The 57,671-nt window shown below is 71.8% G+C and carries 49 protein-coding genes and 3 pseudogenes (1 of these 52 running past the window's edge); 40 read left to right on the forward strand and 12 right to left on the reverse strand.

The genetic code is table 11. The features are described 5' to 3' along the window. The 5 genes and pseudogenes from VIW71_RS07950 to VIW71_RS07970 form a co-directional block, all read left to right on the forward strand. Positions 1-147, forward strand: a 147-nt coding sequence (locus VIW71_RS07950; RefSeq protein ID WP_331621367.1) for a DUF397 domain-containing protein, incomplete at its 5' end; no start/stop codon positions are given. A 274-nt stretch (positions 148-421) separates the two neighbouring features. Further along, entirely contained in the window at positions 422-1,486 is a 1,065-nt protein-coding gene (locus VIW71_RS07955) for a hypothetical protein (RefSeq protein WP_331621311.1), read from the forward strand. A gap of 67 nt (positions 1,487-1,553) precedes the next feature. Further along, a pseudogene (locus VIW71_RS07960) lies at positions 1,554-1,802 on the forward strand (hypothetical protein); the annotation flags it as partial. Between the two features lie 523 nt (positions 1,803-2,325). Further along, on the forward strand, positions 2,326-4,020 hold the full coding sequence (locus VIW71_RS07965) for a LuxR C-terminal-related transcriptional regulator (protein ID WP_331621313.1): 1,695 nt from the start codon (positions 2,326-2,328) through the stop codon (positions 4,018-4,020). 139 nt (positions 4,021-4,159) lie between these two features. Next, positions 4,160-5,545: an FAD-binding oxidoreductase gene (locus tag VIW71_RS07970; RefSeq protein WP_331621314.1), complete on the forward strand. Its 1,386-nt coding sequence runs from the start codon at positions 4,160-4,162 to the stop codon at positions 5,543-5,545. 143 nt (positions 5,546-5,688) lie between these two features. Here the strand turns inward: VIW71_RS07970 and VIW71_RS07975 are convergent, their stop codons facing one another. After that, positions 5,689-6,084 (reverse strand): DUF5997 family protein, encoded by a 396-nt coding sequence (locus VIW71_RS07975; protein WP_331621315.1) that lies wholly within the window; start codon positions 6,082-6,084, stop codon positions 5,689-5,691. 58 nt (positions 6,085-6,142) lie between these two features. Here VIW71_RS07975 and VIW71_RS07980 point away from each other — a divergent pair, with 58 nt between their 5' ends. Continuing rightward, a complete protein-coding gene (locus VIW71_RS07980) occupies positions 6,143-6,949 on the forward strand; it encodes a LysR family substrate-binding domain-containing protein (protein ID WP_331621316.1) in 807 nt (268 codons plus the stop codon). A 138-nt stretch (positions 6,950-7,087) separates the two neighbouring features. Further along, positions 7,088-7,312 (forward strand): annotated as a pseudogene (locus VIW71_RS07985) (helix-turn-helix domain-containing protein); the annotation flags it as partial. A 311-nt stretch (positions 7,313-7,623) separates the two neighbouring features. On the opposite strand, the gene VIW71_RS07990 reads toward VIW71_RS07985, so the two are convergent. After that, a complete protein-coding gene (locus VIW71_RS07990) occupies positions 7,624-8,247 on the reverse strand; it encodes a TetR/AcrR family transcriptional regulator (RefSeq protein ID WP_331621318.1) in 624 nt (207 codons plus the stop codon). Between the two features lie 270 nt (positions 8,248-8,517). On the opposite strand from VIW71_RS07990, the gene VIW71_RS07995 reads away from it, so the two are divergent. After that, positions 8,518-9,573: an aldo/keto reductase gene (locus VIW71_RS07995; protein WP_331621319.1), complete on the forward strand. Its 1,056-nt coding sequence runs from the start codon at positions 8,518-8,520 to the stop codon at positions 9,571-9,573. A gap of 25 nt (positions 9,574-9,598) precedes the next feature. Further along, complete coding sequence (locus tag VIW71_RS08000; protein WP_331621371.1) at positions 9,599-9,766, forward strand: hypothetical protein; 168 nt, start codon at positions 9,599-9,601, stop codon at positions 9,764-9,766. Positions 9,767-10,131: 365 nt separating this feature from the next. On the opposite strand, the gene VIW71_RS08005 is transcribed toward VIW71_RS08000, so the two are convergent. Together VIW71_RS08005 and VIW71_RS08010 are read right to left on the reverse strand one after the other, a co-directional pair. Continuing rightward, positions 10,132-10,323 (reverse strand): hypothetical protein, encoded by a 192-nt coding sequence (locus VIW71_RS08005; protein ID WP_331621320.1) that lies wholly within the window; start codon positions 10,321-10,323, stop codon positions 10,132-10,134. Between the two features lie 11 nt (positions 10,324-10,334). Continuing rightward, complete coding sequence (locus VIW71_RS08010) at positions 10,335-11,186, reverse strand: helix-turn-helix domain-containing protein (protein ID WP_331621321.1); 852 nt, start codon at positions 11,184-11,186, stop codon at positions 10,335-10,337. A gap of 244 nt (positions 11,187-11,430) precedes the next feature. On the opposite strand from VIW71_RS08010, the gene VIW71_RS08015 reads away from it, so the two are divergent. The 4 genes from VIW71_RS08015 to VIW71_RS08030 all read left to right on the forward strand — a co-directional run bounded on the left by VIW71_RS08015 (position 11,431) and on the right by VIW71_RS08030 (position 15,365). After that, positions 11,431-11,862: an ATP-binding protein gene (locus VIW71_RS08015; RefSeq protein WP_331621322.1), complete on the forward strand. Its 432-nt coding sequence runs from the start codon at positions 11,431-11,433 to the stop codon at positions 11,860-11,862. A 352-nt stretch (positions 11,863-12,214) separates the two neighbouring features. Then, a complete protein-coding gene (locus tag VIW71_RS08020) occupies positions 12,215-13,123 on the forward strand; it encodes a hypothetical protein (RefSeq protein WP_331621323.1) in 909 nt (302 codons plus the stop codon). 127 nt (positions 13,124-13,250) lie between these two features. Next, positions 13,251-14,261, forward strand: a complete 1,011-nt coding sequence (dapF, locus tag VIW71_RS08025; RefSeq protein ID WP_331621325.1) for a diaminopimelate epimerase — start codon at positions 13,251-13,253, stop codon at positions 14,259-14,261. A 60-nt stretch (positions 14,262-14,321) separates the two neighbouring features. Then, positions 14,322-15,365 carry a fatty acid desaturase gene (locus VIW71_RS08030; RefSeq protein WP_331621326.1) on the forward strand — a complete coding sequence of 348 codons (1,044 nt, stop codon included), beginning with the start codon at positions 14,322-14,324 and terminating at the stop codon, positions 15,363-15,365. A 262-nt stretch (positions 15,366-15,627) separates the two neighbouring features. Here the strand turns inward: VIW71_RS08030 and VIW71_RS08035 are convergent, their stop codons facing one another. From VIW71_RS08035 to VIW71_RS08060, 6 genes are all read right to left on the reverse strand, one after another. Next, entirely contained in the window at positions 15,628-16,911 is a 1,284-nt protein-coding gene (locus VIW71_RS08035; RefSeq protein WP_331621327.1) for an ATP-grasp domain-containing protein, read from the reverse strand. A 22-nt stretch (positions 16,912-16,933) separates the two neighbouring features. After that, positions 16,934-18,274 carry an MFS transporter gene (locus tag VIW71_RS08040; RefSeq protein WP_331621328.1) on the reverse strand — a complete coding sequence of 447 codons (1,341 nt, stop codon included), beginning with the start codon at positions 18,272-18,274 and terminating at the stop codon, positions 16,934-16,936. Between the two features lie 101 nt (positions 18,275-18,375). Further along, positions 18,376-19,356 carry a quinone oxidoreductase family protein gene (locus VIW71_RS08045; protein WP_331621329.1) on the reverse strand — a complete coding sequence of 327 codons (981 nt, stop codon included), beginning with the start codon at positions 19,354-19,356 and terminating at the stop codon, positions 18,376-18,378. A gap of 78 nt (positions 19,357-19,434) precedes the next feature. Continuing rightward, on the reverse strand, positions 19,435-20,847 hold the full coding sequence (locus tag VIW71_RS08050; protein ID WP_331621330.1) for a methylaspartate mutase: 1,413 nt from the start codon (positions 20,845-20,847) through the stop codon (positions 19,435-19,437). After that, positions 20,844-21,305: a cobalamin-dependent protein gene (locus tag VIW71_RS08055; protein WP_331621331.1), complete on the reverse strand. Its 462-nt coding sequence runs from the start codon at positions 21,303-21,305 to the stop codon at positions 20,844-20,846. Before VIW71_RS08055 ends, VIW71_RS08050 begins: the two co-directional genes overlap by 4 nt. Positions 21,306-21,377: 72 nt before the next feature. Beyond that, a complete protein-coding gene (locus VIW71_RS08060; RefSeq protein ID WP_331621332.1) occupies positions 21,378-22,445 on the reverse strand; it encodes a fatty acid desaturase in 1,068 nt (355 codons plus the stop codon). A gap of 763 nt (positions 22,446-23,208) precedes the next feature. On the opposite strand from VIW71_RS08060, the gene VIW71_RS08065 reads away from it, so the two are divergent. After that, a complete protein-coding gene (locus VIW71_RS08065) occupies positions 23,209-24,531 on the forward strand; it encodes an ATP-grasp domain-containing protein (protein WP_331621333.1) in 1,323 nt (440 codons plus the stop codon). A 148-nt stretch (positions 24,532-24,679) separates the two neighbouring features. Here the strand turns inward: VIW71_RS08065 and VIW71_RS08070 are convergent, their stop codons facing one another. Together VIW71_RS08070 and VIW71_RS08075 are read right to left on the reverse strand one after the other, a co-directional pair. Next, positions 24,680-25,888: an ATP-grasp domain-containing protein gene (locus VIW71_RS08070; RefSeq protein ID WP_331621334.1), complete on the reverse strand. Its 1,209-nt coding sequence runs from the start codon at positions 25,886-25,888 to the stop codon at positions 24,680-24,682. Positions 25,889-26,291: 403 nt separating this feature from the next. Then, a complete protein-coding gene (locus VIW71_RS08075; protein WP_331621335.1) occupies positions 26,292-27,431 on the reverse strand; it encodes a PLP-dependent cysteine synthase family protein in 1,140 nt (379 codons plus the stop codon). Positions 27,432-27,595: 164 nt separating this feature from the next. On the opposite strand from VIW71_RS08075, the gene VIW71_RS08080 reads away from it, so the two are divergent. The 26 genes and pseudogenes from VIW71_RS08080 to VIW71_RS08205 form a co-directional block, all read left to right on the forward strand. Beyond that, positions 27,596-28,597 (forward strand): LysR family transcriptional regulator, encoded by a 1,002-nt coding sequence (locus VIW71_RS08080; protein ID WP_331621336.1) that lies wholly within the window; start codon positions 27,596-27,598, stop codon positions 28,595-28,597. A 493-nt stretch (positions 28,598-29,090) separates the two neighbouring features. Further along, positions 29,091-30,242, forward strand: coding sequence for an ABC transporter substrate-binding protein (locus VIW71_RS08085; RefSeq protein WP_331621337.1), 1,152 nt, complete (start codon positions 29,091-29,093; stop codon positions 30,240-30,242). Positions 30,243-30,446: 204 nt separating this feature from the next. Next, complete coding sequence (locus tag VIW71_RS08090; RefSeq protein ID WP_331621338.1) at positions 30,447-32,261, forward strand: ABC transporter permease; 1,815 nt, start codon at positions 30,447-30,449, stop codon at positions 32,259-32,261. A gap of 11 nt (positions 32,262-32,272) precedes the next feature. After that, positions 32,273-33,292: an ABC transporter ATP-binding protein gene (locus VIW71_RS08095; protein WP_331621339.1), complete on the forward strand. Its 1,020-nt coding sequence runs from the start codon at positions 32,273-32,275 to the stop codon at positions 33,290-33,292. After that, entirely contained in the window at positions 33,293-34,048 is a 756-nt protein-coding gene (locus VIW71_RS08100) for an ABC transporter ATP-binding protein (protein WP_331621341.1), read from the forward strand. A 28-nt stretch (positions 34,049-34,076) separates the two neighbouring features. Then, positions 34,077-35,246: an LLM class flavin-dependent oxidoreductase gene (locus VIW71_RS08105; protein WP_331621342.1), complete on the forward strand. Its 1,170-nt coding sequence runs from the start codon at positions 34,077-34,079 to the stop codon at positions 35,244-35,246. Between the two features lie 15 nt (positions 35,247-35,261). Then, positions 35,262-36,419, forward strand: a complete 1,158-nt coding sequence (locus VIW71_RS08110; protein WP_331621343.1) for an alkylhydroperoxidase domain protein — start codon at positions 35,262-35,264, stop codon at positions 36,417-36,419. Between the two features lie 89 nt (positions 36,420-36,508). Continuing rightward, positions 36,509-37,129 (forward strand): NADPH-dependent FMN reductase, encoded by a 621-nt coding sequence (locus tag VIW71_RS08115; RefSeq protein WP_331621344.1) that lies wholly within the window; start codon positions 36,509-36,511, stop codon positions 37,127-37,129. A 163-nt stretch (positions 37,130-37,292) separates the two neighbouring features. Further along, on the forward strand, positions 37,293-38,108 hold the full coding sequence (locus VIW71_RS08120) for a ferritin-like domain-containing protein (protein ID WP_331621345.1): 816 nt from the start codon (positions 37,293-37,295) through the stop codon (positions 38,106-38,108). A gap of 71 nt (positions 38,109-38,179) precedes the next feature. Beyond that, positions 38,180-39,106 (forward strand): DUF4190 domain-containing protein, encoded by a 927-nt coding sequence (locus VIW71_RS08125; protein ID WP_331621346.1) that lies wholly within the window; start codon positions 38,180-38,182, stop codon positions 39,104-39,106. A 138-nt stretch (positions 39,107-39,244) separates the two neighbouring features. Beyond that, the gene (locus tag VIW71_RS08130) at positions 39,245-39,997 is read left to right on the forward strand and encodes a GntR family transcriptional regulator (RefSeq protein WP_331621347.1); all 753 of its coding nucleotides are present in this window, start codon (positions 39,245-39,247) and stop codon (positions 39,995-39,997) included. Positions 39,998-40,217: 220 nt separating this feature from the next. After that, positions 40,218-40,667, forward strand: coding sequence for an RpiB/LacA/LacB family sugar-phosphate isomerase (locus VIW71_RS08135; RefSeq protein ID WP_331621348.1), 450 nt, complete (start codon positions 40,218-40,220; stop codon positions 40,665-40,667). Continuing rightward, positions 40,664-40,840, forward strand: a complete 177-nt coding sequence (locus VIW71_RS08140) for an SPOR domain-containing protein (protein ID WP_331621349.1) — start codon at positions 40,664-40,666, stop codon at positions 40,838-40,840. Before VIW71_RS08135 ends, VIW71_RS08140 begins: the two co-directional genes overlap by 4 nt. Further along, positions 40,837-40,944 (forward strand): annotated as a pseudogene (locus VIW71_RS08145) (DNA mismatch repair protein MutT); the annotation flags it as partial. The gene VIW71_RS08140 and the pseudogene VIW71_RS08145, both read left to right, overlap by 4 nt. Before the next feature lie 128 nt (positions 40,945-41,072). Then, positions 41,073-41,468, forward strand: a complete 396-nt coding sequence (locus VIW71_RS08150) for an NUDIX hydrolase (protein WP_331621350.1) — start codon at positions 41,073-41,075, stop codon at positions 41,466-41,468. Between the two features lie 86 nt (positions 41,469-41,554). After that, on the forward strand, positions 41,555-41,956 hold the full coding sequence (locus VIW71_RS08155; RefSeq protein ID WP_331621351.1) for a hypothetical protein: 402 nt from the start codon (positions 41,555-41,557) through the stop codon (positions 41,954-41,956). Positions 41,957-42,248: 292 nt separating this feature from the next. After that, a complete protein-coding gene (locus tag VIW71_RS08160; RefSeq protein ID WP_331621352.1) occupies positions 42,249-43,436 on the forward strand; it encodes a ketoacyl-ACP synthase III family protein in 1,188 nt (395 codons plus the stop codon). Positions 43,437-43,446: 10 nt separating this feature from the next. Next, positions 43,447-44,577, forward strand: coding sequence for an acyl-CoA dehydrogenase family protein (locus VIW71_RS08165; RefSeq protein ID WP_331621353.1), 1,131 nt, complete (start codon positions 43,447-43,449; stop codon positions 44,575-44,577). Then, positions 44,574-46,007 carry an AMP-binding protein gene (locus VIW71_RS08170; RefSeq protein ID WP_331621355.1) on the forward strand — a complete coding sequence of 478 codons (1,434 nt, stop codon included), beginning with the start codon at positions 44,574-44,576 and terminating at the stop codon, positions 46,005-46,007. Before VIW71_RS08165 ends, VIW71_RS08170 begins: the two co-directional genes overlap by 4 nt. Next, complete coding sequence (locus VIW71_RS08175) at positions 46,004-46,723, forward strand: class I SAM-dependent methyltransferase (protein ID WP_331621356.1); 720 nt, start codon at positions 46,004-46,006, stop codon at positions 46,721-46,723. Before VIW71_RS08170 ends, VIW71_RS08175 begins: the two co-directional genes overlap by 4 nt. A gap of 14 nt (positions 46,724-46,737) precedes the next feature. After that, positions 46,738-47,016: an acyl carrier protein gene (locus VIW71_RS08180; RefSeq protein WP_331621357.1), complete on the forward strand. Its 279-nt coding sequence runs from the start codon at positions 46,738-46,740 to the stop codon at positions 47,014-47,016. Positions 47,017-47,027: 11 nt separating this feature from the next. Continuing rightward, positions 47,028-48,377 carry an NAD(P)/FAD-dependent oxidoreductase gene (locus VIW71_RS08185; protein WP_331621358.1) on the forward strand — a complete coding sequence of 450 codons (1,350 nt, stop codon included), beginning with the start codon at positions 47,028-47,030 and terminating at the stop codon, positions 48,375-48,377. Positions 48,378-48,394: 17 nt separating this feature from the next. Beyond that, entirely contained in the window at positions 48,395-49,048 is a 654-nt protein-coding gene (locus VIW71_RS08190; RefSeq protein WP_331621369.1) for an HAD family hydrolase, read from the forward strand. 253 nt (positions 49,049-49,301) lie between these two features. After that, on the forward strand, positions 49,302-49,784 hold the full coding sequence (locus VIW71_RS08195; RefSeq protein ID WP_331621359.1) for a sigma-70 family RNA polymerase sigma factor: 483 nt from the start codon (positions 49,302-49,304) through the stop codon (positions 49,782-49,784). A gap of 138 nt (positions 49,785-49,922) precedes the next feature. Next, positions 49,923-50,972 carry a ketoacyl-ACP synthase III family protein gene (locus tag VIW71_RS08200; protein ID WP_331621361.1) on the forward strand — a complete coding sequence of 350 codons (1,050 nt, stop codon included), beginning with the start codon at positions 49,923-49,925 and terminating at the stop codon, positions 50,970-50,972. 31 nt (positions 50,973-51,003) lie between these two features. Further along, positions 51,004-57,671, forward strand: partial view of a type I polyketide synthase gene (locus tag VIW71_RS08205; RefSeq protein WP_331621363.1) — the 5' portion only. 16 nt of this gene lie beyond the right edge of the window; only the first 6,668 of its 6,684 coding nucleotides appear in the window; its start codon is at positions 51,004-51,006; its stop codon lies beyond the right edge, outside the window.

Below are 57,671 nucleotides of genomic sequence, written 5' to 3' on the forward strand. Positions count from 1 at the left end.
GGGGGAGACTGCGTGGAGGTGGCGGACGGGTTCCCCGGCGTCGTCCCCGTCCGTGACAGCAAGGACCCCCACGGCCCGGCGCTGGTCTTCCCGGCCGCGTCCTGGGCCGCCTTCATAGCCGAGGTCAAGGGCGGCCACCGCTTCTGAGCCGGCCGGGAACCGGCTGCCGTCGGCCTCCCGGACCCGCCGGATCCTCGTATGCGGGGGTTCGGCGGGCCACGGACCTCCCCAAAGGACCGGGGGTAAAGAACCACCTGCCCTCCCTCCCCTCCCCGATGTCACCCGCACGGGTGACTGGCTTGCGGGTGCGGGATGCGGGCGGTTACGTTCACCGCGACAACCCCCATACAGAAGACGGCCCCCGGCCGGGACTGCGAATCCCGAGCGAGGGCCTGACCGATCAGGAAGAAGAAGCTTCCCGATGGCTGAACGGCAGTCTAACGCGCGCCTGCGCGCCGACGCCGGAGCACCGACCTCCGGCGTGATCCACGTCCGCACCCGCCTCACCGCCGACTTCACCGTGATCGCCAACGCCCTCGCGCAGCGGCGCGGAAGCGCGGTCACCGTCGGCGTCGCGACGTACATCCTCTCGCTGCCGGACGGCGCACCCGTGAGCATCGCTGCCCTCTGCGCGCACTTCACCGAGGGCGAGATCCTGATCTCGCGGGCGCTGCGGGAGCTGGAGGCGGCCGGTTACCTGGAGCGGCGCCGCGAGCGCGATCCCCACGGCGCGATCCGTACCCGGACCTTCTTCCACGACGTACCGAGCCGGGACCTGCCCACCCCGCCACCACCCACCCGCCCCCGAAAGCCTGCGGCGGCCGACGCGCCCGCACCGGCACCCCGGCCGGAACCGACCCCACAGCCCGAAGCGGGAGCCACCACCGGTACCGGTCCGGCACAGCTGCCGGGCCGCCCCCTGGCGTCGGAGCCCTCGCCCGCGCCCGGCGGTCCGCCGGTGCCGGAAGCTGCGGCGGCGACCGCCGCGCCCCTTTCTGTGTCCCCTCTTGCGTGCTCTTGCCCGAGCCCGGGCCGGAGCCCGAGCCCGGGCCGGAGCCCGAGCCCGGCCCCGCTCGCCGAGGCCGACCCGCAGGCCGTCGTCATCCTTGCCTCGCTGCGCATCGTCGACCCCCGGCTGATCCTCTCCCGACGGGAGGTCGCCGAGCTCGCTCCGGCCGTCACGCAGTGGCTCGCGGCAGGCGTCGGCCCCGCGCAGATCACCGAGGTGCTCACCACCGGACTCCCGGCCCGCATCCGGACCCACCCGGCCCGCATCCTGGCCTTCCGCCTGAACGATCCGCCCCTCGCCGTGCCCCACCGGGCCACGGCAACCGCCACACCGGCCGTCCTGCCCTGGCAGACCTGCGACGGCGGCTGCGAACGCGCCTTCCGCGCGGCGGAGCCCGGCCGCTGCCGCGACTGCCGAGCCGGGACCGGGGACACCTGGATCCATGCGGCAAAGGAGGATCTGCGTGCGGCCTGCTGAGCGAACCGAAAGCATGACGGGTGCGGGTACGTACCCGCACCCTGGGGCTGCGGGAAGGAGTGCGGCCATGTCCGATGCCAGTGTCCGCATCCCAGAGGCAGCCAAGGACCGACTGGCTTCCATCGCGGTCGCCGAGGGCCTGTCGTTGCGCGCCTACCTGGCCCGCCTCGCCGAGACCCTGCTCACCCCGCAGGAACGCGCCGAGCGGGCGGCGAAGGCGCTCGCCGCACTGCGGGAGCGGAACGGCTACGCGCCGACCGCGGCAGAGCAGGAGCACCTGGACAACGAGCTGGACCGGCGTCGGACCAGGTCGACGGCCTCGCGCTCCTCGTCCGGCGCCCGTTTCACGCCCGCTGCCTGGCCGCGTTCCCGTCGCTCTGCGGGGTGATTCCGCAGCCGTCCCGGGGTGGCTGCTCGTGCCGCACCACGACTCGGGTTCACGGTGACCGTAGGCAGGTGCCCTGTCGTTCCGGGGCCGGATGCCTGCCGTGACGGGAGGTGTGCCGTGGTGTCCGATGGGTTGTGGCGGACGGTGCAACGCGCGATCGAGGCGCCCGAGCTGACGGTCCGTCTGATCGCGATTCTGGTCACGATCGGATCCAGTACCGCTGTGTGCGCATGGCTGTGGAGGGCCTGACACACACCGCGGCTGATCCAGAAAGGAGTGTGCCCCACATTCGGCGCTGACGCCCGCATGCGCGACAGCGTGTCGCCCGGCCGGCGTCTGCGCCTCGGGCCCCCGCGCGACGTGCGCGAGGGCCCGGTCGGTCGCGGCTGGGCTCCTGCTTCTATCCTGGTGGGGAGCGGCCGGCTCGCGAAGAGCGCGAAGGGAGCCGCGCGTGGCCGAGCGGACCAGGGGCACCCGGCGGACGTCGGCGGGACCAGAGAGCAGTCAGGCTCTCGACCGGGCCAGGGAGGCTGTCTCCCGCAACGCGTGGGGCGAAGCCTACGGAACACTGCACGGTATCGACCCGGACCTCCTCGACGCCGACGACCTCGCCGTGCTCGCCGACGCCGCCTGGTGGACCAGCCGCGTCGACGAGTCCGTCGCGGCGCGGACGAAGGCGTACTCCGGCTACACGGCGAGGGGTGATTCCCGGCAGGCCGGTCACTGCGCGTGGATGCTCTTCTACGAGCACCGGCTGGCCGGACGTACGGCCGCTGCCGCGGGCTGGTTGCGCCGCGCGCGGGAGCAGCTCGGCGGCGAGCCCGAGTGCGTCGAGCAGTGCTACCTCGCCTGGGTCGACGCGGAGGCGGCGCAGGACCGCGGCGCCTTCGGCGAAGCCATGGACTGCGCCCGCCGGATGGCCGGCATCGCGCGGCGCTGCGGCAGCGCCGATCTCCTCGCCATGAGCACCCAGGCCCAAGCGGGCGTACTGCTCGCCGAGGGCCGGGTCGCCGCGGGCCTCGCGCTGCTCGACGACGCCATGTGCGCGGCCACGGCGGGAGAGCTCAGCGCCTTCTTCACCGGGTGGATCTACTGCCTCGGCCTTCAGCACTGCATGGCCTCCGCCGACCTCGAACGGGCCACCGAATGGACCGACGCGGCCATGGCCTGGTGCGCCACGATGCCCGAGGAGAACAACTTCCGCGGTCTGTGCCGCGTACATCGGGTGGAGGTGCTGGAACTGCGCGGCTCTTGGCCGCAGGCCGCCACCGAGGCGACCCTGACCTGCGAGGAGCTGATCCCGTACGAGGCGCTGACGGCTGCGGAGGCGGTGTATCTGGCGGGTGAGATCCAGCGCAGGCGCGGTGATCCGGTCGCCGCCGGGGCCTCGTACGCGCGCGCTCACGAGCTCGGGCGGGACCCGCAGCCGGGGCTTGCCCTGCTGCTCCTCGCCCAGGGCAAGTCAGACGCCTCGGAAGCCGCTCTGCGTGGCGCGTTGGCGGCCGACGGCAAGGGTTCTGGGCACGGGCCGGGACACCTCGGCCGCAGCCGGCTGCTCGCAGCCCAGGTGGAGATCTCCCTTGCCCTGGGACGGCTCGACCAGGCCCGCACCGCGGCGGACGAGCTGGCAGCGAACGCGCGCGAGTGGCAGCGTCGGCGGGAGTCCGAGCGCACCCCGCCGCACGCGACCGCGGCGTGGGCGGGGGGCGCCGTCGCCTTCGCCGAGCGCGACCTGCGGCGCGCGCTTCCGCTGCTGCACCGGGCGCTGGCGCTGTGGCTCGAACTCGGGGTCCCGTACGAGGCCGCGCAGGTCCGGATGACGCTGGCCGCCGCCGACCGGGCTGCCGGGGACGAAGAAGGCGCGCGGCTTGAGCTGCGGGCCGCCCACGCGGCCTTCGAAGCACTGGGCGCGGTGCCCGACGCACGCAGGGCGGCGGCCCTGCTCCGGCTTCCGGGCGAGCTCACCGCACGAGAGATCGACGTGCTCCGCCTGGTCGCCGCCGGAAGGACCAACCGGGCCATCGCCGCCGAGCTCACCATCAGCGAGCACACCGTCGCCCGGCACCTCAACAACATCTTCGCCAAGATCGACGTGTCCTCGCGGGCCGCCGCCACGGCCTACGCGTTCACGCACGGCCTGATGTGACCGCTCGCATGGGCCGTTCCGCCCACGCCGTGATCCGGAGGGATGGGCTGTTCCGGCGATGAGCGTCACGCGCTTCCACGCCTACAACGGAGCTACGGGCAGTACCCCGACCTCCGAAGACAGGAAGGCGGTGGCGGCCATGAGCACCTTCGCACCGGCCCTGGACGGCGCACGCGCGGAGCAGCTGCGGGAGGCTGTGCACGGCGACCTCGTCCAGCCCGGCGAACCCCGCTACGACGAGGCCCGCCGGGTCTACAACGCGATGCACGACAAGAGGCCCGCGGCCGTCGTCCGGGCCGCCGACGCAGGCGACGTCATCGGCACCGTGAACTTCGCCCGGGAGCAGGGCCTGCTCCTGGCGGTGCGCGGCGGCAGCCACAGCGTCCCCGGCTACGGCACCTGCGACGACGGCGTCGTCCTCGACCTCTCGGGGATGCGTGGTGTGCGGATCGACCCCGCGACCCGTACCGCCTGGGCCGAGGGCGGCTGCACGTGGGCCGACGTCAACCACGCCACGCACGCCTTCGGCCTGGCCACCACCGGGGGAGTGGTGTCCAGCACCGGCATCGGCGGGCTCACCACCGGCGGTGGTATGGGCCATCTGGCCCGGCGCTGCGGGCTGGCCTGCGACAACCTCCTCTCGGCCGATGTCGTCACAGCCGACGGATCGTTCGTGACCTGTACGGAGGAGCAGAACGCGGACCTCTTCTGGGCGTTGCGCGGCGGAGGCGGCAACTTCGGAGTCGTCACCTCCTTCGCCTACCGGCTGCATCCCGTGGCCGACATCCTGGGCGGCCCGACGTTCTACCCGCTCGACGGCGACGTACTGCGGCGATACCGGGAGCTGATCGCCGAGTCCGACGACAGGCTCGGCGCCCTGGCCGTGGTAGGACTCGGTCCGCCGCTCCCGTTCCTGCCCGAGCGCTGGCACGGCCGGCCTCTGTGCGGTGTCCTCACCTGCTGGAGCGGGCCCGAGACGCAGGACGACAAGATCGGTGCCCGCCTCGCCCGCCTCGGTCCGATCGTCGGGCAGCACGTCGGGCGCATGCCGTACCCCGTGATCAACACGCTCTTCGACGAGCTGCTCCCCGCGGGGCTCTTCCACTACTGGAAGGGCACGTTCAGCAGGGGGCTGCCGGACGGGGCCGTCGACGCGTACGTGGAATACGGCGCCACGACCCCCTCCATCCAGAGCGTGACCGTGGTGTTCCCCATCGACGGCGCCTGCCACCGGGTCACACCCGAGGCGACCGCGTTCGCCTACCGCGACGCCGACTTCGCGACCGCCCTCAGCCCCACCCTCACCACGCGCGCCGAGTGCGAGGCGAGCATGGACTGGGTGCGCCGCTTCGCCGCGGCACTGCGGCCGCACTCCATGGAGGGCGCCTACGTCAATTTCATGGACCAGGACGATCAGCACCGGGTCCGGGCCAACTACCGGCAGAACCACGACCGGCTGACCATGATCAAGCGGCGGTACGACCCGGCCAACCTGTTCCGTCTGAACCACAACATCACGCCCTGACCGGATTCCGCGCCTCGGCGATCAAGGCTGTCGGTTGGCACTCCGTCCGCACGACGGTCGGTCGCAGCCGCCGGTGCTCCGCGCAGGCGGACCCTTCGTGTTCCGCGGTGCCGCCGGTGCGGTGACGCCGCGGGCGCGGGGATTCAGTGGGCCTGGTCGCCGGCGCGCTCCGCGTGCTTCTTCTTGACGCGCACCGCTTCCTTGCGGACCTCGGCCTGGGTGGTGCGTTCCCGCTGGAGCCACTCGGGGCTCTCCCGCTTCAGCGCGTCGATCTGTTCCGTGGTGAGGGGTTCGGTGACGCCGCCGCGGGCGAGGCCCGCGATGGACACGCCCAGTTTCGCCGCGACGACCGGCCGGGGGTGGGGGCCGTCGCGCCGCAGGTCGAGAAGCCACTGGGGCGGGTCGGCCTGGAGGGCGTTCAGCTCGGTGCGGGAGACGGCACCCTCCTGGAACGCTGCGGGGGTGGCCTGGAGGTACACACCCAGCTTCTTCGCCGCGGTCGCGGGCTTCATTGTCTGGGTGGTCTTCTGCGACGTCATGCTGTCAAGGGTAACGAGCGCGTGTGTCGCCCCTGACCATCACCGATAGCCTTGCGGGGTGACAGGCTCGGAAGTACCTCCCTCGTTCCGGCTCGCCTATGTCCCGGGCGTGACGCCCACCAAGTGGGTGCGGATCTGGAACGAGCGGCTGCCCGACGTCCCCCTCACCCTCGTCGCGGTGCCCGCCGCCGAAGCGGCCGACCTGCTGCGGGGCCGCGGCGCCGACGCGGGCTTCGTACGGCTGCCCGTCGACCGGACCGACCTCAGCGCGATCCCCCTGTACACCGAGACGACGGTGGTCGTGATCCCGAAGGACCACCTCGTCGCGGCGGCGGACGAGGTGTCCGTGGCGGACCTTGCCGACGAGATCGTGCTGCACCCCCTCGACGACACCCTCGACTGGGAGCGGCCGCCGGGCCGCCCGGCGCTCGAGCGCCCCGCCACCACGGCGGACGCGGTCCAACTGGTGGCGGCGGGGGTGGGGCTCCTCGTCGCCCCGCAGTCGCTCGCCCGCCTGCACCACCGCAGGGACCTCACCTACCGGCCGGTCGCGGACGCCCCGCAGTCCCGGGTCGCCCTGTCCTGGCGGGAGGACGGGACCACGGACCAGGTGGACGATTTCATCGGCATCGTCCGCGGCCGGACCGTCAACAGCTCCCGGGGCCGCTCGGCCCCGGCCCAGGCCCAGTCGAAGGCCCAGACCCAGGCCCAGGCCCCGGCGCAGTCGAAGGCCAAGCCCGCGGCGGGGAAGCAGGCCGGGAAGCCGGGGGGCAAGTCCGCCGGGACTTCGACGGCCAAGGGGTCCCGGACCGGTTCCGCCACCCCCAAGAGCGGCAGGCGCGGCAAGCCCCGCCGCCGGTCGTAACGATCGGCCCACCCCGCCACCGACGCGGAGGATCCGGCCGTTCCACGGCCTCGGGGCCGTGCGCGCGAAGGTCTCCTCACAACGAGGACAACGCAGCGCCCGCGCCGGTAATGGCGGTGGCGGCAGCGAGGCGTCGGCTGGATACGCCACCGGCGGCTCGAACGCTGCCGCCACGATCTGGCCGACCCCCAATGGGACTCCCGGCCGGTGTACGCCCTCGCCGCCCGCTGGGGATTCACGGACAGTGCCCAATTCAGCCGCGCCTTCCGCGCCGCTTACGGCGTGCCGCCTTCGGCCTACCGGCAAGCCCTACGACAGGGCCACGGCATATCGAACCACCGCCACCCCACCGAACCGGCTTGAACTCGGTCGACGGTGGCGGCCAGGGTGCGGACTTCGGGGATGTCGGAGTCCGCGCACCTGTGACGGCCGCCGTACAGTGCCACGGCGCAACCGGAGCGACGCCCGCGGGGACGCTGTCGAGCCCAGCGCCTTCGGCCCCGGCACCGCGACCGGTCGGCGAGCCGCACGACCATGCTGTCGGCCGGTCCTGCGGCGGACTGACCATTCATCACCCGCCTTCGCCCGCGAGGCACATAGAAGCAGCGCAATACCGTCGGATGGTGCGTCAATCGCCTGAGAACGAAACGGACTGGACCGTGCAGGAGCCGTGCTCAGCCTGTTGACGGTTCCTCCGTGCCGGGAGTCCGTTCCTGTTCCGCGGCCCCGACGGCGGAGTCGATCAGCAACGAGGCCACGGAACGAGCCGACGCCCCTGGGCGGTCGCTGTTGAGCGCGGTCCCACGGGCGGCGGCTCCGTCGTAGAGCAGGGCCAACTGCTCGCCGAGGGCTTCAGGGTCCCGCGCCCCGGCCCGGCGTGCGACAGCCGCGAGACGGCGGGAGAATTCAATCTTGTAGGCGGCCGCCAGCCGGTGGACGGGGTGTGCCGGATCGGGCACCTCGACTGCGGCGTTGAGGAATGGGCAGCCCCGGACCGGACCGGCGGTGTCCTGCGGCCTGTGGTCGAAAACGGCCAGCAGTTGTTGGCGCGGATCGGGGCCGGCCGTGATCGCCGGCAGCAGGCCGTTCTCAAGCTCCTGCAGATAGGCGTGGGCGAGAGCGTCCTTGCTGTCGAAATGCGTGTACAGGGTGCGCTTGGACACACCGGCGACCGACGTCAGCTGCTCCATCCCGGTCGCGTTGATGCCCTGGGCCGTGAACAGCTCGGTTGCCGCGGCCAGGATCCGCTCCCGGGCGCCCCGGCCGCGCCGTCGGCCCGTGGAAGAAGGTTCAGTCATGCTCCAAGGATACCGATCGTTTTACTTTGCGCCAGGGTTGCGCTAAGCTCGCCGATGTAAGTAAACCGATCGTTTTCCTTCTGGTGTGTGAGGAGCGCCGTGCGCGGCGGGCCTCCCCGCCGCGGAAGACCTTCGGCCGACTCGGTGCCGACGGCTCGCCGGAAACGGTCCGGCAACGGATCCGCCCCCCAACGCGCTCACCGGCCGCGATCCCGCTTCGGAGCGGAGGAAGCGGACCTGCGGAAGCGCTCGATTGTCAAGGAGAACTCCATGCGTTACACGACCTTCGGCCGCCGTACCGGACTGCGCGTCTCTCAGTACGCGCTCGGCACCGGTAATTTCGGCACCGGCTGGGGCGCCGGGGCCGAGCCCGACGAGGCGCGCCGCATGTTCGACCGGTTCGCCGAGGCCGGCGGAAACTTCCTCGATACGGCGGACAACTACCAGTTCGGCGAGTCGGAGAAGCTGCTGGGGCAGTTCATCGGCGCAGACCGGGGGGACTTCGTCCTGGCGACGAAGTTCACCAACGGCGCGGTTCCGCAGCCGGGCCTGTCGCGGTCCGGCAACAGCCGGAAGAACATGCGCCACTCGGTCGAGGCAAGCCTGCAGCGCCTCGGCACCGACTACATCGACCTGCTCTGGGTGCACTTCCCCGACGACCTGACGCCGATCGAGGAGATCCTGCGTGGCCTCGACGACCTCGTCAGCCAGGGCAAGATCCTGCACGCGGCGCTGTCCAACTTCCCCGCTTGGCGTGTCTCCCGCGCCGCAACGCTGGCGGACCTGAAGAACTGGGCGCCCGTCGCCGGAATCCAGGTCGAGTACAGCCTGGTCGAGCGGACCGCCGACCGTGAGCTGCTGCCGATGGCCGAGAGCCTCGGGCTTGGCACCGCTCTGTGGTCCCCGCTCGGCGGAGGGCTGCTGACCGGCAAGTACCGCGGCAGCGCGGAAGGCCGACTCAGCGACCTGAACATCCTGGTGCACACCGAGAACAGCGATCAGAAGACCGCGATCGTCGACACCGTCCTCGCCATCGCCGAGGAGACCGGCGCGACCCCGGCCCAGGTCTCGGTCGCATGGATCAACGAGCGGGCCGCACGCGCGGCGACCTCGCACATCCCGATCATCGGCCCGCGTAAGCTGAGCCAGCTCGACGATTATCTGGGCGCCCTCGACGTCGTCCTCACGCCCGAGCAGTACGCCCGCCTCTCCGAGGTCAGTGCCGTTCCGCTGGGCGTACCGCACGAGGCGAGCGCAGGAGTCCGGGACGCCGTCCAGGGCGGGGACGCCTCTCTCTTCGCCGTGCCCGCCGTGCCCTTCGCCTGAGCCGTCGATGGGGTCGCTGCCGGACGTGTGCGTTCCTGATACCTCGCTGGAGGACTGGCAGGCGGTCCTCGATCTCCTCGTCGCGAGTGGATGGAAGTGCCAGTACGCCGAAGGCGAGACCGCGCTGCCGGTGCCACGGGCGGAGGCAGCGCTGTCCCGCCCGGACGACGCCGAGCGCCTCGTGAGGCCGTGACCCCGTCGGACCTTCAGCCGGTCGACCGGCTGACGCCCCAACGTCGGTCCTGCCTCGCGTAAGGCCGCTACCGCCTGGGCCACTTGCGTGGCAGAGCCCAGTCATGGACACGGTCACCTTGATCGCTCGCCCGGACGGCCGCCACAGGCACGGAACGGATCGCAAGGCGGGGCGAGCTTCCCGGCGACAGCAGCACGTTTCGAACGTCTGCTGGACGGCTCGTCACACGGGCCTGCTGAGGGCCCGGATCCTTCCGGTGACCACCAACCGTGATGGACGAGCCGACCTGCCGCGGGTGAACTCCGGCTCTTCGCGATCCCCGTGATCACGAGGAGCGGTATTTTTCTGCGGCGAGGGCCGCGGCCCTACAGCAAGTGGTCGGCCTTGCCCGCCTTGATGTCGGTGATCAGGGTGCGCAGGGCCTCGACGGAGTCGGTGAGGTAACGGTCCTCCTCGCCGTTGACGGCTATGTAGCCGTTCCCGTCGGTGTCGGTGCCGAGCCGGAAGCACGAGCTGCCTTCGCCGCAGAAAGGGGCATCCCAGGTGATGTCGGCCATCGGACTTCTCCTCACAGTTGGTGGGCGACCTCGCGGATGAAATCGCGGGACCGGTCCGGGGACAGTGCCAAGTCTTCCAACAGGCCCAGCTGTGCTCGGTATTTCGCGAGTTGCCCATCGGCGTGCAGGAAGGCGGGCCCATGGGAGCTGTCCACCTGCACTGTATCGAGTTGCGGTACGGGCCCTTCGGCGTAGACGACCGTTTGCCCCGCTCCGGGGAAGGAGCCATGGGCGAAGGGCAGGATGAGTACGGTGACATTGTCTCGCTCAGAGACTTCCAGCAGGTACTCCAACTGCGCGTGGGCCACGTCGCGTCCACCGAACTGCATCCGGAGCGCCGCCTCGTGAATTACGGCCACGTACGGGACCGGATCGTGGCCGATGACAACCTGTTGGCGCTCCGAACGGTGTGCCAGGCGGAGAGCGACCTCATGCTCGGGGAGCCTGGGGACGACGGCACGGAAGATGGCAATGGCGTGCTCTGAGGTCTGGAGCAGTCCGGGCACGTGAACAGTGTTGGCACCGCGCAGACGCACTGCGCCGGCCTCCGTTTCGGAGATGTCCAGCAGTCCTTGGGGCAGGCTGCCCCGGTAGCGCTCCCACCATCCCGCCTCGCCCGGCTCCGCCATCTCGGCCAAGGCGTCGATGTACTTCTCGTCGGTGCAGTCGCAGTTGTAAGCCAGCGTGCGCAACCGTTCGGAGCTGATCGCGCGTAGTCCGGACTCCATGTTGGAGATCCTGCTTCGGTCGACGCCCAGGAGCCCTGCGGCGTACTCCGCAGACATGCCCGCTGCGGTGCGAATCCGGCGCAACTCGCTTCCCAGGCGCTTCTGTCGTTCGGTGAGGATCGTCCTCGGTGGCATGCCGTTCCTCCCGTGTCATGTGGTGTTCGTCTGCCGCGGAAGCACAAGCTACGGCGAGGCCATTCTGACGAAGCATATGGCAAATATGGCCCCCCGTGCTCTACTGTCGGTACTGCGCAGTCACGCACCGCAGTGCCGGAAGCGCACCGCGCGAGCATGCCCGTCTGCCCTGGGACGGGTGTGCCGCGACCAGGGGGTATGCCACCGGCGAGACCAGACCTTCAGCACCGCAACGGAGTTTGCCATGCCCGAAATCCCCCTCGTGCCCTCCCTCTGGCGCTTCCCCGCCCACCCGGCCTCCGTACGGCGAGCCCGGCGCGCCGTCGCCGAGGCCCTCCCGTACGGCCTGCGGCACCAGCTCACCGCCGACCTCGGTCTGTTGACCTCCGAACTGGTCACCAACGCCATCCGCCACGGCTCCCAACGCGAGGTCGACGATCTTGTCGAACTCGTCCTGTGGCCCGCCGACGGCCACTACTGGCTGGCCGTCTCAGACCCCGGTACCGGCAGTGGCGCGGGCAGTCACACGCCCGCAGTGGCGCACCCGGACGCGGACTCCGAGACCGGCCGGGGCCTCCTCCTCGTCGACCACCTCGCCACCGCCTGGACCGTCCGGCCCCGCCCCACCCGCGGCACGTCCGTCATCGCCGGCCTCCCGCTCCACCGGGGCGGATGACCAGGCAGAGCGGTGGCCGCGAGGGGTCCTCGGCGCGTCAGACCATGCCGTCGTCGACGTTCTCCTCCCGGCGGATCATCCGCCGAACCGCCCGGCGACCGGGACTGGCATCCGCGTACCGACGGCCCGAGCAAGAAGGTTTCGAACGGGGAGGTCTCGATCCGTGGCCCTGCCGGTGACCAGGCCGCTGACTCCGCTGTCGGATCCGCCCGTGGACTGCGGCGAGAACATCTCGGGTATCGGCGTCACGAGAGCCGGTGCTGGTGACGGCAGGTACTCTTGCCCGGACTGTTCGTATCCGGGACCGTGGATTCCTGGGGCATGCGGAGAGCCGGTCGAGGGGGAATCAGGGATGTCGACACCACCGCGCCGTGACGCGGGTACGCGGGTCGCCGAGGCGCTTTCCTCCCAGAGTCTGAACGCCCTGATCGGAATCATCGGCCTTGTGGTCCCCATCATCGCCTGGGCCATGCAGCAGAAAAACCTGACGAACATCGTGTTGGCCGGGGAAACCGTCCTCCTCCTGCTCATGATCGCGAACCATATGTGGTTACGGCGCATCTACATTCAACTGCGCCGCGCCAACGACCGGCACATGGCTGACGCCCGCTACTTCGCACTGATCCGCTCACAGCTGGAGAGGGATTTGATAGCGGACTTCGGCGAGATCGCCGACGGACACCTTCAGGTGTATGCCTCCGAGGTGCCGCGCCTGTCCGTCCTGCTCTTCAAGGTCTTGATCGACTCCGGTTCCCAGCCTCAGCGGGTGCTGGCCGCGGACCTGACCACCAACCCGAATCTGCTCACCGCACGCCGCGAGTACCTCGCCGTGAACCGTCAGCTGATCGAGGCGGGCGGCAGTATCCAGCGGCTGTTCATCTGCTGGACCGCCGATCTGGCCAGGGCGGACTTCGGACGTTCGCTCCTGCAGCTCATCGATCACCACCGCTCCCTGGGCGTGCAGTGCGCGCTGGCCGTCCGCGACCGGCTACGTGCCGATCAGGCGATCGACTTCGTCGTCATCTCGCGCGCCGCCGTGCTCGTTGAGGAGGAGCAGGGCGACGCTGAGTACCTGCGTGGTCGCTCTTCGGTGTACTTCAAGCAGGTCGAACGCTGGGCAGGGCGGTTCGAGTCGGTCTGGGGTCACGGCTCCCTCTCCGCCCCGTTCGCACTGAGCACCTACGAGTCCCGGGTCCGTCCGATGCTGGCCGCCCAGAACTGGGATGAGGAAGCAGTGAGGGCGACGGTCGACCAGCTGTGACGGGAGCCTGACCGACGACCGCACCCAGGCGGCTGCCCCGTGCTCCTCGGCGATGCGGCCGCACCGCCTAGACTGGCGGGATCAGACTGGTCTCGGCGGGATGGCCGTAGGACGACGGACGGAAACGATGGCTCTCTCGATCATCAAGACGCACGGCAGCCTCAACGACATCTTCGTGATCGACGGTGCCCCCGGTGACCACTTCGCGGACGCCGACATCCCGCGCGCCGTACGGATGCTGTGCGACCGCCGCAGGGGGCTCGGCGGCGACGGCGCGTATTTCATCGCCGACAACGGTGACGGTACCGCCGAAGCCTTCTTCTATAACCCCGACGGTTCCGTGTCGCTGCTGTGCGGCAACGGAATGCGCGGCGCGGGCCGGCTGCTGCTCGACCGCTACCAGGCCGAGCAGGTCGTGCTGCGCACTGGCCCTCACTCCTTCACGGTCCGGGCGGCGGACACCACGTCGCACGGTGTGCGGCAGGTCTCCGTCGAGCTGCCGCCGGTCGACTTCACACCAGCCGAGCCGATCGTCGCCGACGCCGAGTGGCCTTTCGTGGACCGGGCGCTGCCCGCGTACCACGCCTCCCGGCACGTCTCCGCCGTCGCCGTACCCAACTCGCACCTGATCACTGTGCTCGACGACACCTACAACGAGGCCGAGCTTGTCGCCACCGGCACCCGCGTCGCCAACGCGTCGGATGTCTTCCCCATCGGTGCGAACGTGTCCTTTGTGCGGCCGCTGGCCGAGGCCGAGGTGTTCATCCGTACCTTCGAGCGAGGCGCCGGCCTGACCCCGTCGTGCGGCTCTGGCGTCGCCGCCTCTCGCGCCGTGCTCTCGCGTCTCGGTCGGGTGGAGCCGGACCGGCCGGTGACGGTCCGCAACCCCGGCGGTGTCGCGCGCAGTTGGATGCAGACCGTTGGTGAGCAATGGCGGCCGGTTCTGGAGGGTAACGCCACCAAGGTCTACGCCGCTGAACTCGACCCGGCGGCACTGCTCGGTGACGGGCCGATCGAGTACCGGGGCGAGGTGTTTCCCGGTGAAGGCGAGGCATTCGCCGCGCTGAACAGCGATAATCTCAAGGAACTGCAGGAAGCCGGGATCAAGATGACCATGAAGAGCCCTGCGGCCCCCTGAGAGTCCCCGCCGCCGCCCGACCTGGTCCGGTTCCGCAACGGAGAGAGAGGGGGGGCACGCTTGGTCACCTACCTGGAGATCACCGCAATCATCGTGGCGGGTATGGCCGTGCGGCAGGCGGACCGCTGGTGGTTCAGCCCGCGCCGAGGTTGCTTACCGACGGTGACGCTGCGGGATGTCAGAACGCTGCAACGCGAACGCGCCAACAACGTCACACCGGCACTGCTGATGCTCGGTCACTGGCTGGAAATAACAGGTTGGTGCCTTGTCGCTGTTCACAGCGGTCCTGTCGGCTGGGCCGTGGCCGCTGTCGCTGGCGCGGTCAAGTTCCGCCACCTGCAGGAGGTCAGCCACTTCGCCGTGCACGGGGTGCTGGCGCGCAGCGGCCGGATGGGCACGGTCCTCGCCGAAGCAGCCGTCCACGTCCCACTCGGCTTCCCACCGGTCTCCGTCCGCCGCAGACGCCATGTGCGCGAACACCACCCCAACGCGACGTTGTCCGGGACCGACCCCAACCTCCGGGAGCTGCGCGATGCCGGACTGCACGCAGGGGTCACCAGGCGGCGCTTCCTTCTCGCACTCGTCTTCCCACTCACCCCCGCCGGTGTCGCCACGACGATACGGGGCATGGCCGGCAACCTCGGCGCGGACTCCGGGCGTTGGTGGCGTCTGCTCGGTTTCGCCGCGTTACCTGCGGCCGTGGCGGCCCTTTTCGGCTGGAAGGCCCTGCTCTTCGCGTATGCCGTGCCACGTCTGCTGCTGTATCCGCAACTCGCCTGGCTGTCGCTGCTCGTCGAACACCGATGGTGGGACGCGGAACCGGTCACCGGGCCGCCCGCCGTCGTGGAGGCGGCCCGCTGCCTGCGCCTGTACCCCCGCAACCCGGTGCTGGCCCTGCTCGCGCGCGGCACCTGGCTGCCGTACGGCGACCTCTACCACTACGCGCACTCCGCGCACCCCGCCGTGCGCTGGAACTATCTGCCCGCCCTTGAGACACGCGCCCTCGGCACCCCCACGTACACCCCACATGCGCTGCTCATCGGGGAAGGTGCGGTGGCACGCCACCACTTCCGGGCTCTGACCCGGGCGACCGGACGCATGTGACCACTGGTACGGGCTCCAGAAAGGGAGTGTTCGGCCGAGGGGCGCGGGCGAACACTCACGGGCCCGAGGGCCAGGCGCTGCCGCCAAGCCGACGGCGCCCGGGGCGAACGCGGCGATCCCGGGGATCGCGTGGCGCCGCAAGGAGGGTGCCATCAGCTCGGTTCCGCTCCAGCGATCACTCCCCCCGGGCGGGGGCAGGGAGCGCCTCACCCTCGGGGACGCCTGCGAAGAGGAGGGTGGGTTCGGCGAGGATGTCGCGCACTCAGCCCGCTGTCGTGGCCAGGGCGGGGGTGCCGCCGGCTGGGGTGGCGGGTTCGGGGTCCACGCGGAGGTCGAGGGAGGCTGCCGCGGCGCGTGCGGTGGCGACGGCTTGCTGCGGGGTGGGGGCGGAGGCCCGCACCGAGGCGATACGGGCGTAGGACGAGTCCAGTCCGCCGCACAGTGCGCCGGGCGCGGCGAGTATCCGCACGGCTTCCACACCGGGTACGGCCTCGGCGTCCGGGACGCCGGCGACCGACCGCAGGACGCCGCGTTCCCGGGTGGAGGCGAACCAGACGGCCGCCGATGTTCCGGTCGGGGTGCCGGCCAGCCGGCGGCGCAGGCCGGGCAGGACGTCCTCGCCGAGGGTCTGGCGAACCGTGCAGTCCACCAGGTCGACGCCGGTCGCCGAGTGGACGAGCAGGGGTATGTCGTCACCGGCCAGCCGGATGTGGGTCTCGATGACCCGGGGGCCCTGCGCGGTGAGCACCACCTCGGTGTGCGTGGGACCGAAGGTGACGCCGAGCGCGTCCAGCACGCGGGGGACCAGCGCGTGCAGCGCCTCGGCGTCCTCGCGGCCGATCGGGGCCGGCACCACGTGCCCGAGTTCGACGAACGTCACCGGGTCGGTGTACTTGGCGGTGACGGCCACCACCTGATGGTCGCCCCGGTGGGAGAAGGCCTCCACGCTCAGTTCGCGACCCCGGTGGTACTGCTCCATGAGGACACCGGCGTCGGGCAGCCCCTCGACACCGCCCGCGGCGCGGACCAGGGCCGGTTCCAGCTCGCTGTCGTGGCTCACCAGCGCCACGCCCGAACTCCCCGCACCCGTGACCGGCTTGACGATGCACGGCAGGCCGTGGGCGGCCACGAACCTCCGGGCCTCCGCGAGATCCACCACGCGGGCCGACGCCGTCGGGTCGACTCCGGCCTCCCGCAGCCGGCGGCGCATCGCCTCCTTGTGGTAGACGAGCGTGACCGTCGCCGGGGTGTGCGCGGGGAGGGTGAGGGCGCGGCCGATGGCCGCGCAGTGGTCCTGGTCGCGCTCGCCGTAGGCGGCCACCGCGGTGAAGGGGTCACGCGCGTGGACGGCCCGGGCCCACCGCACCCACTCGGCCTCGGACGCGTCCGGTCCCAGGGCGATCACCCGGACGTGTTCGTCCGCCTGCTGCATCCTCGGCAGGAACGAGCTGCGGCAGATCACCGACGTACGGGTTCCGGGGGCGATCCGCCGCAGCCGGGCGGGAAGGTCGCGGGCTCCGCCCACGACGAGGACGTGCTGGTACACCTCGACCACCTCCGCGACGTTGTCAGGACAGGCTGGGAACAGTGACCGGGACGGGGACCGGCTGGGCCCGTTCGGCCAGGCTGCGCCGTACCGCGACGCGCGACAGGGCCGTCGCCGAGGCGAACGCGCCGGCCAGCAGAGGCCAGCTCAGGACGCCCAGCGGCATGAGCGCGACGACGAGCAGGGTGGGACCGGCCACCTTCTGACCGGCCTGGGACAGGCTGAAGGCCCCGAGGTAGCGGGCACGGGCAGCGGCCGGGGACAGCTCCGTGGACAACTCCCACACCGCGACCGCGTTGAGGTTCTCCGCGAGGGACAGCAGGACCACGGCGGTCACCAGCCAGACCAGGGCCACCACCCCACCGCCGCACCACTGGGTCAGGGCGAAGGCGCCGCAGCATCCGCACATCAGCAGCCCCGCCGCCACCAGGAGGCGCGCCGCCGCCGACGGCCCGCGCGCGAAGCGCGCCACGTACACCTGCAGCACGGTGGTCAACACGGTGTTGACCGCCATGAGCACCGGTACCCACGCGGCGTCGATGGAGGTGTCCCGCAGGATCCACACCGGCAGCAGCACGATCAGCATGGTGTCGTAGAGCGAGAGGACGACGTTGGCCCCCGCGAACAGCATGAACCAGCGGTCGCGGAACGGTGAGCGGACCGGCGCGCCGGACTTCCGGACTTCGGCTGCGGCCGGCCCGCTGCCGCCGGCCGGCCGCTGCGGGCCGTGCACCGCGAAAGGCCGCCCTGTCGGTGCCGCTGCCGCTGCCGCTGCCACAGCCCGCCGCACGGACCAGGCGACGACCAGGAAGGACAGCGCGTTGCCCAGGAAGAGCGCGACGAACAACCACCGGGTGCCCGCGGCGAACACGGCGCCGGACAGCAGGAAACCGACCGTCAGACCGACGTTGCGCACCGCGCGGATGGAGGCCATGGAGTGCGTTCGGTCGGCGTCCCCGACCACCCCCACCACCACGGCTTGCTGGATCGGCGCGCACGACCGGTCCAGTGCCGTGAGCACCACGGTGAGCACGAGGTAGCCCGGGAACGACGCCACCGCGGCGTAGCAGCCGTAGCCGATCCCCCGGAGCACCAGCAGAGCGATGTAGAAGGAGGCCGGGCCGCGGCGGTCGGCGAGCCGCCCCATGGGCACCGGTGCCAGGAGGGCCAGCCCGCCCGCGAGCGTGATCGTGAAGGCCACCCGCGAGGAGGGGATGCCGATCACCCCGACGAAGTACAGGGCGGACGAAGCGAAGAACAGGCCGCTGCCGAGCGCGTCCACGCACGTCCCCGCGGCCAGGATGCGCCCGGCCCGGCTCCGCGGCAGATATCCGGCAGCGACCCGGCGTAACGTTCGCAGCATAGACAGCCATCCCTCTCTGGTGACCTGCTCACGCACCGTCGGCCCACCCGGCGGCGGCCCGGTCCCGGCACGGCACCGGGCGCTCCAGGGGGTTGCCGCCGTCACCCGTCCAGGTGCAGCAGCAGCTTCCCGGTCGTCGTCCCGGACTCCAGCGCGGTGTGCGCCTCACGAGCCCGCTCCAGCGGCAGCGACTCGCTGACCAGCAGTTCGAGTACGCCCGACGCCACCGCGGCGAAGACCTCGGCGGCCCGCGCCCGCAACGCCCCGGTGCCGCGCACATGATCGGCCAGGGACGGCCGGGTCACGAACAGCGACCCTGCCCGCAGCCTCTCCAGTGCGAACGGCGCCACCTGGCCACCCGACGCCCCGCACAGCACCAGCAGTCCGCGCGGACGCAGACACGACAGCGAGTCCTCGAATGTCGGGGCACCGATGGAGTCGTAGACCACGTCCGCACCGCGGCCCCCGGTCAACTCCCGCACCGCCGCGCTCGGCTCCTGCTGCCGGCGCACCACCACATGCCGGGCGCCTGCGGACAACGCCGCCTCCGCCTTCTCCGGTACGGACACGGTGGCGATCACGGTCGCCCCCCGGGACGCGGCGAACTGCACGGCCAGCCGGCCGAGACCGCCGGCCGCCGCGTGCACCACGACCGTGTCGCCCGCGCCGACCGGATGGGTGTCGTGCACGAGATAGTGGGCGGCCAGGCCCTGCATCAGCCCGGCGGCCGCCTGCTCGTCGGTCACCTTGTCCGGCACCGGCACCAGCGCGCCGAGCGGAACGGCGGCGTACTCGGCGTACGTCCCGGGCCGTGTCGCCCACGCCACCCGGTCGCCCACCGCGAGGTCCTGGCCGGGCCCGGTTCCGTCACCCAGCCGCTCCACCACGCCCACCGCCTCCTGGCCGGGGACCAGGGGGAGGGCCGCCGGATAGGCCCCGCTGCGGTAGTAGGTGTCGATGAAGTTGACCCCCGCCCGGTGGATGCGCACCAACGCCTCGCCGGGCCCGGGCACCGGCTCGGGAACGTCGGTGGCGCGGAGGACTTCGGGGCCGCCGGGGGCGGTGACGACGATGGCGCGCATGGAGACCTTTCGCTGATCGGGAAGGACGCGTCGTGCGGGGCCGGCTTCTTGGCGCGGGCCCGCCGCTGTCCGCGGGGCTCACCGGGAAGGACTGGCCTCCCGCGTACGGGTCTGCGCCCGCTCGGTGAGGAAGTAGCCGATGTCCGCGGTGATGGACGGGATCATGCCCGGCTCGCCCCAGCCCCCCTGGCCTGCGAAGGCCGCGTTGCGGCGCAGCACTTCTGCGGAGAAGGGTAGCGCCCCGGCGTCACGGTAGCGGATGGCGCCGTGCCCGTCCCGGCCGGGCAGGACGTCGGATTTGGCGTGCCGGCTGGCGCTGAACGGGATGTCCAGCGTGCCCCGGCGGAAGGCGTCGGCGACGGCGCCGGCCAGTGCCGTGCCGCCCGGTGCCGGGCCCGCCGCCGCCAGCACCGGGTCCACCAGTTCGCGGACCTCCCGCACGATCCAGTGGACCTCCTCCTCCACCGCCGGCTCGTCGAGCCTGAGGAAGTCGAGGAACTCCGAGCCGGCGAGCGCCGCGGTGCGCAGGCCGTCGACGTTGGCCCGGCTGTCGGGGATGCCGTGCGCCTCCTGGTTGGTCTTGGTGACGATCTTCGCGGCGCCGCCCATCCGGCCGACCAGGGCGCCGTAGAGGATCAGAGCGTCGGCGGCGGCGGGCTGCCGGGGGAAGGCGCCCATGAACTGGTGCAGCACGGGGAACACCTCCACCTCCGGCGGGAGGTAGACGGCGGCCAGGACGGGCAGCGCGCGCAGCGCCGCCACGTCCTGGACGGCGTTGCCGCCCTGGGGGTAGGAGATGGACACGCAGCGTACGCCCGCGTCCGCCGCCGCGACCGCCTCCAGCAGCGTCACCGCCAGGCTGACCGAGGGCGGCACGAGGACGGCGGTCAGCGTGCCGAACAGCTCCCGGTCGACGATGACGCCGTCCTCCTCGTACAGCACGCCGCAGGCCCGGTCCACCTCGTGCCAGGCCGCCAGGGACGTCTCCAGCGGGACGTCCTTGCTGTACGGGAGGTTGTAGGAGATGCCGCCGCCCTCGAAGGACGTGATGCCGGCGGCCACAGCGGTCACGAACAGCTCCCGGGCGTCGGGCGAGCCGTGACGGATCTGCAGTGGCGCGCCGACCGCAGCGTTGAGTTCCAGCCCGCGCCGCCAGCCGTGCGTCACCAGCGGGTAGCCGTTGAGGTGGGAGGGATTCTCGCGCAGTGTCCGCGCGGCCACCGCGAACCGCCGCAGCCGGGTGTGCGAGTCGATGGTCACCGTCAGCAGGTCGGGCGCCGCGCCCTCCTCCAGTTCGGTGAGCAGGTCGAGCATGGCCCGGTGGGCCCCGACCCCGCAGCGCGGCTGCAGAGCCGGCCGCCCGCTCCCGCGCGCGCCGCGCAGTACGTCCACGGCGCTCCCCTTGCGGGCGGTGACGTCCGCGACGGTCCGCACCATCTCCTGACGGCTGGGCAGGGACGCCAGGAACCCGGGGTCCAGTGAGGGGATCACGCCGGCACCGCGAGCGATCTGAGCGACCGGTCCGCTGCCGTCGCCGCCTCCCGTTCGGCCCGCAACCCGTCCAGGGCGGGCAGCAGTTCCGCTGCGTCCCGCAGCACCCGGTCGACTCCGAGTGCGTAGAAGGGGGCGGCCTCGTCGTGGGCCTTGCCGGAACCGACCGACAGGTTGCCGCCGAGGACGACGGGGCAGGTCAGCCGGCCGGAGGCGCGCAGGGCGGGAAGCTCCTGCAGATCCTCGTAGGCGTGTCCGTTGAGGCTGCCGATGATCACGGCCTCGGCCTGCGGATTGGCGCGCACCGCCGCGGCGAACTCGCGCAGCGGCGTGCACACTCCGAGGTTCACCACCGTCAGGCCGTTCGCGCGCAGGTGCATCTCGATGAGCTTGTTGGCGACGACGTGCACGTCGCTGGCGGCCACTCCCAGGACAACCAGGCGTTGGTGGGGGGACATGGGTCTCCTTCTGATGTGGTCACGCGACCGGGGGAATTGCGGGCGAGTCGGGCAGCGGGCGACGCGGGGGGCTCAGTCGTCGAAGGCCGCGAACAGTTCCCGCTTGCTGACCTCCGGCAGACGCTCCGGGTCGAACTCCGCCGGGTCGGCTGCCGACAGTGAGTCGAAGACGCGGTTGACGGCGGCCGCCAGGCCCCATGCCTCCTGGTAGTCCGGCCAGCCCGGGTGCCCGGACTCGATGTCGCGCTGGCGTGCGAAGACGTAGTCGGCCCACTGCCGGCTCATCGGGTGGCGGTGGTGGAAATCGTGGACCACCGTGTCGCCCGTGAGCACCAGGTAGCGGGCGGGGAAGTGCACCAGCCCCATCCGCAGGGCCCAGCGCGTCCAGGCCAGAAGCCGCCGCACCGGCGGGAGCGCGGGTGCGGGGGCGGCCTCGCCCAGGAAGATGGCGTTGGTCAGCGAGGCGAAGTACGCCTTCCCGCGGCGCTCGGTGGTGTCGGCCGAGGGGAACGTGTGCTTCACGCACAGGCGGAGGGTGTTGCTGATCTGGAACAGCACGGTCAGCGGTACGCACCAGCCCAGCAGGAGCAGCGGCCACAGACCCGACGCGATCGAACCGGCGGCCAGGAGGGCGTAGCAGACCGCCGTGACCACCCGCGTCGTCCGCGAGGCGTTGCCGGCGTAGGAGCGCACCCGCGCCACCGCGAAGGACAGGTGGAAGCGCGGCGAGAGCAGTTTGCGGGTCACGATGCGCCACATCGTCGCGCGCGGCATGCCGGGCCGCAGTTCCAGACTCACCAGGAACGCCTGGACGGTCGGGTCCCGCAACGTCATGTGATGCACCGCGTGGTGGTCGGCGACGTGCTCGCGGCTGTACTGCTCGAAGCCCTGAACCACGAGAAGTCCGGCGACGAGCCGGCCGACGACCCGGTCGGTGCGGGTGCGGGCCCACATGTTGCGGTGGGCACACTGGTGGAACACCATCATGCGCAGGTTGCGCATGCCGTGCAGGGTGACGACCCAGCCCACCGGGAGCAGCAGCAGCCAGAAGGACACGGCGGCGTGCAGGGCGACGGCGCTGATCGCCACACCGCCCGCCATCGACGTGACCGCGGCCAGCAGGTGGAAGGTCGGGGTCACCGGTAATCCGCGCTGCCCTCGGTATGGCTTTCCCGTCAGGTATGTCAAGGGAAGTTGCAGGACTTCCGGGAGGCGGCGCATCGACTCGCGCGGGTCGTCGGAAGGTCTGTGCCCGACGCCGGTGGCTTTTAAGGCGACGGCTTCGGTCTGGCTCGTTTCAGCGGCAGGCATGGTGAGCGGCTCCTCTTGGAGTGTCGACACTCGGGGACTGGAATTACCCATGCGCAAGGCCCTCAGGACGGCAGCCGGTGAACAGAATGAACGAGGTGTCAAGTTTCGTCAAGATGAGTAAAAATCCGGCCACTTCCGTGAAAAGTCGGCGTCAAGTGAGACAGCGGGGAAAAGAGCTTTGTGCGGCCTCGGGAGCGGGCCGACGACCACGTCACAAGGGCTGCCCCGCCCCTGTACCGGCAAGTTCACCTCCCACCGGCAGGCCCGGCCCTCCAAGGGCGTATGCCGCGCCTGTCGCGGTCGGCGACGCCGAGGCGCGGTCCGCCCGGCCGCAGCGCACAAGACGGCGCGCGCTGCCGGGAATACGCCGGTTGCGGGGCTCACGGGTGTCGGCGTGCGCCGGTGTTCATCGTCATTCCGGCGGCCTTCGGAAGCCCCGCGCGGAGCAAAACCCGCGCCACGGATGTTGCCGATTCCGTTGCTTTACCGCATCGGCCGATTCTGGCCGGTATGCGGGAGAGGCAGCGTTGACCACTGCCCGGAGCCCGTCACATGGTGTAGCCGCCACCGCTTCGCAAAGAATAGGAGTGCCGTGACGAATACGCCGACCGGCTCGGACGAGACGTCGTCTCCAGACACGCTGCTCACGGCACCTTCGAGCCGCCCGTCCGGATTCGCCGACGACGGTACGGGCCACATCGTCGTCGTGCACCGCTGGCAGGACAGGTACGCGCACTACGAGCAGTACTTCGACCACACCGCCCGCCCGGTCACCTACATCACCACCGAGGTCGGCAGGCTGTCGGTACCGCAGGACGCCGCGGAGGTCGTCCTGGTGTCCGGGACCGACGACCCGGCCGCCTTGCGCGCGGCGGTCGCCGGACTCGCCGAGCGGCACGGCGCGCCGCACGCGATCGTGGCGCTCAAGGAAGGCGACCTGCCGGTCGTCTCCCGCCTGCGCGAGGAGTTCGGGACCGCCGGCGCCCGACCGGGCGACCTGCACCGCTTCCTGGACAAGTACGCGATGGCCGAAGCGGTCGCCACACTCGGCCTGGACATGCCGGCGTTCGCGGCGGCGCCCGACCGGCAGGCCGTGCGGGAGTTCGCCGACCGCCACGGCTGGCCGGTGATCGTCAAGCCGCTGCGGGGGAGCGCCAGTCACGGCGTGCGCCGGCTGTCCGGCCCGGCGGACCTGGACACCCTGTCCTTCGACGCACACCGGCCCATGATGGTGCAGGAGTACCTGGACCTGCCGATCGTGCACGTGGACGGCCTGTACCAGCGGGACGGACTGGGCCCGTGGCGGGCCAGCCGCTACCTCAACACCTGCCTCGGCTTCACCACGGGCGATCGTCTCGGCTCGTTCGAAATGGACGATCCGGAGGCGGTCGAGGCCATCGAGCGCTACCTGTCCGTGCTCATCCCCGGTCTGAACGACCAGCCGTGGGTGTTCCACCTGGAGTTGTTCCTCGACACGCACGCCGACGGCACCACCCGCCCCGTCTTCCTGGAAGTCGGCGCCCGTGTCGGCGGAGCGGAGATCCCCTGGCTGTGGCGCGAGGTGCACGGCATCGACCTGATGCACGCCGAGTGCACCCTGCAGACCGGCGGAGACCCGTCCCTGCCCCGGTTGTCCGCGGACGAACCCGTCGCGGGATGGCTGCTGGTCCCGCTCACCGTCCCCCGTCCGTGCCGGGTGGTCGCCAGCACGCCCATGGCCGGTCCGCGGGGGCCGTACGCCGAGAAGGTACCGGCCCCGGGAACCGTCATCCCGGACGCCGACGCCTTCTACGAGCACACCGGCGGCCGGTTCCGCTTCCGGGGCGCGACCAGTGACGAGGTCGCCTTCCGGATCGACGACGTCGCACGACGGTACGTCATCGAGTGCGAGGTCCTGGCGCCGGTCGCCGGCTGAGTCCGACGGTCACCGGCTCGCCCCGCCGTGCCCACCGGGCGCCACGGCGGGGCGGTACGGCCGGCGTCGGGGCCGTCCTGGCTGCTTCCGTCCCGGGCACCGGGAGGGAAGCGGGCGGACCCGCCGGGCGGCCGTCGGCCGGTACGGCTCAGCCGCCCTGGCCGGGCAGCGGCTCGGTGTCGACCTGCACCGTCCGCAGTACCTGCTCGCAGCGCCGCACGGCCTCGGCCGCGTCCCGGCCGGAGGCGACCACGTACCCGTTGACGCGGTCCAGCGAGGAGCGCAACGGCGGCACCACGGCGCCGGCGGTGGTCAGCGACCTCAGCTCGGCTCCCTCCACGGCGGCGGCCTCGCGCTCGCCGTGGACACCGCGCACGACCCCGGCCGGCGGCTGGACGAAACGCACCGCCGCTCCCCGGTCCGCGTACGGCGGCTGGGGCACCGTCTCCAGTCCCAGGGGCACGGTGACCGACAGCCGGGCGAAGTCGACGCCCCGGGCCAGCCGGATCAGGTCGTTCAGGCTTCCCCCGCCGATCCGGTTGTGCGACTCCACGATCCTCGGTCCGGCGGGCGTCAGCTTGACCTCGGTGTGCGACGGCCCCACGGTCAGTCCGACCGTGTCCAGGAACGCGGTCACCAGTCCGGCGACCTCCGCGAAGGTGTCGTCGTCCAGCGCGGCGGGAATTGTGTGACCGACCTCCACGAAATTCTCGGTGAGGGTCTTGTCGGTGGTGGCCACGACGGTGTGCACGCCCTGGTGCGAGAAGGCCTCCACACTGATCTCCCGGCCGGTCAGGAACTCCTCGGCCAGCATGGCGGGCACCGGGCCGCCGCCCGCTGCCAACCGCGACCAGACCTGCTCCGCCTGCTCCGGCGACTCCAGCCGGAAGACCTGCACGCTGCCCGCTCCCGTGCTCGGCTTGAGCACCACGGGCCCCGCGACGCGCGCCATGAAGCGCGTGAGCGCGCCCGCGTCGGTGACGACCTGTGACCGTACCGGGCTCAGACCCACCTCGGCCAGCCGCCGGCGCATCAGGGCCTTGTCCTTCAGCAGCGTGACCGTACGGACGGTGTTGCCGCCCAGACCCAGCCGTTCGTTGAGCCGGGCCGCCATCAGCAGGCACTCCTCGGTCAGTGAGATCACCAGGTCGAAGGCCCGCTCGCCGTGCAGGTCTTCGACGGTTCGTTCGACGGCGGCCACGTCGGCAAGGTCGATCTCCACGACTCGCTCGCAGATTTTCCGCACCTGGTCGTCGAACGAGCCCGGCTGGTGCAGCCACACCACGGACACGTCGGCGTCGTGGGCGGCCTCCACCACGTTCGCGCGACCCCCCAGCACCATCACCCGGCCATTCACCGGCGCAGTCCCCCTCCGTCACGAGACCCGGGATCTTCCGAGCCACCCGGGAGGCTCCCCTGCGGCGTACCGTCAGAAACGCGACCCCCGTCACCGTGGGCGCCGCAACCCCCGTCACGTGAGCGCCGCTCCCGCCGTTGCCGGGGGCGATCCGCGGGGCGGCCGGGGCGCACGAGACCGTGGCGGCCGGAGCGGACAGCACCGGCCCGGCGGGTGCCCGAGGCGGGGCAGGACCCCGTACGGCGGCCCCATCGGCCCGCGGCTGGATGAGTCCGCGGGCCACGGCCGCGGCGTGGAAGTGGCCCGGAGCCGGCGTCAGCACGTGGTCCGAGGGGGGCGGCGGTCCGAGGCCGGCGGCACGCGGTTCAGCGCGGAGCGGCGTACGCGGCGCGCCGCACCGGTTTCAGCGCGGAGCGGCGTACGCGGCGCGCTGGTAGGCGGCGTAGGGGGTGAGCTGGGAGTCCGTGAGGGTGGCGGTGGCCAGGAAACCGCGCAGGGAGCGGAGGGCGGGGTCGAGGTCGAGGCCCTGGGCGCGGATCCAGGCGTCGTTGTAGTAGGTCCTGCTGTAGCGGGCGCCGGAGTCGCAGATGAGGGTGACGACGCTGCCGGTACGGCCCTCGGCGACCATGTCGGCGATGAGCCGGAAGGCGGCCACCAGGTTCGTGCCGGTCGAGCCGCCGGCATGCGCACCGGTCAGGTCGTGCAGCAGCCTCATGGCCGCCAGGGACATCGCGTCGGGGACGCGTACCATCGCGTCCACCAGGGCCGGGATGAAGGACGGTTCGACGCGGGGCCGCCCGATGCCCTCGATCCGTGACCCCGTCGCGACCACGCTGTCGTCCCCGGTCGTCCAGGCGTCGAAGAAAGCGGACCCCTCCGGGTCGGCGACGGCCACCTTGGTGTCGTGGCCGCGGAAGCGGCAGTACCGCCCGATGGTGGCGCTGGTGCCGCCGGTCCCGGCGCCGACCACGATCCACTCCGGCTCCGGCCGGTCACGGTCCGACATCCGGTCGAAGATCAACTGGGCGATGTTGGCGGTCCGCCAGTCGGTCGCCACCGCGGCGTACGTGAACTGGTCCATGAAGTGGCCGCCGGTCTGCTCCGCCAGGCGCAGCGACTCCGCTGATATCTCCCCGGGGTTCGCCACCAGATGGCAGGTACCGCCGTAGCTGTTGATCAGCGCGATCTTCTCCGGGCTGGTGCTGGCCGGTACGACCGAGATGAACGAAAGACCCAGCATCTTCGCGAAGTACGCCTCGGAAACGGCGGTCGAACCACTGGAGGCCTCGATGACGACGGTCTGCGGTCCGATGCGGTTGTTCACCAGGTTGTAGAGGAACAACGAGCGCGCCAGCCGGTGCTTGAGCGAACCGGTCGGATTCGACGACTCGTCCAGCAGGAAGAGGTCGATGTTCCAGGAACGCGGTAGGGGAAAGCGCAGCAGCCGCGTACCGGTGTCGTGGTCCGCGGCCGATTCCAGAGACCTGGTGGCGCGGTGCACCCACTCGCGTTGTGTATCAGCGGTGTTGCGGATCACGGTCATGCCAGCCTTCCGAGTCGGCAATGCTGCCGGGACTGCCTGTGCGGCCGATGGAGGGGCCCTCGGCCGCACATGCCGCCCCGGCAGTCAGACTCTGGCACGGCGGAACGATCTCATTCAACGACAAGCTGGTTGTACCTGCTATTCAGTTCATTTATAACTGGCAGATGATTGAACTCAAACACCTGCGCGTGCTGAAGGAGATCAGCGAGCTCGGTACGATCTCGGCCGCGGCGCGCGTGCTGGGGTACTCCCAGCCCGCCGTCACCCAGCAACTCCAGGCGCTGGAACGGCTGGTGGGTACGCCGCTGCTGCTGCGCGGCCGGGGCGGCATGCTGCTGACCGAGGCCGGGCAGGTGCTGCTGCGGCACGGCACGTCGGTGCTGGCGGCGATGTCGCTGGCCGAGGCCGAGGTCGCCGCGGTGACCGGGCTGCGGGCCGGCAAGGTCCGGATCGCCAGTTTCCCCTCGGGCACCGCCTCCGTGGTGCCGGGAGCGCTGTCCCACATGGTGACCGCCCATCCCGGGGTGAGCTTCTCGCTGGTGGAGGCGGAGCCGGAGCAGGCGCTGGCCATGCTCGGCCGGGGCGAGTGCGACATCGCGCTGGTCTTCTCGTACTCGACCGAGCCGGACCGGCCACCGGCCGCGGCCACGGCGAACACCGTCTCGTACCCACTGCTCGAAGAGGCGGTGCACGTCGTCCTGACCGCCGACCACCCGGCCGCCGCCGAGGAGAAGATCTCCCTGTCCGACCTGCGGGACAGCCGCTGGATAGCCGGCTGTCCGCAGTGCCGCGGCCACCTGATGTACGCGTGCGCCGCGGCGGGGTTCAGCCCGGACATCGCGTACGAGACCGACGACTACGTGGCCCTGCAGAGCCTGGCGGCCAAGGGGCTGGGCGTCGCCCTCGTACCCGACCTGATCCTGTCCGTGGTGCGGCTGCCGATGCTGCGGCTGCGGCCCGTGGACCCGCCCGCGGTGCGCCGGGTGAGCGCGGTGTGCACCCCGGATCTGGCCCGGGTGCCGGGTGTTCGCGCCACGCTGGCCGCCCTGAGCGCGGCCGCGGCCGACGTGAGCCGGGTCGCCGAGCGGCGCGCGGACGAACTGTGCCTCACCGCGTCGGCCACACCCAACGGGCGCCGGCGCGTGGCCTCCCCGGGCCGGGGATAACCTCCGCTTATAGGCGGACGAACAATGTTTCGCTTGAACTCCCATAACCCCCGGGTGCAGCATCGTCCTACCGCGGTACGGCGGACGGCGAGAACCGGTTCATTCCGGTAGTCGGAACTTCCGTTCGGATTGCGGAACGGCGACCTGCGGCCGACTGCCGTCGACGCCCTGCGTTATGATCGGCCAGCTTCAGCGCTTCAGCGCACCCACGTGCAATGTGGCACACGACACAGTGGTGACTCTCGCAGTGTTACCGAGAGACTTCCGCCCCATTTCAGCCGTCCCGAAATCTCTGGGGAACTGACACCGTCGTCGCCCTGCACCATTCTCCACCATTCTCCGGCTCCGCGCAGTGCGGCCGGATTCCGGCGGTGCCAGCAGCGTTCAACTCCGCCCGAAACCTTCGGCAGCAAGCGCCGGAATCCGCTGCGGCACCCTGTGTCTGCCATGGCAACGGTTCATGTCGGCGCGCTCAAAAAGAGAGAGGTTCTCGATGCTCGGAAAGCGTCGTGGTCGCATGCTCGTCGCGGGAGCGAGTCTGCTCTCCGTTTCCGTCTCGCTCGTGTCCTGCGGCAACTCCGGTGGCGGCGACGCCCCGTCCTCGGGACCGGTCTACTTCGGTGTCTCGGCGCCGCTCAGCGGTGACAAGGCCGAGTACGGCACCTACTGGAAGCAGGGCTTCCAACTGGCCCTCGACGAGATCAACGGCAAGGGCGGTATCGGCGGCAGACCGGTCAAACTGCGCTGGGAGGACAGCCAGTCGGACCCCAAGCAGTCCGGGCCCATCGCCACCAAGTTCGTGGACGACAGCAAGATCGTGGCCGAGCTCGGCGACTTCTCCAGCTCCGCCTCCATGGCCGCGTCCCCCATCTACCAGCGCGGCGGGATGGTGCAGTACGGCTTCACGAACTCCAACCCGGACTTCACCAAGGGCGGCGACCTGATGTGGAGCCCCTGCGAGACGCAGGACTTCCTCCAGGAGAAGAACGTCGAGATCATCAAGAAGTACGTCAAGAAGGTCGCCGTCGTCTACCAGGACACCGACTGGGGCAAGAGCGCCTACGACGCCTTCACCAAGTGGGCCGGGCAGGCCGGAATCCAGGTCACCTACAAGTCCTCCTTCCTGCCGACCTCCACCGACTTCCGGCCCGTTCTGCTCAAGGCGCGGGACTCCGAGCCGGAGGCGCTGGTCCACCTCGGCTACGCGCCGGACGGCGCCCTGATCGCCAAGCAGATCCGGGCCGTCGGCTTCAAGGGACGATTCTTCGGCGGGCAGAACACGCAGCAGTTCCTGGACCTGGCCGGCCCGGACGCCGAGGGCGACATCCTGCCGGGCGACTTCCTGCCGGGCGACCCCGACCCGCTGGTGCAGGCGTTCGTGACCAAGTTCCACTCCAAGTACCACGCCCTGCCCAACGCCTTCAACGTGATGGCGTACGACGCGCTCACCGACCTCGCCTTCGTGGCGGAGAAGGGCGGAGCGACCCGAGCCGGGATCAAGAAGGGCCTGGAGATGGGCCTCAAGCTGCCCAGCGTGTACTTCAAGGGGTCGTTCTCCTTCGACGACCAGCGCCGTCCCTCGGGCATCACGACCACCGAAATCATCGTCAAGAGCGGGAAGTTCGTCCCGAACACGGGCAGCTAGTGCCGCGTCAGCCGGAGTTTGCCCGTCGCGACGCCCGGCACAGCACCCCGCGGCGCCGCCGCATCGACCGAGCAGGCCCACTGCGAGGCCGGTCCGGCGCCTTGCGACGCACCGCACCGGACGCCGCTCCTTGACAGGCAGACCCTGACCGACGCGGCACTGGACCTCCGTATCGGACCTCCACGGATCGGAGACTGATCACTCATGCTGGACACGCTGCTGGCGGGCGTCATCCACGGCAACACCTACGCGCTGGTCGCCGTCGGGCTCTCGCTGATCTTCGGGATCACCCACCTGGTGAACTTCGCCCAGGGCTCTGTGTTCGCCATCGGTTCGATGACCGGCTGGTGGCTGGTGGCCGAAGCACACTGGTCGCTGTGGGCGGCCATGGCCGGGGTCGCCCTGGTCACCGGTCTGCTCGGACTGGCGATCAACGTGTTCGCCGTCCGGCCGCTGCGCAAGGCCCCGCCGATATCGGCGCTGCTCGCCACCGTGGCGGTCTCGCTGGTGCTGGACAACCTCTCGCAGCACCTCTTCGGGCCGGAGACCCGCCCCTTCCCGAAGGCGCTGGCCACCAGCAACTTCCAACTGGGCGGGCTCCGGTTCGGGACGCTGGACGTCGTCATGCTGGCGGTGACGCTCGGCTGCATGATCGCGCTCGGCGGGTTCCTCAAGTTCACCAAGGCCGGCCGCGCGCTGAGGGCGGCGTCGCAGGACTCCGACGCCGCCCTCCAGATGGGCATTCCCGTCGCCAGGATGCAGAACATCGCTTTCGTGATCGCCTCCGCGCTGGGCGGGCTCGCGGGTGTGCTCGTCGGTATGTACAACAGCAACATCTCGCCGACGGCCGGCGCGCAGGCCGGGCTCACCGCCTTCGTGGCGGCCACGCTGGGCGGGCTCGGCAGCATGGTCGGCGCGGTCGTCGGAGGCGTGGCGCTCGGCATCGTCCAGGCGTTCGGCATCTCGCTGTGGGGCGACGGCGTCAGCGATCTGATCGTCTTCGGCGTGCTGATCGCGGTCCTGTGGGTGCGGCCCGCCGGACTCTTCGGGCGGGTGCCCCTGGTGTCCAGCGAACCCATGACCGGGACCTTCCTCGGCCGCGGCCGTCCCATCGTGCTCAAGCGGTGGCAGGTCGCCGCACTGGTCGCGGCCGCGGTGGTGCTGTTCCCGCTGACGGCGAACAACTACTACCTCCAGACCGGCACACAGGTCGCCCTGTACGCGACCCTCGCGCTGTCCCTCACCCTCGTCTCGGGCTCGGCCGGCCAGATCACGCTCGGCCAGGCCGGACCGCTGGCCGTGGGCGCCTACACCTCGGCGCTGCTGGTCAAGGAGCAGCACTGGCCGTTCCTCCTCGCGGTGCTCGCCGGCGGTGTGGTCGCCGCCGTGGTCAGCACCGTGCTCGCATCGCCGACCTGGCGGCTGCGCGGACACTACGTGGCGATCGCGACCATCGGCATCGGCGCGGTGATCACGGCGCTGATCCTCAACTGGGACTCGGTCACGCACGGCGCCATGGGCGTCACCATGATCCCGCCGCCCAGTCCGTTCGGCTCCGACATCGTCACACCCCGCGGGTACTTCCTGCTCGACGTCGCCGTCCTGCTGTTCACGCTGCTGGTGGTCGTACGGCTGCGCGGCTCGCATCTGGGCCGGATCCTGTCGGCGGTGGGCGCGGACGACCTCGCGGTGCGTTCCTCGGGGGTCCGGGCCAGGGACTACAAGTCGCTCGCCTTCGCCATCGCCGCCTTCTTCGCGGGCCTGGCCGGGGCGTTGATGGGCCATCAGTACAGCTATCTCGATCCGACCATGTTCAACCTGAACGTGTCGCTGCTGGCCCTGACGATCATCGTGCTCGGCGGGATGACCAGCCCGTTCGGAGCGATCCTCGGATCGGTCGTACTCGTCGGCGCCCCGGAGGTGCTGCGTATGGCCCAGGACCTGCGGATCATCTTCTACGGCATCCTCCTGCTGCTCATCATCCGATTCCGGCCCCAGGGCATCTGGGCGAGGGCTTAGGAGAACGCCCCATGACCGTCTCCAGCACACACAGCCCCGGCCCGGCGGCCGGTGTCCGCGAGGCCGCGGACTCCGGCACCGACCCGGTGCTCAAGGTACGAGGACTCACCCGCAGTTACTCAGGACTGCGCGCCGTCGACGATGTCTCGTTCGAGGTCGAGCAGGGCCAGGTGGTGACCATCATCGGCCCGAACGGCTCCGGCAAGACCAGCACGCTCAACCTGATCACGGGACTGATCCGGCCGGACAGCGGCCGTATCCACCTGTGCGGACAGCGCATCGACAACACGTCCGTGGAGGCGATCGCCGAGGCCGGCATCGGCCGCACGTTCCAGAACGGGCGGGTGTTCGGCAACCTCAGCGTCGCGGACAACGTACTGGTCGGCATGCACTCGACGCTCACCGCTTCCCGGCCCTTCGCCCGGCTCGCCCGGTATCCGCTGCTGCGCTGGATTCCGCTGCTGGCCGAGACGGCGCTCGCGCTGGTCCCCACCCCCGCGGTCCGGCGGGAGCAGCGGCAGGCCAGGATCCGGATGGAAGAGGAACTGAGCCGCTTCGGCGAGCGCCTGACGCCGCGTCAGGACAACTACACGTACACCCTGTCCTACGCCAACCGCCGCCGCACCGAGATCGCCCGCGCGCTGGCGCTGCGGCCCCGGCTGCTGCTGCTCGACGAGCCGACCGCGGGCATGAACACCACCGAGACCGCGGAGGTCCTGGAACAGCTCCTGGAACTCAAGCGCCAGGGCCAGACCATGCTCCTCATCGAGCACAAACTCGACCTGGTCATGGCGGTGTCCGACCGGGTCGTGGTGATGGACAACGGCAAGGTCATCGCCGACGGGCCGCCCCGGGTGGTCCGCGAGGACGAGCGGGTGATCGAGGCGTATCTCGGCCGCCGTCACGCCCGGTCCGACACCGCGACGGGCGCCGCCCGACCCGGCACCGCGACCCCCGACGGCGGCCCGGACAGTGCCGTCGACGCCCACGACACGGCCGATAAGGCCGCCGCGACCGAGGAGAGGTCCTAGATGCCGATCACGGCCGAGCCGCCCGCCGCGACCGAGCCCCTGCTGGAGATCTCCGGTGTGGACGTCTTCTACGGCGCCGCCCAGGCACTGCACCAGGTCTCCATGAAGGTGTACCCCGGCGAGATCGTCTCCCTGCTGGGCGGCAACGCGTGCGGCAAGTCCACCACGATGAAGGTGATCCTCGGGCTGGTGCGCCCCCGAGCCGGTGACGTGCGGATCGACGGCCGGCCGGTGAACCGGCTGTCCACGCCCGCCCGGGTCCGCCGGGGCGTCGCCTCCGTGCCCGAGGCGCGGCGGGTCTTCCCGGACATGACCATCGAGGAGAACCTGCGCTGCGGCGCGTACACCCGGCGCTCGCGTCAGGAAGTGCACGCGGACATCGAGCGGATGTACCACTACTTCCCGCGGCTGGCCGAGCGGCGCGGGCAGCACGCCGGCACGCTCAGCGGCGGCGAGCAGCAGATGCTCGCCTTCGCCCGGGCGCTGATGAGCCGCCCCCGCCTGGTGTGCATGGACGAGCCCACGATGGGGCTGTCACCGCTGTTCGTCGAACGCGTCCTGGACATGATCGTCGAGATCAACCGGGAGCTGCGCGTCGCGGTGCTGATGGTGGAGCAGAACGCCGAGATGGCCCTGTCCATCGCGGCCCGCGGCTACGTCCTCCAGACCGGGGTGGTCACGCTCGAAGGAGCCGCGGCCGACCTGCTCGACAATCCCCTGGTCCAGGAGGCCTATCTCGGCCGGACCGGCGCCTGAGTCCCGCCCGACACACGGAGGATCATCCATGACGTACGACGCTCCGGCCCCGGCCGGTCCCAGCAGCCCGTTCCGGCTCGGCTTCTTCACCAGGCTCGTGGACCAGGTGAGCCCGGCGGAGGTGTACGGGCGGGCGCTGGACCTCTTCCAGGCAGCGGAGGACCTCGGCTTCGACACCGGATGGGTGGCCCAGCACCATTTCGCCATCGAGGGCGGTCTGCCCGCGCCGATGGTGTTCCTGACCGCCGCGGCGGCCAGGACCCGGCGCCTGACCCTGGCCACCGGCATCATCACCCTCCCGCTGGAGGAGCCGCTGCGGCTCGCCGAGGAGGCGGCCGTCCTGGACGTGCTGTCCGGTGGCCGCCTGGAACTGGGCTTCGGCACCGGGGGCGGCGCGTCGACGTTCGCCGCGTTCGGCCGCGGCCTGGACGACCGACGGGAGGCGTTCGCGACCGGCTTCGCCACCGTGCGCGACGCCGTCGCCGGCCGGCCGCTCACCGAGGACGGGCTGGTGCTGTACCCGCCGCGCCCCGGGCTCGGCGACCGGTTCTGGCACGCCACCTTCAGCGCCGACGGGGCACGCCGGATCGGGGAGCAAGGCGTGGGCCTGCTGCTGGCCCGCACCGCGGCCCGGCCCGGCGGCGGCCCGCCGGTCCCGCCCGACGCCTCGCTCGGCGACCTCCAGACCCCCCTCGTGGACGCCTACCTCGACGCCTGGCCGGCCGAGGCCGGCCCGCCGCGGATCGGCCTGTCGCGGTCCGTCTACATCACCACCGACCGGCGCACCGCCGTCGCCGACGCCGAGCAGGGCATCCAGGCCATGGCCGAGGTGCTCGCCCGGGGCGGCACACTCCCGCCGGGCCTGACCACCGAGGACTACCTCCGGATGTCGTACGTGTCCTGCGGCTCGCCGGACGACGTGATCGCGAGCCTCGCGGCCGACCCGCTGCTGCCCCGGAGCACCGACCTGATCTGCCAGGTCCACCCCCTCGACCCCAGCCACGACAAGACGCTCCGCTCGCTCGAACTGCTCGCCACCGAAGTGGCTCCCGCACTGGGCTGGCGGCCCGCCGCCCGCGGCGGCACGGACGGCAAGGCCGCCGCGGACGCCGCGAAGGAAGCCTCGTACGCCGCCGACGGCACCACCGGAGCCGCGCCCGCCATCGTGCGGCAGACCACCGAACGACTGCTCGCCTGAATCAGAGGTCCCATCATGTCCCCCCGTGCAACCATCCCCGGCGCCGACACCGACCAGGTCGGCGGCCCGCCGTACGGACCGCCCGACGTCGTCGACGCGCTGCTCGGCATCGAGGACGGCACCCCGCTCGCCGCACTGCGCGCGCTTCGCCCCGAAGTACGCGCACACACCCAGGGCAGCTACGACGCGCTGTTCGACCCCGCGGTCTCCACCGGAGTGACCCCCGAGGAGCGGTTCGCGACGGCGCTGCGGGTCGCGGCGCTGCACGCGCACGAACCGCTCGCCGACCACTTCCGGTCCCGCCTGGCCGGGGCGGCGCCGGGCGGCGCGGCCGCAGCCGATGTCGAGGCCGGCCGGACCGACGCACTGCCGGCCAGGACGGCGGCGATGCTCGTCCACGCCGAACTCCTGGCGCTGCGCCCCGCCGCGGCCACCCCCGACGACCACGAGCGCCTGCGCGCGGCGGGGCTGGACACCGCCCAGATCGTGACCGTCTCCCAGCTCGTCTCGTTCGTCTCCTTCCAGGCGCGGGTGCTGACCGGCCTCGCGCTGCTGGCGGGCGTCGACCGCGGTGTGCCCGGCGGCAGCGCCGGCCAGGTGCCCGTACCCGAGTTCCCGTTCACGCTGGCGGAGGTCGGCTGGGAGCCGTGGCTGCCGCCGCTGGAGATGGCCGACGCCACCGACGAGCAGCGGGCCGCGCTGCCGGGCTTTCGCGCGGACATGCCGTACTTCCGGCTGCTCGCACTGGACCCGGCGGTGCTGGTCGAGCGGACCGCCACCGACAACGGCATCTTCTACACCCGGGGCGGCGCCCCCCGGGCCGATCGCGAGCTCGCCGCGACGACCGCCTCCCGGCTCAACGGCTGCGTCTTCTGCGCCTCGGTGCACAGCCGCTTCGCCGCGCATTTCGGCAAGCGGACCGAGGACGTACAGCGGCTGCTGGACGAAGGGCTCGGCGCCGACCTGGGTGACGAGCGGTGGAACGCGGTGGTGAACCTCGCCGCCAAGCTGAGCTGGACCCCCTCGGCGGCGGAGCCGTCCGACGTGGCGCGGCTGCGCCGCGCGGGGCTGGAGGACCCGGAAATCCTCGACATCGTCCAGGCCACGGCGTTCTTCGCCTGGGCGAACCGGCTGATGCAGACGATCGGCGGCCCGGTCCCGCCACCGGCATGAGGCCCCGCCGCCACGTACCGGCGCGGCCGGTGGGCGACCGTCCGAGCGTCAGCATCCCCAGCGCAGGACCGACAGGAAAGGCACGTCCCATGACCAGTTCCGCGGACACCGCGGCGGCACCGCCCGTCGTGGTGGGCATCGGCGGCACCACCCGACCCGGCTCGACCACCGACCGGGCGCTGCGGCTCACCCTCGCCGCGGCCGAACAGGCCGGAGCCAGAACGCTCTTCTTCGGCGGGGACTTCCTGGCCCGGCTGCCGATGTACCAGGCCGGCGACCCCGTCCGCACCGACGAGTCGGTGCAGCTGGTGGAGGCGGTACGCGGCTGCGCCGGCCTGGTCGTCGCCAGCCCGGGCTACCACGGCGGGGTCTCCGGCCTGGTGAAGAACGCGCTCGACTACATCGAGGAGCTGCGCGGCGACGACCGGCCGTACCTCGACCAGCGGTCCGTCGGCTGCGTCGTCACCGCACACGGCTGGCAGGCGTGCGGCACGACGCTGGGCGCGCTCCGCTCGATCGTGCACGCCCTGCGCGCCTGGCCCACCCCGCTCGGCGCGACGATCAACACCAGCGAGCCGGTGTTCGACGCCTCCGGTGCCTGCCTGGACGTGAAGGCCGCGTCTCAGCTCGCGCTCGTGGGCCGCCAGGTGGTCCAGTTCACCGGGTGCCCCGCCGCGCGCAGCGGCCTGCCCGAGCCCGTCCTGTCCTGACCCGCACCGGACCCGGGCCGGCCGGGCCACAGGCCGCGAGGCGGGCACGTCGGGTCACCCGTGTGGCGGACAGCGGTTGCGGGGGCGGGGGAGCGGGCCTTCACTCGGAAGGGTGCGTGGCGGGAGCGCACGGGGGGAGGTTGGCGCTGAGAGGAGCGACGTGATGGTGTCCGCACGCGGTTTGTTCACGGAGATTCTCGACGACGACAGGTCCTTCCAGCTGTTCTGTTCCATCGCGGCCAGTGGCGAGACGCAGGGCGGGTGGGAGAACGGCCGGATCGCCGCGCTGGTCCCCGAGTCGCAGCGCGACCTCGTGCCGAAGATCACCCGCCACGGGGCCGACGAGGACAAGCACGGGCGGATCTTCGGCGCGCTGATGCGCCGGCGCGGGCTCGACCCGGTGCCGGTGCCGTCGGAGACCGACTACACGATGCTGCTGGAGCGGGCCGGCATCGGTCTGGCGCACAGCCGGCTGAAGCGGGACGAGCCGCTGACGGAGCTGGACATCATCACGTACCTGGCGCACAGCCGGGTCACCGAACAGCGGGCGTCGGAGCAGATGGCGCTGCTGGTGAAGCACTTCGCCGACCATCCCGAGGTCGGCAAGGCGGTGCGGGCGATCTCGCACGACGAGGACAACCACCTGGCGTACTGCCACGAGGAGTTGCTGCGGTTCGCCCGGGTCGGGCACGGCCGGACCATCCAGCGCATCCTGCGCGACTGCGCCCTCGCGGAGATCCGGGTCTACCGCGATGTGAGCCTGGCGGTGATGGACCACATGGGCCGGGTGCTCGGCTGGTCCGCTCCGAAGGCGGCCGTGCTGCGGCTGGGCATTCGCGCGGTCTACGCCTACGAGCGGCTCGGCGGGTGGCGGCGGATGGTCCGGCTGGCCATGCCCGAGCGGCGGGACGCGATGGGCGGTACGCCGGGACCGCCGCACGGACCTGCCGGCGCCGATCTGGCGCCCGCCGCTCCGTGAGACGGTCGGCGGCGACCGCGGGGCCCGGTCAGCGAGGGGGGCGAGGCGGCGGCGGACCGTAAACTCCCCCGGTGGACATACCTCCGCCCCCGCCGTCCCCCGAGGACGCGCCGCCGCCCGGTGCGGGTCATCAGGGCCCGCCTCCGCCCCCGCCGCCCCCCGAGCCCTGGCCCTACGGACCCGAGCCGGCCGGACCGACCCCGGCGGGCCCGTCCGCGCCGACCGGATCGCCGTACGACGGCCTGCCGTCGTACGCGCAGAACCCCTACGGACCGCAGCCCCCCTACGGCGCCGGACCGTACCCGGGCGGGGCGCCGTACGGCTACGGCCCCTACCCCCCGCCGCCGCCGGGCTGGTACCCGCCGCAGCGCGGCACCAACGGCTTCGCCATCGCCTCGCTGGTGACCGCGCTGACCTGCATACCCCTGTTCGGAGTGATCTTCGGCATCGTCGCGCTGGTGCAGATCGGGCGGCGCGGCGACCAGGGCAAAGGGCTGGCCGTAGCGGGCCTGGTCATCAACGGGGTGATGACCGTGCTCCTCGCCCTGACCGTCACGGTCGGCCTGCTCGGCGGGTTCGACGAGGGCAACACACGGGTGGAGGACATCACGGTCGGGCAGTGCTTCGACACCGTGGACAGTTCGCTCTCCGACTACGCCGGGGACGGCGCCCGTTCCACCACGGCGAACGTCGTGTCCTGCGACATCGCGCACGACGCGGAGGCGTACGCGGTCTTCACCCTCGACCCCGGCCTCGGCGCGGACTACCCGGGCGTGGAGCGGATTTCGGACATCGCGGGGGCCAAGTGCGCCTCGTACGCGGACGACTACCTGGACTCGGAGCCGGTGCCGGACACCGTGGACATCTACTACTACATGCCGCCCAGGGAGGGCTGGCGCGACGGCGACCGCTCGGTGACCTGCTTCTTCGGCGCTACGTCCGGCCGGCTGACCGGCTCGGTGAAGACCGGTGGCCACGGGTCGGGGGTCGGCGTCTGACCGGGGCGGCGCCGTAGCGTCCCCCGGCGACTTCCGGCCGGTACCCGGCGACGCGGAGGGTGAGGCTCAGGGCGGAGCTTGCGGCCGGGCACCGACGGTTGCGAAGCTGTCGCAGACAGTCAACCCCTGGGAGGGGCAGTGGCCTTCGGTGAGCAGCCCGCCTACCTTCGCGTCGCCGACGACCTGCGGCGGATGATCCTCGACGGTACGCTGCCGCCGCACGCCCGGCTGCCTTCCCAGGCGCGGATCCGGGCCGAGTACGGGGTCTCGGACACCGTCGCCCTGGAGGCCCGCAAGGTGCTGATGGCCGAGGGGTTCGTGGAGGGGCGGTCCGGCTCGGGGACCTACGTGCGCGAGCGGCCCAGGAAGCGGCGGATCCTGCGCAGCGGCTACCGGCCGTCCGACGCCCCGACCTCCTACCGGCAGGAGCAGGCCGACGAGGACTGCAAGGGGAGTTGGGAGTCGAACAGCGTGCAGGACCTCGCCTCGCTGGAGGTCGCGGAACGGCTCGGCATCGAGCCCGGCGCGCGGGTGATGCGCACCCGGTACCTGTTCCGGACCGAGGGTGAGCCGTCGATGCTCTCCACCTCCTGGGAGCCGCTGGGGATCACCGCGCGCACGCCGGTGATGCTGCCCGAGGAGGGGCCGGTCGGCGGACAGGGCGTGGTGCCCAGGATGGCGGCGATCGACGTGGTGGTGGACCACATGGCCGAGGAGGTCGGGGCGCGCCCCGGGCTCGCCGAGGAGATGGCGGCGCTGGGCGGCGTCCCCGGGCACATCGTCATCGAGATCCGGCGCACGCACTACGCGAGCGGGCGGCCGGTGGAGACGGCGGACGTGGTGATCCCGGCCGAGCGGTACCGGGCGGCGTACCACCTGCCGGTGCGTTAGGGCCTGTCGTACGGATCGTGCCGGGCTCCCGGACTCCCGACTCCCGGGCTCTGGCACGGTCCCTGATCCGGCCTGATCCGGCCTGATCCGGGCTGATCCGGCCTCGTCCACGGGGCGGTCCCGTGCCGGGGTCCGCTTCTGGTCGAACAGATGGCCGAAACGATACCTGTTCGTGTTATTCCGTGTCCGCGCCGTAAACCTCGGGCGTAGGGTCGGGCATATGCGCATCGCCGTCTCCTCGGACATGGACGAACCGGTGGCCCGGCAGCTCGTCGAAGAACTCCGGCGTCGCGGGCACACCGTGCTGGCCTACGGGGCGCTGCGCCCCGGGGACCGCAAGGACTGGGCGTGGAGCGCGGAAGCCGCCGCCCGCGCCGTCGCCGAGGGCGCCGCCGATCAGGCCGTCGTCTGCTGCTGGACCGGTACGGGGGCGTCCATCGCGGCCAATAAGGTGGACGGGGTACGCGCCGCCCTGTGCGGCGACGCCTACACCGCGGACGGGGCGCGCACATGGAACGACGCGAACGCGCTGGCACTGAGCCTGCGCACCACCTCCGGACCGGTGCTGGGCGAGATCCTGGACGCGTGGTTCGGCGGCGCGGCGAGCCAGGACACCGAGGACCGGGAGAACGTGGCGCACGTACGCGCGCTGGAGGGGGCGACGTCGTGACGTCGGAGCTGGTGTGGGTCCTGATACGGCAGGACGACGGCGGTAACCGCTACCGCGTGGGCCGGTACGCCACGAGGGCCGAGGCCGAGAGTGTCGCCGCCGTGCTGGACCGGCAGGGCGAGGACCGGATGTACGTCATCGAACGGGTCGCGCCCAGGCCCGCGCAGACATGACAGCCGGCCTCGTCGTCGGGGGTGCGGTACTCCGCGGCGGGCGGTTGCCGGCCGCGCGGCGGACGGCTCCGGCGGAGCTGGCCGGACGGTGGGAGCTGCCCGGGGTTTCATGAGGCAAGTCGGTTGTCGGGACGGGGTGTGCCGGGACCTCGGCCGCGTGCTGCCTGAAGGTCTCCACCCCGGTAGGGTCCCGTTCGACAGGTTCCGGATGGACGGGAATAGGACGTTGTCCATGCTGATCGACACGGTGGCTTGGGTGCGGATCGAGGGTGGGCGGATCCTGTGTGCACGCCCTCGTGGGAAGGAGATCTTCTACATCCCGGGTGGCAAGCGGGAGGGCGCGGAGAGCGACCTGGAAACGCTGGTGCGTGAGATCAAGGAGGAGCTGACGGTGCTCCTCGATCCGGAGACCGTTGCGTACGTGGGCACGTACGAGGCGGGGGTGCCTGGACTTCCCGAGGACACCGTGGTGCGGATGAGCTGCTACACCGGGGAGTACCGCGGCACGCTCGCCCCGAGCAGCGAGATCGATGAGATGGCCTGGTTCTCGTACGCGGACCGCGACTTGGTGCCGCCCGTTGACCAACTGCTCTTCGATGATCTCAAGGCTGCTTGCGAGTTGGTGTGACACTCCGCCCAGCCTCGGAGTCTGTTACCGCGTCGCGGGAGGGCGCGATACCGGCAGAGTCACACGCTCCACGTTTGAACCCGGCCGTGACCGTCGCACTGTGGCTGATGGACGTCTTCCCCGGAGCGAGCGTTCTCCGGTACGCCGTCGCGCAGCTCGCCGGCTCGCTCGCAAGAGCGTTCCTCGGCGGCCTGACCCGCATGCTGGGGATCTACCTCCTCGCCCCGATCGCCGGAACCGTCCGCGGCGCGGGCCTGCACCACCTGCTGTTCCTGCGGTTCCGGAACCGCGAGCCGCTGACGTACCGGCTCGACGGCGAGAGTTCGGCCCGCCGACCACGTCCTGCGGAACGCACGCCGCTTCGCTCCCCAGCCCTCCGGCGCACGCTCCTTCGGCCCCCGGCGCACACCGCTGCGGCGCCCAGCGTGCCGGCGGCGACCGCCCGGGCGCCCCGTGGCCGGATCATGGCGTCGTTTCCGCCCCTATAGTCCGCATTATCTACTTATTATCCTATACATTTATGCCAGCGTCTTGACGCACGCCGAAACGGCGTGCACCCTGACGTGAAGAAATGTCACCCCTCCGTCGGGTCACGACGGATTCCGGGGGTTAGCGCATGAGCGTGTCGGTGCACCAGTAGAGACCGTATTCCTCCTTCAGGCGGCGCGGTGCTCACATCAGAGGAATGACAGAACGGAACGTTCTGGAATAAGCATATTCCTTCGCGTGCTCGTTTTTTCATTCTTCTCCGCCGCGATTGTCACGGCCGCGGCGAGCACAGTGCTCCACCACACCATCGTTCCGATGCGAAAACGTCGTCGGGGGCGGGCGACTCGGCGTGGAACCGAGCGCTGGTACCCATCTCTTGAGCAATTCGACACGATACGCGACCGAGAGAATCTGGGGCGGGTCATGAAGGCGTCCGATGTGCTGATCAGCGGTCTGGGGGCCTTTCTGCCCGACCGGGTGCCTATGGGATGGGCGGTCGAGCGGGGACTGATCGACCGGACCGCCGCAGAAGAATACGGAATCACGAGTGTCACCGTCGCGGGCGAGATTCCCGCGCCCGAGATGGCGGTGCGGGCATGCCGGCAGGCGCTCGAACGGGCCGGGCAGAATCCCGCGTCCCTCAGCTTATTGCTCTACGTCAGCGTGTGGTATCAGGGCCCCCACGGCTGGTGTCCGCAGTACTACGTGCAGCGGCACACGGGCGCGGGCCAGGCCACCGCAGCCGAGGTCAGACAGGGCTGCATGGGCATGTTCTCCGCCCTGGAACTCGCGGCGAGTCATCTCATGGCCTCGGCCGAGCACGAGGCGGCTCTGGTCACCTCCGGGGACAACTTCACCTCGGAACTGCTGGAACGCTGGCGTTTCAGTCCGCATTTCGTCATGGGTGACGCCGGCTCCGCCGTCGTCCTCAGCCGGCGAAAGGGTTTCGCCCGGCTCAAGTCCGTCAACGCGGTCACGCTCCCCGAGTACGAGGCCATGCACCGCGGGCCCGAGCCCCTGTTCCCGCCGGGAGCCGGCCTGCCGGGCAAACTCGACTTCGGCGACTCCAAGGACCGCTGGCTGGACGGCCCGGACCGGGACCCGGCCGGCCCGCTGAAACTCGTGGCCGCGCAGGACGAACTCATCAGCCGCACACTCGACGAGGCCGGAATCACGATGGACGACGTCTCCCGCGTCGCCTACGCCAACGGGTCGCGGGAACGCGTCGAAGGACGCGCGATGATACCGCTCGGTCTGCCGATGTCTCTTTCGACGTGGGAACAGGGGCGCACCGTCGGCCATATCGGCGCCAGTGATCAGGTGGTGGCGCTCGAACAGCTTCTGCTCTCCGGTGAACTGCGACGCGGGGACCATTTCCTGATGCTCGGCGTGGGGCCTGGGCTGAACATCGCGTGCGCCGTGATCGAGATCACCGAGACTCCGCACTGGTCCTCCGCTCATCCGGCCACTGCTTCGTGAAAGGCGTCTCATGGATTTCAGCCTGAGCGCTGAACAACAGGAGGGGTACGCGCGGATGAAGGCAGCCGCGCGCGAATTTCCCTCAGGTTCATCCGTTGCCGGATTCCGCCGGGATGGCTGGAAGAAACTGGCCGGCCTCGGACTGCTCGGCGCGGCCGTCCCGGAGGAGCACGGCGGTGCGGGCTTCGGCGCGCTCGACACGGCCCTCCTGTATGAGGCCGCGAGCGAGGGCGGCGCGGATACCGGACTGCTCTTCGCCGCCGCGGCCCATCTCTTCGCCTGCGTCCGGCCGGTGCTGGAGTTCGCGCTCCCGGAGACCCGGAAGGCGCTGCTTCCCGCCTTGTGCGCGGGAGAACTGATCGCGGGGAACGCCATGACGGAACCGGAGGCGGGATCGGACGTCTCCCGATTGGCGACCCGGGCCACCAAGGTCGACGGCGGATATCTCCTCGACGGGGTCAAGAGCTTCGTCAGCAACGGCCCGGTCGCCGATCTCTACGTCACCTATGCGACAACGGATCCGGAAGGCGGCTATTTCCGTTCCACCGCGTTCGCCGTGGACCGCAACTCTCCCGGTCTGGTCGCGGGAGCGCCGATGGAGAAGTCCGGACTGGCGGCCTGCCAGTCCGGCGAGGTGCTGTTCACCCGGTGCTTCGTGCCGGACGACCGGGTGCTGGGAAGCCCCGGTCAGGGGCAGCTGGTGTTCCAGACGTCGATGCAGTGGGAGCGGTCCTGCCTGTTTGCGATCTACCTGGGCCAGCAGGAGCGTCTCATCCGGCGATGCGTCCGGCACGTGCGGGAACGGCGGCAGTTCGGGAAGCGGCTCGCCGACCTCCAGCCGGTCGCGGACCGGCTGGCGGACATGAAGCTGCGGCTGGAGAGCGGACGGCTCCTGCTCTACCGGGCCTGCGCCGAGATCGACGGTGGCCAGGACCCCTCCCTGTGGGTCGCCATGGCGAAACTGGCCGTGTCCGAGGCCGCGGTCGCCACCGCGCTCGACGCCAGCCGGATCTTCGGGGGCCGCGCCTTCCTGACGGAGTACGGGATCGAGGAGCAGGTGCGCGACGCCGTTCCCGCCACGACCTTCTCCGGCACATCCGACATCCAGCGTCAGCTGATCGCCCGGGAGATGGGACTGTGAGCCTCTACAGCCTGGTGGTCGACGCGGCCGCCCGGACGCCGGACGCGCTCGCGGTCTGCGACCTCGTCACCGGCCTCAGCTACGGCGCGCTGGACGCGCGCGCGGACGCTTACCTGGCCGCGCTGCGCGGTCGCGGCGTCCGGCCGGGCGACCGCGTCCTGGTGTGGACGGACAAGACGGCCGAAGCGGTGGCCGTCGCCCAGGCGGTGTTACGGTGCGGCGCGATCCATGTTCCCGTCCCGCGGGGCAACCCCCGGGAGCGGGTCGCCCGGATCGCCGCGGACGCACGCCCGGCGCTGATCGTCACGGACCACGGTGATCACGTCGCCGGCGCCGTCTCCGTACCCTGCGCGGATCTCCTCCAGGAGGCGGCGTACGGCTCAGGCGCCGCGCATCATCCGGTCCGGCCGGCCGACCCGGCATACATCCTGTACACCTCGGGGTCGACGGGGACGCCGAAGGGCGTCTGCCTGAGCCACGGGAACGCGCTCGCGTTCGTCGACTGGGCCTGCCGTGAGCTGGACCTCACCGCGGCCGACCGGCTGGCGAATCACGCCGCGTTCAGCTTCGACCTGTCGGTCTTCGACCTCTACGGAGCCTTCCGGGCCGGCGCGTCGGTGCACCTCATCGGCGAGACCCTCGCCCAGGCCGCGGAACCGCTGGTCGACTTCCTTCTGGAACGCCGGATCACGGTCTGGTACTCGGTGCCGTCCGCACTGGTGCTCATGGCCGAGTACGGCGAGCTGCTGGAGCGCGGGCCGGGGGCGCTGCGCACGTGCATCTTCGCCGGCGAGCGTTTTCCGCTGAAGCAGCTGAAGGACCTGCGCCGCGGGTGGCCCGGCGTCCGGATGCTCAACTGGTACGGCCCGACGGAGACCAACGTGTGCACCTCGTACGAGGTGACGGCCGCCGACCTCGCGCGCACCGCGGCCGTCCCGATCGGATCGCCCGTCGCCGGAGACGCGGTGTCGCTGGACGACGGCGAGATCCTGGTCAGCGGCCCGACCGTCATGCTCGGCTACTGGGGCGAGGAGCCACAGGTCGGACCGTACCGCACCGGTGATCTCGGCGGGTACGACGCCGACGGTCTGCTGGAGTACCGGGGCCGGGTCGACGACATGGCGAAGGTCCGCGGCTACCGGATCGAGCCGGCCGAGGTGGACGGCGTGCTCGTCGCGCACGAGGCGGTGCGCGACGCGGTGGTGCTCGTCGTGGGCGCCGGTCTGGACGCGCGGTTGCACGCCTTCGTGGTCCCCGGGACCGGCCGTGCGCCCGAGTTCGCGGAGCTGCGACGGCACTGCGCGGTCTTCCTGCCGCCGTACATGACCATCGACGCCTTACACGTGGTCAGCGATTTCCCCCGAACCCCGAACGGGAAAGTCGACCGCGCCGCGCTCGGCGGCCTGGTGGCACGGGGAGTCGGCGCATGATCGGCACGGCCTGGGACGCCTTCTGGTCGACGCTCCCGGCCGAGCCCGGAGCCGCCCTCTGGGACTCGTCGCCCCGGCTGACCGCGGCGCGGCATCTGCCGCTGTTCCGTGACCACGCCGACCCGTTGCTGCCGCTGGTCGACATCGGGTGCGGCAGCGGCCGGCAGACGCAGTGGCTGGCGCGGCACTTCCGGCGGGTCGTCGGACTCGACATCGCCGAGGCCGCGGTGGAGCTGGCCGCCGCGTCGCACGCGGCGCCCAATGTCGCCTACCGCTGCGCCGACCTGCTCGACCAGGACACCGCGGCGGCTCTGCGCGCGGAGTTCGGCGACGTCAACGTCTACATGCGCGGGGTGCTGCATCAGCTCGCTCCAGACGACCGCACAAGGATGCTGACGACGATCAAGCTCCTGCTCGGCGAGTCCGGGGTCCTGTTCGCCCAGGAGCTGACCGAGCGCACCGGCTGGTACGTCGCCGAGCTGCTCGCCGGTGGCGCACGGCTGCCGAAGACGGCCGGGCTGGCGGCCCACTTCGACTTCGGCGCCTGCGTCGCCCCCACCCACGACGGGCGCCTGCGGCTGCTGTTCGAAGGAAACGGATTCGACATCGTCGCCGACGGCGACATCCCCCTGCACACCACGGAGCGCACATCCGACGGGCGACCGCTGGAACTGCCGACGAGGTACATCGTGGCGCGTGCGTCGGCACGGCTCTGACACCCGGAGGAATCATGACGGACCTTGATCGCGCGACGCTGCTCGACCGGCTGCTCCGCTACGTGAGAGAGGAGCTCGAAACGGGCGTGCCCTCCGACCTGATCACCCCCGACAGCCAGCTGCTGGAGCTGGGGGTGCTGGACTCGGTCCGCACCGCACGCCTGTTGGCACACATCCGCACCGCGTACGGCGTCCGGGTTCCGCCTGTGTACATGACCGGTGAGCACTTCCGCACGCTGGAGACGATCACCGACCTGATCCTGCTTCTCCGCTCGCAGACCGCCTCCCGCTGACTGGAGGACAGATGACTCACGACTACGACATCGGCATCATCGGCGGCGGCCCGGCCGGTTCCACCGCCGCGTCCTACCTGGCCAAGGCCGGTCTGTCGGTCGCGGTCTTCGACAGTGAGTTCTTCCCGCGGGAGCACGTGGGCGAGTCGCTGGTGCCGGCGACCACGCCGGTGCTGCTGGAGATCGGCGCCATGGACAAGATCGAGGCGGCGGGTTTTCCGCGCAAGTACGGCGCCGCGTGGACGTCGGCCAACGCGGACGGGGTGGACTCGCTCGGCTTCCAGGTCCACGACCACGGCCTCGGGGCGGCCGACGTGCTGTTCAACGAACGCGATCAGCTCGGCGTCGACCGCGACTACACCTTCCACGTCGACCGCGGCCGGTTCGACCACATCCTGCTCAAGCACGCGGAGAGCCTGGGCGCGAAGGTGTTCTCCGGGGTACGGGTGCGCGGCGTGGACTTCGCCGACCCCGCCCGTCCCATGCTGCGGGTCGGACTCGGCGGGGCGACCGCGGAGGTGGCGGTGCGGATGGTCGTCGACGCCAGCGGACGCGGCACCCTCCTGGGGAGGCAGCTCAAGGTCAAGGTGCCCGACCCGGTGTTCAACCAGTACGCCGTGCACAGCTGGTTCGAAGGACTCGACCGGGAGGCCCTGGCGAACGACGAGAACCAGGCCGAGTACATCTTCATCCACTTCCTGCCGCTCAGCGACACCTGGTTGTGGCAGATCCCGATCACCGACACGATCACGTCGGTCGGGGTCGTCACCCAGAAGGCGCGGTTCAGGGAGGGCAAGGACGATCTCGAAGGCTTCTTCTGGGACTCGGTGGGCAGCAGGCCCCTGCTGCACGACGCGCTGAAGAACGCCGTGCGGGTCCGCCCGTTCAAAGCCGAGGGCGACTACAGCTACGGCATGCGCAAGGTGTGCGACGACGGAATGGTCATGATCGGCGACGCCGCCCGGTTCGTCGACCCCATCTTCTCCAGCGGTGTCAGCGTCGCCATGAACAGCGCCCGGCTGGCCTGCGCCGACATCATCGCCGCCGCGGAGGCCGGCGATTTCAGCGCCGGTCGGTTCGAGAACTACGTGACGAAGCTGCGGCGCGGCGTGTCCAACTGGTACGAGTTCATCTCCATCTACTACCGCCTCAACATCCTGTTCACCGCCTTCGTCCAGGACCCCCGCTACCGGATCGACGTCCTGAAACTGCTGCAGGGGGACGTCTACGACGAGCAGGAGCCGGTCGCCCTGACGGCGATGCGCGATTTCATCGCCGCCGTCGAGGCGGACCCCGAACACCTCTGGCACCCGCTTCTGGGAAAGATGAAGGTGTCCCTCAGCTCCCGGGCGCTGTTCTGACCCCGCCGTGGGCGGTTCTGTTCGACATGGACGGAACCCTGGTCGACACCGAACCGCTCCTGCACGACGCCCTGCTGGCGGTGCTCGGCGCGTCGGGCGTGCCGGCCGCGGCGATCCGGCCGGAGGAGCTGCGGGGGCGCAGCGTCGCCGAGAACCTGACCCGGCTGAGCGGCCTGGCGCGGTCGCCGATGAGCACGGAGGAGCTGTACGCGCGCGTCAGCGGCCGCGTGCTCGACCGGTTGCGCCCCGGGATCGCTCCGCTGCCCGGAGCCGTCGGCCTGCTCCGGGCGCTGCGGCGGGCGCGCGTTCCCTGCGCGCTGGTCTCGTCCTCGTACCGGGCGATGGTGGACGCCGTCCTCCCCGCGCTCGGTCAGGCGGAGTTCGCCGTGACCCTGGCGGGTGACGAGGTGCGGCGCCCGAAACCGGACCCCGAGTCGTACCGCACCGCCGCGGCCCGGCTCGGCATCGCACCGGGGCGCTGCGTGGTCGTCGAGGACTCGTCCGCCGGGCTCCGTTCGGGACGGGCCGCGGGGTGCGTGACGGTCTCGGTCGCGCCGACGCGGGAGCCGGTGGCCCTCGGCGTGCGGGGCCTGTCCGAACTGACCGTCGAACGGCTCGCGCGCCTGGTGGACGCGGGCGCCGCGCGCACCGGCCGCCGGGCCGCCGGGTGAGGTGGGACAGGAGGACGGCCCGATGGGGCTCGGTCAGCAGTCAGCGCCGCGGTCGTCGCGGCGGCCGGGGCGATGCGCTTCCCCGTACGGGCTGTGCGTCTCGTCGGGCGACCCGGTTCCGCACGGCTGCGTGCGGCGGCCGACGTCCGAGGGCCCCTCCTCGGCGGACCGCGTCGCACACGACGGCGAACCCGTGCCGGCGCGTGTCCGCGCGGCCCGTGCGCGGGGGACCTCATCCGACGACCACTGCCGGATGAGGTGTCTGTACGACAACCACGCCGAGCCGTTGCGCCGGTTCCTGATGCGGCTGACGGCCGGGGAGCGGGAATGGGCCGAGGACCTGCTGCAGGAGACGCTGTTGCGGGCGTGGCGCCACGTCGACGCCCTGCCGTCCGGCCCGGAGCTGTGGCAGCCCTGGCTGTTCACGGTCGCGCGGCACGCGTTCATCGACGCGACCCGCCGGCGGAAGGTGCGCGCCGAGCGGTGGGCCGTGGTCGAGGCGCCGGTGCACGCCGACACGCCCGACCACGCGCAGCGGGTGGTGGACGTGCGCACCGTCCGGTCCGCCCTGGCGCGCCTCAACAGGGTCCAGCGGGAGGTGCTCGTCGAGCTGTACTACCGCGACGTCACGCCCCGCGAGCTGGCCGCCCGGCTCGGCGTCCCGGAGGGCACGGTGCGGTCCCGGCACTTCTACGCCCTGAGATCGCTCGCCGAGATGCTGGGCCCGGTGTCGTGAGACCCGCCGGACACCGGGGTGCGGCGGGCGCCGCTCCCGCCCGACTCACCGGAGAAAGTGGTGCATCGACGTGAACAGACCCCGGCCCTCGCGCGTCGAACAGGGCATGACACCCATGAGTCTCGCCCGGGCGCTGGCATGAAGCCGGCGAACGTGTTCCTCACCGGCCTCGGCTGCTGGCTGCCGACCGCCTACGCCGCGTCCGAGGCGGTCGCCGCGGGCCTGTACGACGCCACGGTCTTCGCCGAGAGCGGTCTGCGCAGCGTTCTGATCGCCGGGTCGGAGTCGCCGCCCGACATGGCCGTGCGGGCCGCGCGGACGGCGCTCAGCCGCTCCCCGGGCGGCGCCGCCGCGATCGGGACGGTGCTGCACGGCTCGACCTTCTACCAGGGGCCTGAGATGTGGTCGCCGTCGGCGTACATCATGCGGGAGCTGGGCATCACGGGGGCCGGCAGCACCGAGATCCGCAACGGGTGCAACAGCATGCTCACCGGTGTCGAGCTGGCCGCCGGCCTGCTGTCGTACCAGCCGGACAGCCGGCCGGACATCCTGCTGACCACGGCGGACAACTTCAACTCGCCGTTGTTCAACCGGTGGGACAGCGGGCCGATGGGCGTGATCGCCGCCGACGCGGCCAGCTCCGTCGTGATCAGCCCGACCGCCGGCTTCGCCCGCGTCGACGCGGTCGTCTCCCGGGTCTATCCGGAGTTCGAGGCGATGGCGCGCGGCGACGAGCCGCTGTTCCCCCCCACCGGGTCCGCGGGCCGGCGGATCGACACCGTGGAGCGCGCCCAGCAGTTTAACGAGCGCGTGCGGGAGATCGGCGGGGTGAGCATCGCCGACGGCATAGCGAGAGCCTGCTCCGAGACGGCGCTCGCCGCCGTGGGCGAGGCCGGCATCGACGTCTCCGACCTGCGCTGGGTCCTCGTGCCCAACGGCGACGAGGCGACCACCCGGAACTGCGTCATGGACCCCCTGGGCCTGGACGTCTCCCAGTCGCAGTGGGAGTTCGGCTGCGAGATCGGACACGCCTCGGCCAGCGACCAGTTCATCGCCCTCGACCATCTGCTGCGCACCGGGCGGCTCGACGCGGGCGACCACGTCCTGCTCTTCGGCGGCGCTCCGGGATGGTCGGCCGTGGCCGTGATCCTCACCATCACCGAACCGCCGTCCTGGAGCTGGAGTTGACGGGGCCGACGATGTCGACAGGAGGAGCCGCGTGACGGCGCAGCAGCAGGACCCGGCCGCCCGGCAGCCGATCGCCATCGTGGGCATGGCGTGCGAGTTCCCCGGCGCGGACGGCGTCTCCGCGTTCTGGAGGATGCAGCTCGACGGGGTCGACGCCACCGCGGACGTCCCGGCCGACCGGTTCCCCATCGACGCGTTCTACGACCCCCGCCCGCGGACGCCCGGACGGATCGTCAGTCGCCGCGGCGGCTTCCTGCCCGACATCCGGGGCTTCGACGCCCGCTACTTCGGCGTCTCCGGCCGCGAGGCGAGCCACATGGACCCGCAGCAGCGGCTGCTCCTCCAGACCGCCGCCGCGGCCGTGCAGGACGCCGGCCTGACGCTGGAGCAGCTCGCCGGGAGCCCGACCGCGGTCGTCGTCGGGCAGCGGACCGCCGAGTACTGGGACATGCTGCGCGCCGCCGGGGCGCTGGACATCTACGCCAACACCGGCACGTCGCGCAGCGTCCTGTCCGGCCGCCTGTCGTTCTTCTTCGATCTGCGCGGCCCGAGCACCTCCGTCGACACCGCCTGCTCGTCCTCGCTGGTGGCCGTGCACCAGGCGTGCGCCGCGCTGCGCAGCGGGGAGGCGACCCTCGCCCTGGCCGCGGGCGTCAACCTGGTGCTCACGCCGGAGGAGAGCATCACGTTCTCCCAGGCGGACATGCTGTCCGCGGACGGCCTGTGCAAGTTCGGCGCGGACGACGCCGACGGCTTCGTCCGCAGCGACGGCGTCGGCGTCGTCGTCCTCAAACCGCTGGCGCAGGCCGAGGCGGACGGCGACCGCGTCTACGCGGTCATCCACGGCTCGGCGGTCGAGAACGAGGGCCGCAGCAGCGGATACCTGATGACCCCGTCGGAGACCGCTCAGATCGACACGATGCGGCACGCCTGCTCGCGCGGCGGCGTCGACCCGCGCGCCGTCGGCTTCGTGGAGGCGCACGGCACCGGCACGCCCACCGGCGACCCGATCGAACTGCGCGGCTTGGACGCGGTGTACGGCACCGGCGCGGGCCGGCCAACGGCGGACCCCCTGCTGGTCGGCTCCGTGAAGACGAACATCGGCCACACCGAGGCGGCCGCCGGCATCGCGGCGCTCATCAAGGCGGCGCTGTGCGTCGCGCACGGCGTCGTCCCGCCCAGTCTGCACAGCGGCCGGCTGACCGGCGCGGTGGACTGGGACCGCATGGCGCTGGAGATCCCGCAGACCGCCCGCGACTGGGGCCGGGACGGCGCCCCCCGGTACGCCGCCGTCAGCTCGTTCGGCATCTCCGGCACCAACGCCCACGTCGTCCTCGGCGAGCACCGCCCTGCGGCCGTGCCGCCGCCGGCCGCCGAGCCGCAGCCGTACCTGCTCGCCCTGTCGGCGCAGACGCCCGCCGCGCTGCGTGAACTCGCCGACGCCTACGCCGACTTCCTCGGGCCCGACGGGGAGGGGCGCCGGCACGACCTGCGCGACGTCAGTTTCAGCGCGCTGACCCGAAGCACCCATCACCGTCACCGCATGACCGTGCTCGCCCTGGAGCACGACCAGGTCGTCCGGCAGCTGCGCAAGGGCCGGCCGATCGTCGCCGCCAAGCCCGGCGCGCGGTGGAAGACCGTCTTCGTGTTCCCCGGCCAGGGCTCCCAGTGGTCCGGGATGGGGCGCCGGCTCCTGCGTACCTCCACGGTCTTCCGGGAGACGATCGAGGAGTGCGACCGGCACGTCCGCGCCGAGCGCGGCTGGTCGGTGATCGAACGCCTGACCGGCGACGACGAGGCGGGCTGGCCGATCGACGTGGTGCAACCGCTGCTCTGGGCGGTCGAGGTCGGACTGGCCGCGCTCTGGCGGTCGTGGGGCGTCGCGCCCGACGTCGTGATCGGTCACAGTATGGGCGAGGTCGCGGCCGCCTGCACCGCGGGCGCGCTCACCCTGGCCGACGGCGCGGCGGTGATCTGCCGCCGCAGCGCCCTGCTCAGGGAGATCGCCGGCGCCGGGTCCATGGCCGCGGTCGACCTGCCCGCCGACGAGCTGCGGCGGGAACTCGCCGACGTGCCGGACGTCGACGTCGCGGTGAGCAACGGCCCGCGGCGCACCATCATCTCGGGCCGCACATCGGCGGTGGAGAAGGTGCTGGCCGAGCTGGCCGAGCGGGACGTCTTCGCCAAGATCGTCAAGGTGGACGTCGCCTCGCACAGCAGCCAGGTCGATCCCTTGCTGGACGCGCTGCGCGCCGCCCTGGAGCCGGTCCGGCCCCGTAAGGGTCACGTGCCGCTGCGCTCGACGGTGACCGGGGAGCTGCTGACCGGCGAGGAACTGGACGCCGACTACTGGGTGCGCAACCTCCGCGACGAGGTCCGCTTCCACGCGGCCGTCGACGCCGAGACCGCCGGCCCCGGGGCGGCGGCCGTCGTCGAGATCAGCCCGCACCCCGTCCTCAGCGCGGCGGTGAAGGAGTGCCTGCCCGAGGAGCGCACCGACGACCAGGTGGTGCCGTCGCTGCTGCGCGACGCCGACGACCTGACCGCGCTGCTGACCTCCGTCGGGCAGCTTCAGCAGGCCGGATACCCGGTGCGATTCCGCGCGCTGTTCGACGGGCCGGCCGCCTACGTGGGGCTGCCCGCCTATCCCTGGCAGCGCGCCGAGTTCTGGCTTGAGCCGACGCCCGCCGGGACGGTCGGCCCGCAGACCACACCGCAGGCCGGCTCGCCTACCTGGACGGGGGCGACGGCCGCCGGCCCGCAGACCGCGACGGCTACGACGCGTACGGCGGGCGCGACGGACGTCCCGGGCGGACACCCGCTGCTCGGCGCGCACGCCGTCCTCGACGGCGGCGCGCACCGGTGGGAGGGCCCCATCGACCTGGAGCGCAACGCCTACCTCCTGGACCACCAGGTGCAGGGCCTGGTCATCCTGCCCGGCACCGCGTATCTGGAGCTGGCGGCGGCCGCCGCCGAGACCGTCGGCGCCGACGTCGTCGTCAAGGACGTCCGCTACGACAAGGCGCTCTTCTTCACCGCCGAGGCCCCGCCGCTGCTGCGGGTGACGCTGCGGCCGGCCGGGCGGCGGTGGACCTTCGACGTCGCCACCGCCGACGGCACCGACTGGACCCGGCACGCGCACGGCCAGGTCGAGGAGGCGCCCGCGGGCGTACGCATCCTCGACGTCCCCGAGGACACGCCCCACCAGATCGCCGCGCGCGTCCCCGACCACCTCACCGGCGCCGAGTTCTACCGCCGGTTCGCGGCCCGCGGCAACGACTGGCGCGGCGTCTTCCAGGGCATCGGGCAGGTGTGGCGCGGCGACGACGAGGCGCTGGCCGAGGTCGTCATCCCGGCCGGCCTCGCCGAGTACGAGCGGCACCACGTCCATCCGGCGGTCCTCGACGCCTGCGGACAGGTGCTCGCGGCCACCCTGCCCGACTCGGCGGTCCCCGGAGAGCAGCACGCCTTCATCCTGGGCTCCATCGACGCGTTCCGCCGGCACGGGCCGCTGACCGGGACCCTGTACAGCCACGTGGTGCAGCGCGACCTGACGGCCGAGTCGTTCAGCGGCGACATCGCCATCAGCGACGAGCGGGGCGCGCTGCTGGCCGAGTTCCGCGGCCTGCGGATCCGCTGGCTGCTGCGCCGGGAACAGCCCGGCCCACTGACCGACTGGCTCTACCAGCCGCGGTGGACGCCGGCCGCCGCACCCGCGGCGGTGCCGAAGCCGGCCGCCGGCGCCTGGCTGGTGTTCGAGGACGAGGACTTCGGGCCGCGGCTCGCACCGGCGCACGGCGCGCGGATAGCCGTGCTGCCCGGGGAGAGGTACGAGCGCACCGGCGACGGGACGTACCGCATCGACCCGTCCCGCCTCGACGACTACGCCCGGCTGCTGTACGAGGTCGGCCGCGACCGCCCCGAGGGCGTCGCCGCCGTGGTGCACCTGTGGAGCATGCGGGCGTCGCGGCCGGTGGGGGCGGTGCCGCTGGGGCTCGGTAGCGCGCTGCTGCTGGACCAGGCGCTGTCCACCGCGCGGTGGGACGGCCCTCTCCCGCAGCTCGTGCTCGTCACCCGCGGCGCCGGGACGGTCACGGACGCGGACGGGGCGCCGGACCCGGAACAGTACGCCGTGTGGGGCTTCGGACGCACGGCGGCGAGCGAGCTGTCCGCCGTCCGGCACACCCTCATCGATCTGGACGCGGCCCACGACGCGGCCCACGGCACGGCGCACGGCACGGCCCACGGCACGGCGCAGACAGAAGCGCTGGCCCGGGAGATCGCGGTGGCCGACGCAGCCGAGGACCAGATCGCGCTGCGGGCGGGCGCCCGGTACGTCCTGCGGCTGCGCCGCACATCACCGGCGCCCGGCGCCGACGACGTCACCGAGATCGTGCCGGCCGACGACCGCCGCGCGGGCCCGGTGCGCGCGGTGGTCGAGGCGCGGCCCCCGGCTGGCGACGAGGTGCAGATCGCCGCGGCGTACGGCGGGGTCGGCTTCCGCGACGTGCTCCAGGCCGCCGGGGCCTACCCGGACCGGGACGACGACGGCCGGCTGGGCTGGGAGACCGCCGGCGTGGTGACGGCCACCGGCGCCGACGTGCGGGGACTGGACGTGGGCGACCGCGTGGTCGCCGTCGCCCATCCGGGATTGGCCACGCGGGTCCTCGCCGATCGCCGACTGACCCACCGCGTCCCCGACGGTCTCGGTCTCGCCGAGGCCGCCACCGTGCCGATCTCCTACCTGACCGCCTGGTACGGCCTCATGGAGCTGGCCGCGCTCCGGGAAGGCGAAAGGGTCCTCATCCACTCGGCCACCGGCGGCGTGGGACTCGCCGCGATCCAGGTGGCCCGGCGGCGGGGCGCCGAGATCTACGCCACCGCCGGCAGCGAGAAGCGGCGGGCCCTCCTGCGGACGATGGGCGTCACCCATGTTGCCGACTCCCGGGCCCACTTCGCCGGTCCGCTGCTGACCGCGACCCGGGGGGCGGGGATGGATGTCATCCTCAACTCGCTGACCGGGACGGCCGTCGACCAGAACCTCAGCATGCTCGCCCCGTACGGGCGCTATGTGGAACTGGCCAAGCAGGATCTGGCGGACGGCCGCCCGACCGGGCTGGGCGGCCTGCTGCGCAACGGTTCCTTCCAGGTCCTCGACATCGCCGCCTTCTGCCGCGAGCACCCCGAGCGGGCCGGGGCGCTGCTCGGCCGCGTGCTGCGCCTGATCGCGGCCGGCGAACTCGCGCCGCTGCCCGCCGAGGTCTACCCGCTGGACGCCGTCGACTCGGCGTTCGACGACATGATCGGGGCCCGGCACGTCGGCAAGGTGCTCATCGACCTGCGGACCGCCCCGGCGGACCCGCCGGCGCCCGCACCGACCCGGATGCGGCCGGACGCCACCTATCTCGTGACCGGCGGCGCCGGAGGCATCGGCTCCGGACTGGCCCGCTGGCTCGTCGCGCGCGGCGCCCGGCACCTGCTGCTCACCGGCCGCTCCGTGCCCGGCCCGGCCTCGCCGTCCGGAGATGACATCGCGGCCCTGCTGGAGGAGCTGCGCGGCCAGGACGTCGAGGTGCAGTACGCCCCGGTGGACGCGGCGGACGAGCGGTCGATGCGCCGGCTGGTCGAGAACCGCCGCGCCGCCGGCCGTCCGCCGGTCCGGGGCGTCTTCCACACCGCCGGCGTCTTCATGTACAAGCCGATCGGCGACACCACCCTGCGGGATCTGGAAGCCGTGCTGAGGCCGAAGCTGGAGGGCGGCCGCGTCCTCAACCGTCTCTTCGAGGACGACCTCGACCACTTCGTGCTGTTCTCCTCCGGGTCCGCCCTGCTGGCCTCGCCCCAGGTCGCGGCGGCGGCCGCCGCCAACGCGGGCCTCGACGCGATCGCCCGCGGCCGTCGCAGCCGGGGCCGCAGGGCGCTCGCGGTGAACTGGGGCTTCTGGACCGACCGGGGCATGGCCGCGAGGGCGGGCACCGAACTCGGACGGAACCTGATCCCGCGGGGCATGACCGGTTTCACCTCCGCGGCGGGGTTCGCGGTGCTGGATCACCTCCTGGCCACGCACGCCGGGGACACCGTGGTCATGCCGGTGGACTGGGCGCAGTGGCGGGCCGCGTACCCGGTCGCGGCCGCTTCCCCGTTTCTGCGGGACGTCGTCGACGACGCGCCCGCGCGCCGTGTCACCGCGGCTCCGCTCGGGGCCGCGCGGGTCCGGCCGGAGCGCGCCGCACGGCCGGAGCCGCCGGTGTCCCCCGTCCCGCGGCCGGAACCCCTGGCGCCGCACCCGCAGGCGTCACCCGCGTCCGGGTCGGCGCGGGGGGGCGGCGCGGCGCGGGGAGTCGGGGCCGCGTCCGGGAACGGGACGGCGCGAGTCGAGGCGGGGACCGGGCGAGAGGCCGCCGGTACGGAGGGGGAGGCCGGTACGGAACGGGAGGCCGACGGTACGGATCGGGAGGCCGGTACGGCAGCACCCGCCGCGGACCGGGCGGAGCTGTTCCTGGCCGAGGTCGCCGCCATCCTGCGCGTCGATTCCGAACACCTCGACCCGGACCGGGACCTGACCAGCCAGGGACTCGACTCGCTGATGGCGGCTCAGCTCCGGCAGGAGGTGCAACGCTCGCACGGGGTGCTGCTGCCGATCGGCAAGATCCTCAGCCGGGCGACGCTCAGTGAGCTGACGGACCAGCTGGGCGCCGC

Origin of the sequence: Streptomyces sp., from assembly GCF_036524955.1 — a bacterium.
In the GTDB taxonomy this organism is placed as follows: Bacteria; Actinomycetota; Actinomycetes; order Streptomycetales; family Streptomycetaceae; genus Actinacidiphila.

Bases quoted from the DNA above. Each gene is read 5' to 3' on its own strand.
- VIW71_RS08015 (WP_331621322.1), top strand. From the start codon at position 11,431: ATGCCCGAAATCCCCCTCGTGCCCTCCCTCTGGCGCTTCCCCGCCCAC.
- VIW71_RS08110 (WP_331621343.1), top strand. From the start codon at position 35,262: ATGTCCCCCCGTGCAACCATCCCCGGCGCCGACACCGACCAGGTCGGC.
- VIW71_RS08055 (WP_331621331.1), bottom strand. From the start codon at position 21,305: ATGTCCCCCCACCAACGCCTGGTTGTCCTGGGAGTGGCCGCCAGCGAC.
- VIW71_RS08005 (WP_331621320.1), bottom strand. From the start codon at position 10,323: ATGGCCGACATCACCTGGGATGCCCCTTTCTGCGGCGAAGGCAGCTCG.
- VIW71_RS07995 (WP_331621319.1), top strand. From the start codon at position 8,518: ATGCGTTACACGACCTTCGGCCGCCGTACCGGACTGCGCGTCTCTCAG.
- VIW71_RS08090 (WP_331621338.1), top strand. From the start codon at position 30,447: ATGCTGGACACGCTGCTGGCGGGCGTCATCCACGGCAACACCTACGCG.
- VIW71_RS08095 (WP_331621339.1), top strand. From the start codon at position 32,273: ATGACCGTCTCCAGCACACACAGCCCCGGCCCGGCGGCCGGTGTCCGC.
- VIW71_RS08040 (WP_331621328.1), bottom strand. From the start codon at position 18,274: ATGCTGCGAACGTTACGCCGGGTCGCTGCCGGATATCTGCCGCGGAGC.
- VIW71_RS08045 (WP_331621329.1), bottom strand. From the start codon at position 19,356: ATGCGCGCCATCGTCGTCACCGCCCCCGGCGGCCCCGAAGTCCTCCGC.
- VIW71_RS08080 (WP_331621336.1), top strand. From the start codon at position 27,596: ATGATTGAACTCAAACACCTGCGCGTGCTGAAGGAGATCAGCGAGCTC.
- VIW71_RS07975 (WP_331621315.1), bottom strand. From the start codon at position 6,084: ATGACGTCGCAGAAGACCACCCAGACAATGAAGCCCGCGACCGCGGCG.
- VIW71_RS07990 (WP_331621318.1), bottom strand. From the start codon at position 8,247: ATGACTGAACCTTCTTCCACGGGCCGACGGCGCGGCCGGGGCGCCCGG.
- VIW71_RS07955 (WP_331621311.1), top strand. From the start codon at position 422: ATGGCTGAACGGCAGTCTAACGCGCGCCTGCGCGCCGACGCCGGAGCA.
- VIW71_RS08115 (WP_331621344.1), top strand. From the start codon at position 36,509: ATGACCAGTTCCGCGGACACCGCGGCGGCACCGCCCGTCGTGGTGGGC.
- VIW71_RS08105 (WP_331621342.1), top strand. From the start codon at position 34,077: ATGACGTACGACGCTCCGGCCCCGGCCGGTCCCAGCAGCCCGTTCCGG.
- VIW71_RS08200 (WP_331621361.1), top strand. From the start codon at position 49,923: ATGAAGCCGGCGAACGTGTTCCTCACCGGCCTCGGCTGCTGGCTGCCG.
- VIW71_RS08100 (WP_331621341.1), top strand. From the start codon at position 33,293: ATGCCGATCACGGCCGAGCCGCCCGCCGCGACCGAGCCCCTGCTGGAG.
- VIW71_RS08175 (WP_331621356.1), top strand. From the start codon at position 46,004: ATGATCGGCACGGCCTGGGACGCCTTCTGGTCGACGCTCCCGGCCGAG.
- VIW71_RS08075 (WP_331621335.1), bottom strand. From the start codon at position 27,431: ATGACCGTGATCCGCAACACCGCTGATACACAACGCGAGTGGGTGCAC.
- VIW71_RS08020 (WP_331621323.1), top strand. From the start codon at position 12,215: ATGTCGACACCACCGCGCCGTGACGCGGGTACGCGGGTCGCCGAGGCG.
- VIW71_RS08150 (WP_331621350.1), top strand. From the start codon at position 41,073: ATGCTGATCGACACGGTGGCTTGGGTGCGGATCGAGGGTGGGCGGATC.
- VIW71_RS08185 (WP_331621358.1), top strand. From the start codon at position 47,028: ATGACTCACGACTACGACATCGGCATCATCGGCGGCGGCCCGGCCGGT.
- VIW71_RS08195 (WP_331621359.1), top strand. From the start codon at position 49,302: ATGAGGTGTCTGTACGACAACCACGCCGAGCCGTTGCGCCGGTTCCTG.
- VIW71_RS08010 (WP_331621321.1), bottom strand. From the start codon at position 11,186: ATGCCACCGAGGACGATCCTCACCGAACGACAGAAGCGCCTGGGAAGC.
- VIW71_RS08120 (WP_331621345.1), top strand. From the start codon at position 37,293: ATGGTGTCCGCACGCGGTTTGTTCACGGAGATTCTCGACGACGACAGG.
- VIW71_RS08180 (WP_331621357.1), top strand. From the start codon at position 46,738: ATGACGGACCTTGATCGCGCGACGCTGCTCGACCGGCTGCTCCGCTAC.
- VIW71_RS08085 (WP_331621337.1), top strand. From the start codon at position 29,091: ATGCTCGGAAAGCGTCGTGGTCGCATGCTCGTCGCGGGAGCGAGTCTG.
- VIW71_RS07970 (WP_331621314.1), top strand. From the start codon at position 4,160: ATGAGCACCTTCGCACCGGCCCTGGACGGCGCACGCGCGGAGCAGCTG.
- VIW71_RS08135 (WP_331621348.1), top strand. From the start codon at position 40,218: ATGCGCATCGCCGTCTCCTCGGACATGGACGAACCGGTGGCCCGGCAG.
- VIW71_RS08165 (WP_331621353.1), top strand. From the start codon at position 43,447: ATGGATTTCAGCCTGAGCGCTGAACAACAGGAGGGGTACGCGCGGATG.
- dapF (WP_331621325.1), top strand. From the start codon at position 13,251: ATGGCTCTCTCGATCATCAAGACGCACGGCAGCCTCAACGACATCTTC.